General features: G+C 58.1%; 62 protein-coding genes, 4 tRNA genes and 1 rRNA gene (1 of these 67 cut by a window edge). 56 read left to right on the top strand and 11 right to left on the bottom strand.

The window, feature by feature from the left end:
• The 50 genes from rrf to bfr form a co-directional block, all read left to right on the top strand.
• Positions 1 to 102: ribosomal RNA gene (gene rrf, locus INT12_RS19360) — 5S ribosomal RNA — on the top strand; the annotation flags it as partial.
• A 168-nt stretch (positions 103 to 270) separates the two neighbouring features.
• Positions 271 to 1230 (top strand): bifunctional biotin--[acetyl-CoA-carboxylase] ligase/biotin operon repressor BirA, encoded by a 960-nt coding sequence (gene birA / locus INT12_RS19365; protein ID WP_017848794.1) that lies wholly within the window; start codon positions 271 to 273, stop codon positions 1228 to 1230.
• Positions 1220 to 1969 carry a pantothenate kinase gene (locus INT12_RS19370; protein ID WP_057005468.1) on the top strand — a complete coding sequence of 250 codons (750 nt, stop codon included), beginning with the start codon at positions 1220 to 1222 and terminating at the stop codon, positions 1967 to 1969. Before birA ends, INT12_RS19370 begins: the two co-directional genes overlap by 11 nt.
• A 7-nt stretch (positions 1970 to 1976) precedes the next feature.
• Positions 1977 to 2423 carry a hypothetical protein gene (locus INT12_RS19375; RefSeq protein ID WP_017848796.1) on the top strand — a complete coding sequence of 149 codons (447 nt, stop codon included), beginning with the start codon at positions 1977 to 1979 and terminating at the stop codon, positions 2421 to 2423.
• Positions 2424 to 2565: 142 nt separating this feature from the next.
• Positions 2566 to 2650 (top strand) — tRNA-Tyr (locus tag INT12_RS19380).
• A gap of 24 nt (positions 2651 to 2674) precedes the next feature.
• Positions 2675 to 2748: transfer RNA gene (locus tag INT12_RS19385), tRNA-Gly, on the top strand.
• A gap of 26 nt (positions 2749 to 2774) precedes the next feature.
• Positions 2775 to 2850, top strand: a tRNA-Thr gene (locus tag INT12_RS19390).
• 161 nt (positions 2851 to 3011) lie between these two features.
• A tRNA-Trp gene (locus tag INT12_RS19395) sits at positions 3012 to 3087 on the top strand.
• Between the two features lie 45 nt (positions 3088 to 3132).
• Complete coding sequence (gene secE / locus INT12_RS19400) at positions 3133 to 3501, top strand: preprotein translocase subunit SecE (protein WP_003194658.1); 369 nt, start codon at positions 3133 to 3135, stop codon at positions 3499 to 3501.
• Positions 3502 to 3510: 9 nt separating this feature from the next.
• Entirely contained in the window at positions 3511 to 4044 is a 534-nt protein-coding gene (nusG, locus tag INT12_RS19405; protein ID WP_003176436.1) for a transcription termination/antitermination protein NusG, read from the top strand.
• Positions 4045 to 4160: 116 nt separating this feature from the next.
• Positions 4161 to 4592 (top strand): 50S ribosomal protein L11, encoded by a 432-nt coding sequence (gene rplK, locus INT12_RS19410; protein ID WP_003176435.1) that lies wholly within the window; start codon positions 4161 to 4163, stop codon positions 4590 to 4592.
• Complete coding sequence (gene rplA / locus INT12_RS19415; RefSeq protein WP_003232403.1) at positions 4592 to 5287, top strand: 50S ribosomal protein L1; 696 nt, start codon at positions 4592 to 4594, stop codon at positions 5285 to 5287. The genes rplK and rplA overlap by 1 nt, the downstream gene beginning before the upstream one ends.
• 199 nt (positions 5288 to 5486) lie before the next feature.
• The gene (gene rplJ / locus INT12_RS19420; protein ID WP_016969477.1) at positions 5487 to 5987 is read left to right on the top strand and encodes a 50S ribosomal protein L10; all 501 of its coding nucleotides are present in this window, start codon (positions 5487 to 5489) and stop codon (positions 5985 to 5987) included.
• Positions 5988 to 6065: 78 nt separating this feature from the next.
• Positions 6066 to 6431, top strand: a complete 366-nt coding sequence (rplL, locus tag INT12_RS19425; RefSeq protein ID WP_046486495.1) for a 50S ribosomal protein L7/L12 — start codon at positions 6066 to 6068, stop codon at positions 6429 to 6431.
• A 219-nt stretch (positions 6432 to 6650) separates the two neighbouring features.
• Positions 6651 to 10724 carry a DNA-directed RNA polymerase subunit beta gene (gene rpoB, locus INT12_RS19430; RefSeq protein WP_017848798.1) on the top strand — a complete coding sequence of 1358 codons (4074 nt, stop codon included), beginning with the start codon at positions 6651 to 6653 and terminating at the stop codon, positions 10722 to 10724.
• 64 nt (positions 10725 to 10788) lie between these two features.
• Positions 10789 to 14988, top strand: a complete 4200-nt coding sequence (rpoC, locus tag INT12_RS19435; protein ID WP_017848799.1) for a DNA-directed RNA polymerase subunit beta' — start codon at positions 10789 to 10791, stop codon at positions 14986 to 14988.
• Positions 14989 to 15205: 217 nt separating this feature from the next.
• The gene (rpsL, locus tag INT12_RS19440; RefSeq protein ID WP_193058977.1) at positions 15206 to 15577 is read left to right on the top strand and encodes a 30S ribosomal protein S12; all 372 of its coding nucleotides are present in this window, start codon (positions 15206 to 15208) and stop codon (positions 15575 to 15577) included.
• 118 nt (positions 15578 to 15695) lie between these two features.
• Entirely contained in the window at positions 15696 to 16166 is a 471-nt protein-coding gene (rpsG, locus tag INT12_RS19445; protein WP_002555493.1) for a 30S ribosomal protein S7, read from the top strand.
• Between the two features lie 30 nt (positions 16167 to 16196).
• A complete protein-coding gene (gene fusA / locus INT12_RS19450; RefSeq protein WP_193058978.1) occupies positions 16197 to 18302 on the top strand; it encodes an elongation factor G in 2106 nt (701 codons plus the stop codon).
• Between the two features lie 30 nt (positions 18303 to 18332).
• Positions 18333 to 19526 carry an elongation factor Tu gene (tuf, locus tag INT12_RS19455; RefSeq protein ID WP_017848801.1) on the top strand — a complete coding sequence of 398 codons (1194 nt, stop codon included), beginning with the start codon at positions 18333 to 18335 and terminating at the stop codon, positions 19524 to 19526.
• Positions 19527 to 19684: 158 nt separating this feature from the next.
• Positions 19685 to 19996 carry a 30S ribosomal protein S10 gene (gene rpsJ, locus INT12_RS19460; RefSeq protein ID WP_003186070.1) on the top strand — a complete coding sequence of 104 codons (312 nt, stop codon included), beginning with the start codon at positions 19685 to 19687 and terminating at the stop codon, positions 19994 to 19996.
• An 81-nt stretch (positions 19997 to 20077) separates the two neighbouring features.
• Positions 20078 to 20713: a 50S ribosomal protein L3 gene (rplC, locus tag INT12_RS19465; RefSeq protein WP_007253310.1), complete on the top strand. Its 636-nt coding sequence runs from the start codon at positions 20078 to 20080 to the stop codon at positions 20711 to 20713.
• Positions 20714 to 20725: 12 nt separating this feature from the next.
• On the top strand, positions 20726 to 21328 hold the full coding sequence (gene rplD / locus INT12_RS19470; RefSeq protein WP_003210082.1) for a 50S ribosomal protein L4: 603 nt from the start codon (positions 20726 to 20728) through the stop codon (positions 21326 to 21328).
• A complete protein-coding gene (gene rplW / locus INT12_RS19475) occupies positions 21325 to 21624 on the top strand; it encodes a 50S ribosomal protein L23 (protein WP_002555488.1) in 300 nt (99 codons plus the stop codon). The genes rplD and rplW overlap by 4 nt, the downstream gene beginning before the upstream one ends.
• A gap of 14 nt (positions 21625 to 21638) precedes the next feature.
• On the top strand, positions 21639 to 22463 hold the full coding sequence (gene rplB, locus INT12_RS19480; RefSeq protein ID WP_003210080.1) for a 50S ribosomal protein L2: 825 nt from the start codon (positions 21639 to 21641) through the stop codon (positions 22461 to 22463).
• Between the two features lie 16 nt (positions 22464 to 22479).
• Entirely contained in the window at positions 22480 to 22755 is a 276-nt protein-coding gene (gene rpsS / locus INT12_RS19485; RefSeq protein WP_002555486.1) for a 30S ribosomal protein S19, read from the top strand.
• A gap of 11 nt (positions 22756 to 22766) precedes the next feature.
• A complete protein-coding gene (gene rplV, locus INT12_RS19490) occupies positions 22767 to 23099 on the top strand; it encodes a 50S ribosomal protein L22 (RefSeq protein WP_003103908.1) in 333 nt (110 codons plus the stop codon).
• Between the two features lie 13 nt (positions 23100 to 23112).
• On the top strand, positions 23113 to 23799 hold the full coding sequence (gene rpsC / locus INT12_RS19495) for a 30S ribosomal protein S3 (RefSeq protein WP_003176422.1): 687 nt from the start codon (positions 23113 to 23115) through the stop codon (positions 23797 to 23799).
• Between the two features lie 12 nt (positions 23800 to 23811).
• Positions 23812 to 24225: a 50S ribosomal protein L16 gene (gene rplP / locus INT12_RS19500; RefSeq protein ID WP_003232424.1), complete on the top strand. Its 414-nt coding sequence runs from the start codon at positions 23812 to 23814 to the stop codon at positions 24223 to 24225.
• The gene (rpmC, locus tag INT12_RS19505; protein WP_002555481.1) at positions 24225 to 24416 is read left to right on the top strand and encodes a 50S ribosomal protein L29; all 192 of its coding nucleotides are present in this window, start codon (positions 24225 to 24227) and stop codon (positions 24414 to 24416) included. Before rplP ends, rpmC begins: the two co-directional genes overlap by 1 nt.
• A gap of 2 nt (positions 24417 to 24418) precedes the next feature.
• The gene (gene rpsQ / locus INT12_RS19510; protein WP_003176419.1) at positions 24419 to 24685 is read left to right on the top strand and encodes a 30S ribosomal protein S17; all 267 of its coding nucleotides are present in this window, start codon (positions 24419 to 24421) and stop codon (positions 24683 to 24685) included.
• Between the two features lie 23 nt (positions 24686 to 24708).
• Positions 24709 to 25077, top strand: coding sequence for a 50S ribosomal protein L14 (gene rplN / locus INT12_RS19515; RefSeq protein WP_002555479.1), 369 nt, complete (start codon positions 24709 to 24711; stop codon positions 25075 to 25077).
• Between the two features lie 11 nt (positions 25078 to 25088).
• Positions 25089 to 25403, top strand: coding sequence for a 50S ribosomal protein L24 (gene rplX, locus INT12_RS19520; RefSeq protein ID WP_007896770.1), 315 nt, complete (start codon positions 25089 to 25091; stop codon positions 25401 to 25403).
• Between the two features lie 22 nt (positions 25404 to 25425).
• Positions 25426 to 25965, top strand: coding sequence for a 50S ribosomal protein L5 (rplE, locus tag INT12_RS19525; protein ID WP_003194642.1), 540 nt, complete (start codon positions 25426 to 25428; stop codon positions 25963 to 25965).
• Positions 25966 to 25978: 13 nt separating this feature from the next.
• Positions 25979 to 26284: a 30S ribosomal protein S14 gene (gene rpsN, locus INT12_RS19530; RefSeq protein ID WP_003176414.1), complete on the top strand. Its 306-nt coding sequence runs from the start codon at positions 25979 to 25981 to the stop codon at positions 26282 to 26284.
• A gap of 207 nt (positions 26285 to 26491) precedes the next feature.
• Positions 26492 to 26884: a 30S ribosomal protein S8 gene (rpsH, locus tag INT12_RS19535; RefSeq protein WP_017848802.1), complete on the top strand. Its 393-nt coding sequence runs from the start codon at positions 26492 to 26494 to the stop codon at positions 26882 to 26884.
• A gap of 12 nt (positions 26885 to 26896) precedes the next feature.
• Complete coding sequence (gene rplF / locus INT12_RS19540; protein WP_003176412.1) at positions 26897 to 27430, top strand: 50S ribosomal protein L6; 534 nt, start codon at positions 26897 to 26899, stop codon at positions 27428 to 27430.
• 10 nt (positions 27431 to 27440) lie between these two features.
• Complete coding sequence (gene rplR, locus INT12_RS19545) at positions 27441 to 27791, top strand: 50S ribosomal protein L18 (protein WP_003186037.1); 351 nt, start codon at positions 27441 to 27443, stop codon at positions 27789 to 27791.
• 3 nt (positions 27792 to 27794) lie between these two features.
• Positions 27795 to 28295 carry a 30S ribosomal protein S5 gene (gene rpsE, locus INT12_RS19550; protein WP_003186035.1) on the top strand — a complete coding sequence of 167 codons (501 nt, stop codon included), beginning with the start codon at positions 27795 to 27797 and terminating at the stop codon, positions 28293 to 28295.
• A gap of 2 nt (positions 28296 to 28297) precedes the next feature.
• Entirely contained in the window at positions 28298 to 28474 is a 177-nt protein-coding gene (gene rpmD / locus INT12_RS19555; protein WP_003176408.1) for a 50S ribosomal protein L30, read from the top strand.
• Positions 28475 to 28477: 3 nt separating this feature from the next.
• On the top strand, positions 28478 to 28915 hold the full coding sequence (gene rplO, locus INT12_RS19560; RefSeq protein WP_003176407.1) for a 50S ribosomal protein L15: 438 nt from the start codon (positions 28478 to 28480) through the stop codon (positions 28913 to 28915).
• Positions 28916 to 30244 (top strand): preprotein translocase subunit SecY, encoded by a 1329-nt coding sequence (gene secY / locus INT12_RS19565; protein WP_003176406.1) that lies wholly within the window; start codon positions 28916 to 28918, stop codon positions 30242 to 30244.
• Positions 30245 to 30271: 27 nt separating this feature from the next.
• The gene (gene rpmJ / locus INT12_RS19570) at positions 30272 to 30388 is read left to right on the top strand and encodes a 50S ribosomal protein L36 (RefSeq protein ID WP_002555468.1); all 117 of its coding nucleotides are present in this window, start codon (positions 30272 to 30274) and stop codon (positions 30386 to 30388) included.
• Positions 30389 to 30517: 129 nt separating this feature from the next.
• Entirely contained in the window at positions 30518 to 30874 is a 357-nt protein-coding gene (rpsM, locus tag INT12_RS19575) for a 30S ribosomal protein S13 (RefSeq protein ID WP_017848803.1), read from the top strand.
• Positions 30875 to 30904: 30 nt separating this feature from the next.
• On the top strand, positions 30905 to 31294 hold the full coding sequence (gene rpsK, locus INT12_RS19580; RefSeq protein WP_002555466.1) for a 30S ribosomal protein S11: 390 nt from the start codon (positions 30905 to 30907) through the stop codon (positions 31292 to 31294).
• Between the two features lie 18 nt (positions 31295 to 31312).
• Positions 31313 to 31933, top strand: coding sequence for a 30S ribosomal protein S4 (rpsD, locus tag INT12_RS19585; RefSeq protein WP_003176404.1), 621 nt, complete (start codon positions 31313 to 31315; stop codon positions 31931 to 31933).
• 22 nt (positions 31934 to 31955) lie between these two features.
• Positions 31956 to 32957 carry a DNA-directed RNA polymerase subunit alpha gene (locus INT12_RS19590; protein ID WP_003176403.1) on the top strand — a complete coding sequence of 334 codons (1002 nt, stop codon included), beginning with the start codon at positions 31956 to 31958 and terminating at the stop codon, positions 32955 to 32957.
• A 41-nt stretch (positions 32958 to 32998) separates the two neighbouring features.
• Positions 32999 to 33385, top strand: a complete 387-nt coding sequence (gene rplQ / locus INT12_RS19595; protein WP_003176402.1) for a 50S ribosomal protein L17 — start codon at positions 32999 to 33001, stop codon at positions 33383 to 33385.
• A gap of 239 nt (positions 33386 to 33624) precedes the next feature.
• On the top strand, positions 33625 to 35073 hold the full coding sequence (locus tag INT12_RS19600) for a catalase (RefSeq protein ID WP_079444808.1): 1449 nt from the start codon (positions 33625 to 33627) through the stop codon (positions 35071 to 35073).
• Positions 35074 to 35228: 155 nt separating this feature from the next.
• Complete coding sequence (gene bfr / locus INT12_RS19605; protein ID WP_017848805.1) at positions 35229 to 35693, top strand: bacterioferritin; 465 nt, start codon at positions 35229 to 35231, stop codon at positions 35691 to 35693.
• Positions 35694 to 35759: 66 nt separating this feature from the next.
• On the opposite strand, the gene uvrA is transcribed toward bfr, so the two are convergent.
• A complete protein-coding gene (uvrA, locus tag INT12_RS19610) occupies positions 35760 to 38594 on the bottom strand; it encodes an excinuclease ABC subunit UvrA (RefSeq protein ID WP_017849544.1) in 2835 nt (944 codons plus the stop codon).
• A 178-nt stretch (positions 38595 to 38772) separates the two neighbouring features.
• On the opposite strand from uvrA, the gene INT12_RS19615 reads away from it, so the two are divergent.
• A complete protein-coding gene (locus tag INT12_RS19615) occupies positions 38773 to 40167 on the top strand; it encodes an MFS transporter (RefSeq protein WP_017849543.1) in 1395 nt (464 codons plus the stop codon).
• Positions 40168 to 40176: 9 nt separating this feature from the next.
• The gene (locus INT12_RS19620; protein ID WP_017849542.1) at positions 40177 to 40692 is read left to right on the top strand and encodes a single-stranded DNA-binding protein; all 516 of its coding nucleotides are present in this window, start codon (positions 40177 to 40179) and stop codon (positions 40690 to 40692) included.
• 80 nt (positions 40693 to 40772) lie between these two features.
• Here the strand turns inward: INT12_RS19620 and INT12_RS19625 are convergent, their stop codons facing one another.
• On the bottom strand, positions 40773 to 41597 hold the full coding sequence (locus tag INT12_RS19625) for an alpha/beta fold hydrolase (protein ID WP_017849596.1): 825 nt from the start codon (positions 41595 to 41597) through the stop codon (positions 40773 to 40775).
• Between the two features lie 253 nt (positions 41598 to 41850).
• On the opposite strand from INT12_RS19625, the gene tam reads away from it, so the two are divergent.
• Positions 41851 to 42612, top strand: coding sequence for a trans-aconitate 2-methyltransferase (tam, locus tag INT12_RS19630; RefSeq protein ID WP_046381880.1), 762 nt, complete (start codon positions 41851 to 41853; stop codon positions 42610 to 42612).
• 21 nt (positions 42613 to 42633) lie between these two features.
• On the opposite strand, the gene INT12_RS19635 is transcribed toward tam, so the two are convergent.
• Positions 42634 to 43197 (bottom strand): cysteine hydrolase family protein, encoded by a 564-nt coding sequence (locus INT12_RS19635; protein WP_017849594.1) that lies wholly within the window; start codon positions 43195 to 43197, stop codon positions 42634 to 42636.
• Positions 43198 to 43294: 97 nt separating this feature from the next.
• On the opposite strand from INT12_RS19635, the gene INT12_RS19640 reads away from it, so the two are divergent.
• Positions 43295 to 44266, top strand: a complete 972-nt coding sequence (locus INT12_RS19640) for a GlxA family transcriptional regulator (RefSeq protein WP_108525567.1) — start codon at positions 43295 to 43297, stop codon at positions 44264 to 44266.
• Positions 44267 to 44430: 164 nt separating this feature from the next.
• Here INT12_RS19640 and INT12_RS19645 read toward each other — a convergent pair whose 3' ends face one another.
• Positions 44431 to 48678 carry a DEAD/DEAH box helicase gene (locus INT12_RS19645; RefSeq protein ID WP_193039601.1) on the bottom strand — a complete coding sequence of 1416 codons (4248 nt, stop codon included), beginning with the start codon at positions 48676 to 48678 and terminating at the stop codon, positions 44431 to 44433.
• Positions 48679 to 48844: 166 nt separating this feature from the next.
• Between INT12_RS19645 and INT12_RS19650 the strand changes: the two genes are divergently transcribed.
• Positions 48845 to 49729: a sugar nucleotide-binding protein gene (locus tag INT12_RS19650; RefSeq protein ID WP_026140363.1), complete on the top strand. Its 885-nt coding sequence runs from the start codon at positions 48845 to 48847 to the stop codon at positions 49727 to 49729.
• A gap of 136 nt (positions 49730 to 49865) precedes the next feature.
• Here INT12_RS19650 and INT12_RS19655 read toward each other — a convergent pair whose 3' ends face one another.
• The 5 genes from INT12_RS19655 to INT12_RS19675 form a co-directional block, all read right to left on the bottom strand.
• Entirely contained in the window at positions 49866 to 50564 is a 699-nt protein-coding gene (locus INT12_RS19655; protein ID WP_017849590.1) for an OmpW/AlkL family protein, read from the bottom strand.
• A gap of 94 nt (positions 50565 to 50658) precedes the next feature.
• Complete coding sequence (locus INT12_RS19660) at positions 50659 to 51180, bottom strand: DUF3299 domain-containing protein (protein WP_046482555.1); 522 nt, start codon at positions 51178 to 51180, stop codon at positions 50659 to 50661.
• A gap of 11 nt (positions 51181 to 51191) precedes the next feature.
• Complete coding sequence (locus INT12_RS19665; RefSeq protein WP_193058979.1) at positions 51192 to 52457, bottom strand: ABC transporter permease; 1266 nt, start codon at positions 52455 to 52457, stop codon at positions 51192 to 51194.
• A 1-nt stretch (position 52458) separates the two neighbouring features.
• A complete protein-coding gene (locus INT12_RS19670; protein WP_046381886.1) occupies positions 52459 to 53169 on the bottom strand; it encodes an ABC transporter ATP-binding protein in 711 nt (236 codons plus the stop codon).
• Between the two features lie 6 nt (positions 53170 to 53175).
• Positions 53176 to 53781: a DUF2796 domain-containing protein gene (locus tag INT12_RS19675; protein ID WP_017849586.1), complete on the bottom strand. Its 606-nt coding sequence runs from the start codon at positions 53779 to 53781 to the stop codon at positions 53176 to 53178.
• A gap of 132 nt (positions 53782 to 53913) precedes the next feature.
• On the opposite strand from INT12_RS19675, the gene INT12_RS19680 reads away from it, so the two are divergent.
• Positions 53914 to 54264, top strand: a complete 351-nt coding sequence (locus tag INT12_RS19680; protein ID WP_017849585.1) for a hypothetical protein — start codon at positions 53914 to 53916, stop codon at positions 54262 to 54264.
• A gap of 101 nt (positions 54265 to 54365) precedes the next feature.
• Here INT12_RS19680 and trxA read toward each other — a convergent pair whose 3' ends face one another.
• Both trxA and INT12_RS19690 read right to left on the bottom strand, forming a co-directional pair.
• Positions 54366 to 55238 carry a thioredoxin gene (trxA, locus tag INT12_RS19685; protein ID WP_017849584.1) on the bottom strand — a complete coding sequence of 291 codons (873 nt, stop codon included), beginning with the start codon at positions 55236 to 55238 and terminating at the stop codon, positions 54366 to 54368.
• Positions 55239 to 55270: 32 nt separating this feature from the next.
• Positions 55271 to 55663 carry the 3' portion of a class I SAM-dependent methyltransferase gene (locus tag INT12_RS19690; protein WP_193039602.1) on the bottom strand. It continues 270 nt past the right edge of the window, so only the last 393 of its 663 coding nucleotides appear in the window; its start codon lies beyond the right edge, outside the window; its stop codon occupies positions 55271 to 55273.

Here is a 55663-nt window from a genome sequence, read left to right on the forward strand (position 1 = left end):
AGCATTGGAACCACCTGATCCCATCCCGAACTCAGCAGTGAAACGATGCATCGCCGATGGTAGTGTGGGGTTTCCCCATGTGAGAGTAGGTCATCGTCAAGATTAAATTCCAGAACCCCTGTTTGCTCGCGCAGACAGGGGTTTTGTTTTGGGCGGTCGGAAAGGGTCAAGGGGCTCATTGCGACGGACGTCAGTGCTAAGGCCCGGCCTTTCTATGCAATGACCCTGCGCATGGCTATCATGCGTGCCTCATTGTGAGGCGATACTTGCATGCTGACGTTGTTAAAACTTCTGAAAGATGGTCGATTCCACTCCGGGGAAGCGCTGGGCGCTGCCCTGGGCGTCAGTCGCAGTGCTGTATGGAAGCAGCTTCAGCATCTTGAGGCTGAGTTAAACCTGCCCATCCACAAAGTGCGTGGCAGGGGGTACCAATTGGCATCGCCGCTGGTGTTCTTGAATGCCGAAGACATCGCGCTGAAGGCGCCTTCCCTGGCGTGGCCCGTCCACATATCCGATTCCATTGACTCCACCAATGCTGAAGCCTTGCGCCTTGTCGATGCGGGGTGCGCGGCACCATTCCTGGTGCTCGCCGAGCAGCAGAGCGCCGGGCGAGGTCGACGGGGGCGCAAGTGGGTCAGCCCGTTCGCTCAGAATGTGTATTACAGCCTCGTGCTGCGCATCGAGGGCGGTCTGCGGCAGCTAGAGGGGCTGAGCCTGGTTGTGGGGCTTGCGGTCATGCAGGCCTTGCGCGAGTCGGGCGTGCAAGGAGCTGCCTTGAAATGGCCAAACGATGTCTTGGTGGGGCAGAAGAAAATTGCCGGTATCCTGCTGGAGTTGGTCGGCGATCCTGCTGATATCTGTCACGTTGTGCTCGGGATCGGCATCAACGTAAATATGCAGAAAGTCGCGGCAATCGATCAGCAGTGGACGTCGGTGCAGCTTGAAACGGGCTCTCCCGTAGATCGCAATCTACTGGTGGCGCGGCTGGGGCTGCAGTTGCAACGTTACTTGGAGCGACACGCCGCCTCCGGCTTTGCGGCGCTTCAGGAGGAGTGGGAGCAGAATCACTTATGGCAGGGCAGGGCGGTGTCCCTCATTGCTGGAGTCAATCAGGTTGACGGGGTGGTTCTGGGGGTCGACCGCCAGGGTGCGTTGCGTTTGAGCGTCGATGGTGTTGAAAAAATATACAGCGGTGGTGAGCTAAGCCTGAGGTTGCGTGATGATTCTTGAGCTCGACTGTGGGAATAGCTTTATCAAATGGCGCGTACTTGAATCGGATCAGGCGAAAGCTTGTGCCGAAGGTGTTGTGGGGTCGGACCTTGCATTGATTGAAAGCCTGGCGGCGCTACCAGGCCTGTCGTTGGCGCGTTGCCGATTGGTGAGTGTTCGGGCTTCAGAAGAGACCAATAAGCTGGTCGAGGCTTTGCAAGGGGCTTTCGGTGTTGTCGTCTCCTGTGCTGTCCCCGCGCGTGAGATGGCTGGCGTGCGCAATGGCTACCAAGACTTCGAACGCCTTGGTCTTGATCGCTGGCTGGCGATGCTGGGTGGCTTCAAGTTGGCTTCGGGCGCGTGCCTGGTACTCGATTTTGGTACCGCAGCCACCGCCGATTTCATCGCGGCAGACGGCCAGCACCTGGGCGGCTTCATTTGCCCCGGCATGCCGTTGATGCGCAACCAGTTGCGCACGCACACCCGCAAGATACGCTACGACGACGCGGCGGCTGAGCGTGCCCTGGAGCGGCTCTCCCCCGGGCGCACGACCGCGGAGGCTGTCGAGCGTGGTTGTACGCTGATGCTCAGGGGCTTCGTGTTGACCCAGCTCGAGTTGGCCCGCAGCTACTGGGGTGATGATTTCACCGTATTCCTGACGGGTGGGGATGCTGATCTGGTCTCGGACGCCGTGCCGCAGGCGCGGTTGGTCCCGGACCTGGTTTTCGTTGGTCTGGCCATGGCGTGTCCATTGTCCTGAGGTGTTTATGCGTTGGCTGTTTTTGCTTTTACTCGTTCTTAATGCCTTCTATTACGTTTGGCATCAGCAAGAGGCGCCGTTGCGCGCCAAAGATGTCACGCCCCTGAGTCTGTATCGTGGCCCTCAGCAGGATATTCGGCTGCTAAGCGAGTCCTCGGACTCGGTGTCCCGGCGTGACCGAGCAAAAGCGCCCGAGGCGCAGAATACCTGCTTATACATCGGCGGCTTTGCCGACCAGCGCCAGGCGCAGTCGCTTGAGCAGCGCCTCACAAGCCTGGATATAAAGGTCAAGGTTCAACTGTTGAGCACACCTGAGGCGTCCGGTTACTGGCTTCGTGTGGCCCCTGAAAGCCGGCGTCTGGCGGAGGATCTGCCGTTTGAAAACCTTGCTAAGGAATTCAATGAGTTAAAACATAAAATAATGCTGTGCGAAGGCATTGCAACTCTCGAATAGTTTGCATAGAATGGCGCCCGCTTCGCAGTGAAGACCTTTAAGGCCTACAGTGTGAAGCGAAGGTCAACGCAGCTAACCTCATATTTTTAATGAGAAAATGCTTGACAGAAGGCTGGCATGATGTAGAATGCCGGCTCGCTTAGGAGGGGTTCCCGAGCGGCCAAAGGGATCAGACTGTAAATCTGACGTCTACGACTTCGAAGGTTCGAATCCTTCCCCCTCCACCATTTTTAGCGTGAGCTGCAAGCTCCGCGGGTATAGTTTAGTGGTAGAACCTCAGCCTTCCAAGCTGATGATGCGGGTTCGATTCCCGCTACCCGCTCCAAGTTTGCAGGTTGTGCAGCGTGTTTTGCTCTTGTAGCTCAGTTGGTAGAGCACACCCTTGGTAAGGGTGAGGTCAGCGGTTCAAATCCGCTCAAGAGCTCCATATAACAAGGCAGATATGAAAATATCTGCCTTTGTTTTAACGGCTATCTCGGCTTGATTCTGTTGTAACGGGCGTTTTCGCCGGTTGGTTTCAAGTCTCTAGGGGTTGGCTGTTGTAAAGTCTTTTTCAGGCCTGCATAATGGTCGGCCTGATTTTGTTTTAGGTCAGTAGCTCAATTGGCAGAGCGACGGTCTCCAAAACCGTAGGTTGGGGGTTCGATTCCCTCCTGACCTGCCAGATTCACGTGGTGTATCTGGCTTTCTTTTCACAGGATCTTCATAGATGACTCCTAAGGCTGAAGCTCAAAGCTCTCGTTTCGATCTGGTCAAGTGGCTCGCTGTAGTCGCATTGGTGGTCGTAGGCGTTGTTGGCAATCAGTACTATTCTGCTTCGCCGATCCTGTACCGCGTACTCGCTTTGCTCGCCCTCGCTGCTGTAGCTGCCTTTGTAGGCCTGCAGACTGCCAAAGGCAAGTCTTTCGCGGTCCTGGTAAAGGAAGCTCGCACCGAAATTCGTAAAGTCGTTTGGCCGACTCGCCAAGAAACCACGCAGACCACGTTGATTGTTGTGGCTGTTGTTCTGGTTATGGCGTTGCTGTTGTGGGGGCTTGATTCCCTGCTCGGCTGGCTTGTTTCCTTGATTGTTGGCTAAGGGTGTCCCGTGGCTAAGCGTTGGTACGTTGTGCATGCTTACTCGGGTTACGAGAAGCATGTTATGCGCTCTTTGCTGGAGCGCGTAAAGCTGGCAGGCATGGAAGATGGCTTCGGCGAAATTCTGGTTCCCACTGAAGAAGTGGTTGAAATGCGGAATGGGCAGAAGCGCAAGAGTGAACGCAAGTTCTTCCCTGGCTACGTGCTGGTTCAGATGGACATGAATGAAGGTACTTGGCACTTGGTCAAGGATACCCCTCGTGTCATGGGCTTCATTGGCGGTACGGCCGATAAGCCTGCTCCGATCACCGACAAAGAAGCAGAAGCGATTCTGCGTCGTGTTGCTGACGGTAGCGACAAGCCTAAGCCGAAGACGTTGTTCGAGCCAGGTGAGGTTGTTCGTGTTACCGATGGTCCGTTTGCTGATTTCAACGGCACCGTCGAAGAAGTTAACTACGAAAAGAGCCGGATCCAAGTGGCAGTGCTCATTTTCGGACGCTCTACTCCGGTAGAGTTGGAGTTCAGTCAGGTCGAAAAGGTCTAACTGAGCAAGCATCCCAACCCCGCAGCCTAGGCTGTGGGGTTTTGTCGTCACTGGGATAAACGCGCAAGTAACCGGGGAGCCTTTCGAGGCGTTCGAACCCGTAATTGGAGTGCCTCATGGCCAAGAAGATTACCGCTTACATCAAGCTGCAAGTGAAGGCCGCTCAGGCCAACCCTAGCCCACCCGTCGGTCCAGCTCTGGGTCAGCACGGCGTGAACATCATGGAATTCTGCAAGGCCTTCAACGCCCGTACTCAGGGTCTTGAGCCAGGTCTGCCGACTCCAGTGATCATCACTGTATACAGCGACCGTAGCTTCACCTTCGAAACCAAGTCGACCCCGGCTTCGGTTCTGTTGAAGAAAGCTGCTGGTCTGACTAGCGGTTCCGCTCGTCCTAACACCGTTAAGGTTGGCACCGTGACTCGTGCTCAGCTGGAAGAAATCGCGAAAACCAAAAACGCGGATCTGACTGCAGCTGATATGGATGCAGCCGTGCGTACCATCGCCGGTTCTGCTCGTAGCATGGGCCTTAACGTGGAGGGTGTGTAATGGCTAAGCTGACCAAGCGCCAAAAGGCTATCGCCGGCAAAATCGAAGCAGGCAAGGCCTACAACTTTGTAGATGCTGCTGCCCTGCTGACCGAGCTGTCGACTGTCAAGTTCAGCGAGTCGGTTGACGTTGCTGTGAACCTGGGTGTTGACCCACGTAAATCCGACCAGGTCGTTCGTAGCGCTACTGTGCTGCCACACGGTACTGGCAAGACTGTACGTGTTGCTGTCTTCACCCAAGGTCCAGCAGCTGAAGCTGCTCTGGCCGCCGGCGCCGATCGCGTTGGCATGGACGACCTGGCTGCCGAAATGAAAGGCGGCGACCTGAACTATGACGTCGTTATTGCTTCCCCGGATGCAATGCGCGTTGTAGGTCAGTTGGGTCAGATCCTTGGTCCACGTGGCCTGATGCCTAACCCAAAAGTCGGCACCGTAACCCCAGACGTCGCTACCGCGGTTAAAAACGCCAAGGCTGGTCAGGTTCGTTATCGCACCGACAAAAACGGCATCATTCACACTTCCGTTGGCAAAGTCGGCTTCGATGCCGTCAAGCTGAAGGAAAACGTTGAAGCCCTGATCGCTGATCTGAAGCGTATCAAACCAGCTTCCTCGAAAGGCATTTACGTCAAGCGCGTTACCCTGAGCACCACTATGGGCCCAGGTCTGGTCATCGACCAAGGCTCGCTGGACGTATAAGACACAAGTTGGCGTGAGCGATCGCGCCAATTGAAAAAATTGGGGTCCCTGCCTGGCGGGGGCTATCCAAGACCGTAGGCGACGCAAGTCTTAAACCTCAAGCCTACGCAGATGGTGCTCCCGGTTCCTTACCGAATCAGACACCAAAACGACATCCGGCTTCGGCCAGATGAAACGGTAACAAGCAGGAGTTAAACCCGTGGCAATTAATCTCGAAGACAAGAAGGCCATCGTCGCTGAAGTCAACGAGGCTGCCAAAGCTGCTCTGTCCGCTGTCGTGGCTGATGCCCGTGGTGTGACAGTAGGCGCTATGACCGGACTCCGTAAAGAGGCTCGTGAAGCTGGCGTATACGTACGTGTTGTACGTAACACCCTGCTCAAGCGCGCTGTTGCTGACACTGAATACAGTGTCCTCAACGACGTGTTCACTGGCCCGACTCTGATCGCGTTCTCCAAAGAACATCCAGGCGCTGCTGCCCGTTTGTTCAAGGAATTCGCCAAGAGTCAGGACAAGTTCGAGATCAAGGCAGCTGCGTTCGAGGGCAAGTTCCTCGCAGCTAACCAAATCGACGTACTGGCAACACTGCCGACCCGTGACGAAGCTATTTCGCAACTGATGAGCGTGATTCAAGGCGCTACCAGCAAGCTGGCTCGTACTCTGGCTGCAGTTCGCGAGCAAAAAGAAGCTGCCGCAGCCTAAGGCTGAGCATTTTCTCTCGCGTATTTTTGTTTATTTCGATGGCCGCGTAGGCCGTCCCCCAATTCAGGAAATACAGTAATGTCTATCTCCCAAGAAGATATCCTCAACGCCGTAGCTGAAATGTCGGTTCTGCAGGTTGTTGAGCTGATCAAAGCTTTCGAAGAAAAATTCGGCGTTTCTGCTGCCGCTGCTTCCGCTGGCCCAGCCGCTGTTGCTGCTGTTGCTGAAGAGCAAACCGAATTCAACGTCATGCTGCTGGAAGCTGGCGAGAAGAAAGTAAACGTGATCAAGGCAGTTCGTGAACTGACCGGTCTGGGCCTGAAAGAAGCCAAGGCTGTAGTTGACGGCGCTCCTGCCATGGTTCTGGAAGCTGTTGCCAAAGACGCAGCTGACAAAGCCAAGGCCGCTCTGGAAGAAGCAGGCGCTAAAGTCGAGCTGAAGTAAGCATCGACCTTGCGTCTCCAGCCCAAGCGTTAAGCTGAAGGCTGATGGCTGGTGGCTCTTGCCACCGGCCTTTTTCCGTTCTTGGCTGTCGACTCGGTCGCCGCCATTAACGTGCTGTAGCCACCCGGTGCGGTGGTGCAAACCAAGGGGTTTGCAAGATTTTCTGGCTGCTCCCGTCGGGAGGGCCAAACAAGCAGGTGACCAAGCTGGGGAACGCTGATGGCTTACTCATATACTGAGAAAAAACGTATCCGCAAGGACTTTAGCAAGTTGCCGGACGTCATGGATGTCCCGTACCTTCTGGCTATCCAGCTGGATTCGTATCGTGAATTCTTGCAGGCGGGAGCGACCAAAGATCAGTTCCGCGACGTGGGCCTGCATGCGGCCTTCAAATCCGTTTTCCCGATCATCAGCTACTCCGGCAATGCTGCGCTGGAGTACGTCGGTTATCGCCTGGGCGAACCGGCATTTGATGTCAAAGAATGCGTGTTGCGCGGTGTTACGTACGCCGTACCTTTGCGGGTAAAAGTCCGTCTGATCATTTTCGACAAAGAATCGTCGAACAAAGCGATCAAGGACATCAAAGAGCAAGAAGTCTACATGGGCGAAATCCCACTGATGACTGAAAACGGTACCTTCGTTATCAACGGTACCGAGCGTGTTATCGTTTCCCAGCTGCACCGTTCCCCGGGCGTGTTCTTCGACCACGACCGCGGCAAGACGCACAGCTCCGGTAAGCTCCTGTACTCCGCGCGGATCATTCCGTACCGTGGTTCGTGGTTGGACTTCGAGTTCGACCCGAAAGACTGCGTGTTCGTGCGTATCGACCGTCGTCGCAAGCTGCCGGCCTCGGTACTGCTGCGCGCGCTCGGCTATACCACTGAGCAAGTGCTTGATGCTTTCTACACCACCAACGTGTTCAGCCTGAAGGACGAAACCCTCAGCCTGGAACTGATCGCTTCGCGTCTGCGTGGTGAAATTGCTGTCCTGGATATCCAGGACGAAAATGGCAAGGTCATCGTTGAAGCCGGCCGCCGTATCACTGCGCGCCACATCAACCAGATCGAAAAAGCCGGTATCAAGTCGCTGGAAGTGCCTCTGGACTACGTCCTGGGTCGCACGACCGCCAAGGTCATCGTTCACCCGGCCACAGGCGAAATCCTGGCTGAGTGCAACACCGAGCTGAACACCGAGATCCTGGCAAAAATCGCCAAGGCCCAGGTTGTTCGCATCGAGACCTTGTACACCAACGATATCGACTGCGGTCCGTTCGTCTCCGACACCCTGAAGATCGACTCCACCAGCAACCAATTGGAAGCGCTGGTCGAGATCTATCGCATGATGCGTCCTGGCGAGCCACCGACCAAAGACGCTGCGGAAACCCTGTTCAACAACCTGTTCTTCAGCCCTGAGCGCTATGACCTGTCTGCGGTCGGCCGGATGAAGTTCAACCGTCGTATCGGTCGTACCGAGATCGAAGGTTCGGGCGTGCTGTGCAAGGAAGACATCGTTGCGGTCCTGAAGACTCTGGTCGACATCCGTAACGGCAAAGGCATCGTCGATGACATCGACCACCTGGGTAACCGTCGTGTTCGCTGCGTAGGCGAAATGGCCGAGAACCAGTTCCGCGTTGGCCTGGTACGTGTTGAGCGTGCGGTCAAAGAGCGTCTGTCGATGGCTGAAAGCGAAGGCCTGATGCCGCAAGACCTGATCAACGCCAAGCCAGTGGCTGCGGCGGTGAAAGAGTTCTTCGGTTCCAGCCAGCTCTCGCAGTTCATGGACCAGAACAACCCGCTCTCCGAGATCACCCACAAGCGCCGTGTATCTGCACTGGGCCCGGGCGGTCTGACCCGTGAGCGTGCTGGCTTCGAAGTTCGTGACGTACACCCGACGCACTACGGTCGTGTTTGCCCGATCGAAACGCCGGAAGGTCCGAACATCGGTCTGATCAACTCCCTGGCCGCCTATGCGCGCACCAACCAGTACGGCTTCCTTGAGAGCCCGTACCGTGTGGTGAAAGACGCTCTGGTCACCGACGAGATCGTATTCCTGTCCGCCATCGAAGAAGCCGATCACGTGATCGCTCAGGCTTCGGCCACGATGAACGAGAAGAAAGTCCTGGTCGACGAGCTGGTAGCTGTTCGTCACTTGAACGAGTTCACCGTCAAGGCGCCGGAAGACGTCACCTTGATGGACGTATCGCCCAAGCAGGTAGTTTCGGTCGCCGCGTCGCTGATCCCGTTCCTGGAACACGATGACGCCAACCGTGCGTTGATGGGTTCCAACATGCAGCGTCAAGCTGTACCGACCCTGCGTGCTGACAAGCCGCTGGTAGGTACCGGCATGGAGCGTAACGTAGCCCGTGACTCCGGCGTTTGCGTCGTGGCTCGTCGTGGCGGCGTGATCGACTCCGTTGATGCCAGCCGTATCGTGGTGCGTGTTGCCGATGACGAAGTTGAAACTGGCGAAGCCGGTGTCGACATCTACAACCTGACCAAATACACCCGCTCGAACCAGAACACCTGCATCAACCAGCGTCCGCTGGTGCGTAAGGGTGATCGCGTTCAGCGCAGCGACATCATGGCTGACGGCCCGTCCACCGACATGGGTGAACTGGCGCTGGGCCAGAACATGCGTATCGCGTTCATGGCGTGGAACGGCTTCAACTTCGAAGACTCCATCTGCCTGTCCGAGCGTGTGGTTCAAGAAGACCGCTTCACCACGATCCACATCCAGGAACTGACCTGTGTGGCGCGTGATACCAAGCTTGGGCCAGAGGAAATCACTGCAGACATCCCGAACGTGGGTGAAGCTGCACTGAACAAGCTGGACGAAGCCGGTATCGTTTACGTAGGTGCTGAAGTTGGCGCAGGCGACATCCTGGTCGGTAAGGTCACTCCGAAAGGCGAGACCCAACTGACTCCGGAAGAGAAGCTGTTGCGTGCCATCTTCGGTGAAAAAGCCAGCGACGTTAAAGACACCTCCCTGCGCGTACCGACCGGTACCAAAGGTACTGTCATCGACGTACAGGTCTTCACCCGTGACGGCGTTGAGCGTGATGCTCGTGCGCTGTCCATCGAGAAGACCCAGCTCGACGAGATCCGCAAGGACCTGAACGAAGAGTTCCGTATCGTTGAAGGCGCGACCTTCGAACGTCTGCGTTCCGCTCTGGTAGGCCACAAGGCCGAAGGCGGCGCGGGCCTGAAGAAAGGTCAGGACATCACCGACGAAGTCCTCGATGGTCTTGAGCACGGCCAGTGGTTCAAACTGCGCATGGCTGAAGACGCTCTGAACGAGCAGCTCGAGAAGGCCCAGGCCTACATCGTCGATCGCCGCCGTCTGCTGGACGACAAGTTCGAAGACAAGAAGCGCAAACTGCAGCAGGGCGATGACCTGGCTCCAGGCGTGCTGAAAATCGTCAAGGTCTACCTGGCAATCCGTCGCCGCATCCAACCGGGCGACAAGATGGCCGGTCGTCACGGTAACAAGGGTGTGGTCTCCGTGATCATGCCGGTTGAAGACATGCCGCACGATGCCAATGGCACCCCGGTCGACGTCGTCCTCAACCCGTTGGGCGTACCTTCGCGTATGAACGTTGGTCAGATCCTCGAAACCCACCTGGGCCTCGCGGCCAAAGGTCTGGGCGAGAAGATCAACCGTATGATCGAAGAGCAGCGCAAGGTTGCTGACCTGCGCAAGTTCCTGCACGAGATCTACAACGAGATCGGCGGCCGCAAAGAAGAGCTGGATACCTTCTCCGACCAGGAAATCCTGGATCTGGCGAAGAACCTGCGCGGCGGCGTTCCAATGGCTACCCCGGTGTTCGACGGTGCCAAGGAAAGCGAAATCAAGGCCATGCTGAAACTGGCAGACCTGCCCGAAAGCGGCCAGATGCAGCTGTTCGACGGCCGCACCGGCAACAAGTTCGAGCGCCCGGTTACTGTTGGCTACATGTACATGCTGAAGCTGAACCACTTGGTAGACGACAAGATGCACGCTCGTTCTACCGGTTCGTACAGCCTGGTTACCCAGCAGCCGCTGGGTGGTAAGGCTCAGTTCGGTGGTCAGCGTTTCGGGGAGATGGAGGTCTGGGCACTGGAAGCATACGGTGCTGCTTACACTCTGCAAGAAATGCTCACAGTGAAGTCGGACGATGTGAACGGTCGGACCAAGATGTACAAAAACATCGTGGACGGCGATCACCGTATGGAGCCGGGCATGCCCGAGTCCTTCAACGTGTTGATCAAAGAAATTCGTTCCCTCGGCATCGATATCGATCTGGAAACCGAATAACACGTGACGCGAATCGAGAGCGGGGCTATTTGGCCCGCTCTCTGCTCCGCCAGGAGGAAAGGCCTTGAAAGACCTACTGAATTTGCTGAAAAACCAGGGTCAAGTCGAAGAGTTCGACGCCATCCGTATTGGACTGGCATCGCCTGAGATGATCCGTTCGTGGTCGTTCGGTGAAGTTAAAAAGCCGGAAACCATCAACTACCGTACGTTCAAACCCGAGCGTGACGGCCTGTTCTGCGCCAAGATCTTTGGCCCGGTAAAGGATTACGAGTGCCTGTGCGGTAAGTACAAGCGCTTGAAGCACCGTGGTGTGATCTGCGAGAAGTGCGGCGTTGAAGTTGCACTGGCCAAGGTTCGTCGTGAGCGCATGGCGCACATCGAACTGGCTTCGCCGGTTGCCCACATCTGGTTCCTGAAATCGCTGCCGTCCCGTATCGGCTTGCTGATGGACATGACCCTGCGTGATATCGAACGCGTTCTCTACTTCGAGAGCTATGTCGTTATCGATCCAGGCATGACCACCCTTGAAAAAGGTCAGTTGCTGAACGACGAGCAGTACTTCGAAGCGCTGGAAGAATTCGGCGACGATTTCGATGCCCGCATGGGTGCCGAAGCTGTCCGCGAACTGCTGCACGCTATCGACCTGGAACACGAGATTGGCCGTCTGCGTGAAGAAATTCCGCAAACCAACTCCGAAACCAAAATCAAGAAGCTGTCCAAGCGTCTGAAGTTGATGGAAGCCTTCCAGGGTTCCGGCAACTTGCCAGAGTGGATGGTGCTGACCGTTCTGCCGGTTCTGCCGCCAGACCTGCGTCCGCTGGTACCGTTGGACGGTGGTCGTTTCGCGACGTCCGACCTCAACGACCTGTACCGCCGCGTGATCAACCGTAACAACCGCTTGAAGCGCCTGCTCGATCTGTCCGCTCCGGACATCATCGTGCGCAACGAAAAGCGTATGTTGCAAGAAGCCGTCGATGCCCTGCTCGACAACGGTCGTCGTGGCCGCGCTATCACCGGTTCGAACAAGCGTCCTCTGAAATCCCTGGCTGACATGATCAAGGGTAAGCAAGGTCGTTTCCGTCAGAACTTGCTCGGTAAGCGTGTTGACTACTCCGGTCGTTCGGTAATTACCGTAGGCCCGACCCTGCGTCTGCACCAGTGCGGTCTGCCTAAGAAGATGGCCCTTGAGCTGTTCAAGCCGTTCATCTTCGGCAAGCTGGAAATGCGCGGTCTCGCGACCACGATCAAAGCGGCCAAGAAAATGGTCGAGCGCGAACTGCCAGAGGTTTGGGACGTTCTCGCTGAAGTGATCCGCGAACACCCGGTTCTCCTCAACCGTGCACCGACCCTTCACCGTCTGGGTATCCAGGCGTTTGAACCGGTACTGATCGAAGGTAAGGCTATCCAGCTGCACCCTCTGGTCTGTGCTGCGTACAACGCCGACTTCGACGGCGACCAAATGGCCGTGCACGTACCGCTGACACTGGAAGCTCAGTTGGAAGCGCGTGCGTTGATGATGTCGACCAACAACATCCTGTCGCCAGCCAACGGTGAGCCAATCATCGTTCCGTCGCAGGACGTTGTATTGGGTCTGTACTACATGACCCGTGAAGCGATCAACGCCAAGGGCGAAGGTCGTGTGTTCGCTGACCTGCAGGAAGTTGACCGTGTGTTCCGTGCCGGCGAAGCCGCACTGCACGCCAAGGTCAAAGTGCGGATTCACGAAACCGTGAACGACCGTGACGGCGGCAGCGTGAGCAATGTCCGTATCGTCGACACCACTGTCGGCCGTGCGCTGTTGTACCAGGTTGTGCCAAAAGGTTTGTCTTACGACGTCGTCAACCTGCCGATGAAGAAAAAGGCGATCTCCAAGCTGATCAACCAGTGCTACCGCGTGGTTGGTCTGAAAGAGACCGTGATCTTCGCTGACCAGTTGATGTACACCGGTTTTGCCTATTCGACCATTTCCGGCGTTTCCATCGGTGTTAACGACTTCGTTATCCCGGATGAAAAAGCCCGCATCATCAGTGCTGCCACCGATGAAGTGAAAGAGATCGAAAGTCAGTACGCCTCCGGCCTGGTAACCCAGGGCGAGAAGTACAACAAAGTGATCGACCTTTGGTCCAAGGCCAACGACGAAGTGTCGAAGGCGATGATGGCTAACCTCTCGAAAGAGAAGGTTATCGACCGTCATGGCGTAGAAGTCGATCAAGAGTCTTTCAACTCGATGTACATGATGGCCGACTCGGGCGCACGGGGTTCTGCTGCGCAGATCCGTCAGCTCGCCGGTATGCGTGGCCTGATGGCCAAGCCGGACGGTTCCATCATCGAAACGCCGATTACTGCGAACTTCCGTGAAGGTTTGAGCGTACTTCAGTACTTCATCTCTACTCACGGTGCTCGTAAAGGTCTGGCGGATACCGCGTTGAAAACCGCTAACTCCGGTTACCTGACTCGTCGTCTGGTAGACGTTGCACAAGATCTGGTTGTAACCGAGATCGATTGCGGCACCGAGCACGGCCTGCTGATGACACCGCACATTGAAGGCGGTGACGTTGTAGAGCCGCTGGGTGAGCGCGTATTGGGCCGTGTTATTGCCCGTGACGTATTCAAGCCGGGTACCGAGGAAATTATCGTTCCTGCCGGCACCCTGGTTGACGAGAAGTGGGTCGAGTTCATCGAACTCAACAGCATCGACGAAGTGATCGTTCGTTCGCCGATCAGCTGCGAAACCCGCTTCGGCATTTGCGCCAAGTGCTATGGCCGTGACTTGGCTCGTGGTCACCAGGTGAACATCGGTGAAGCGGTCGGCGTTATCGCTGCCCAGTCCATCGGTGAGCCGGGTACCCAGCTGACCATGCGTACATTCCACATCGGTGGTGCGGCAAGCCGGACCTCCGCAGCCGACAGCGTTCAGGTGAAGAATGGCGGTACCGTCCGCCTGCACAACCTCAAGCACGTTGAGCGAGTGGATGGTTGCCTGGTTGCGGTGTCCCGTTCCGGTGAGCTGGCAATCGCTGATGACTACGGTCGTGAGCGTGAGCGCTACAAGCTGCCGTATGGTGCTGTGATTTCGGTTAAAGAAGGTGACAAGGTCGACGCTGGCGCAATCGTGGCCAAGTGGGATCCGCACACTCACCCAATCGTTACCGAAATGAAAGGTACCGTGACCTACGTGGGCATGGAAGAAGGCATCACGATCAAGCGTCAGACTGACGAATTGACCGGTATGACCAACATTGAAGTCCTCGACGCGAAAGATCGTCCAGCTGCCGGTAAAGACATCCGTCCTGCCGTGAAGATGGTTGATGACAACGGCAAGGATCTGTTGCTGCCAGGCACTGACGTAATCGCTCAGTACTTCCTGCCAGCCAACGCCCTGGTCGGTGTAGCGGATGGTGCGAAGATCGCGATCGGTGACGTTATCGCGCGTATCCCGCAAGAGACTTCGAAGACCCGTGACATCACCGGTGGTCTGCCGCGTGTTGCCGACTTGTTCGAAGCTCGTCGTCCGAAAGAAGCGTCGATTCTGGCTGAAGTCAGCGGCACCATCGCGTTCGGTAAAGAGACCAAGGGCAAGCGCCGTCTGGTCATTACCCCGAACGACGGTAGCGATCCGTATGAAGAGCTGATTCCGAAGTGGCGTCACCTGAACGTGTTCGAAGGCGAACAGGTAAACCGCGGCGAAGTTATCTCCGACGGTCCGAGCGATCCACACGACATCCTGCGTCTGCTGGGTGTGAGTGCGCTGGCCAAGTACATCGTTAACGAGATCCAGGACGTTTACCGTCTGCAAGGCGTGAAGATCAACGATAAGCACATCGAGACCATCCTGCGTCAGATGCTGCGTAAAGTTGAAATCGCTGAATCCGGCGATTCCAGTTTCATCAAGGGCGACCAGATGGAGCTGACTCACGTACTGGTAGAAAACGAACGTCTGGCAGCCGACGAGAAATTTGTTTCCAAATTTACTCGTGTACTGCTGGGTATCACCAAGGCGTCGTTGTCCACTGAGTCGTTCATCTCGGCGGCCTCCTTCCAGGAGACCACTCGCGTACTGACCGAAGCAGCGGTAACCGGCAAGCGCGATTACCTGCGCGGCCTGAAAGAAAACGTGGTTGTGGGTCGTCTGATCCCAGCCGGTACCGGTTTGGCTTACCACAGCGAGCGCAAGCGCCGCCGTGATGCTGACAAGCCGTTGCGCGTAAGCGCCAGTGAAGTGGAAGCTGCACTGACCGAAGCGCTGAACTCAAGCGGTAACTGAGTTCTGCGATAAATAAGTCTGGGCCCTGGCAGCCCCCATTCGTCGGATCGAGGCAGTTTTGCCCCGGTTCGTTGAGAGGGGAGGTCGGGGCCTTGCCTTGACTGGGGGCAAGATCCTCTTTAGACTCTTGTACCCCTAAATTTGGCGGGAATTCGTTCCTGCCATTTTGCTTTTCTTGCAAGACAATAGCGTCGCAAGACAACAGTGGAGCTAGTAGATGGCAACTATCAACCAGCTGGTACGTCAGCCGCGTAAGCGTATCGTCGAGAAATCCGACGTACCTGCGCTGCAGAACTGCCCGCAACGTCGTGGCGTATGCACTCGCGTGTATACCACTACGCCGAAAAAACCTAACTCGGCACTGCGTAAAGTATGCCGTGTGCGTCTGACCAACGGTTTCGAGGTTTCCTCGTACATCGGCGGTGAAGGCCACAACCTGCAAGAGCACAGCGTGGGACTGATCCGCGGCGGGCGTGTAAAAGACTTGCCAGGTGTTCGTTACCACACCGTACGCGGCTCCTTGGATACTTCCGGCGTTAAAGGTCGTAACCAGGGTCGTTCGAAGTACGGTACCAAGAAGCCTAAGTAGTAGCGGCTTTTTGTAAAACTGAATCATCTTATTTTCTGAGTCGATAAGAGTAAGGTCGGAGGCGTCCCGAAAGGGCACCGATTCCGAGCGAACCTGAAGACCGTTTGAGGGCTTATCCATGCCAAGAAGACGCGTAGCAGCCAAGCGCGAAGTGCTTGACGATCCAAAATACGGAAGCCAAATCCTGGCCAAGTTCATGAACCACGTGATGGAAAGCGGCAAGAAAGCCGTTGCCGAGCGTATCGTTTATGGCGCGCTGGAAAAGGTTAAAGAACGCAAGAACAGCGACCCCCTGGAAATCTTCGAGAAAGCTCTCGACGCCATCGCTCCGCTGGTCGAAGTGAAGTCGCGCCGTGTAGGCGGTGCTACTTACCAGGTTCCGGTTGAAGTTCGTCCGTCCCGTCGTAACGCCCTGGCAATGCGCTGGTTGGTAGACTTCGCCCGTAAGCGTGGCGAGAAGTCTATGGCTCTGCGTTTGGCTGGCGAACTGTTGGACGCTGCTGAAGGTAAAGGCGCTGCTGTTAAGAAACGTGAAGACGTGCACCGTATGGCTGAAGCTAACAAGGCTTTCTCGCACTACCGCTTCTAAATCCAGCGTCACTCAATTTGCGAGGGCTTTATGGCTCGTACTACACCGATTAATCGCTACCGTAACATTGGTATCGTTGCTCACGTGGATGCTGGTAAAACCACCACCACCGAGCGCGTCCTTTTTTACACCGGCAAAAGTCACAAGATGGGCGAGGTGCATGACGGCGCCGCGACCACAGACTGGATGGTTCAGGAGCAGGAGCGTGGTATTACCATTACTTCTGCTGCTATTACCGCCTTCTGGAAAGGTTCCGAGAAGCAGTACAAAGACGAGCACCGTTTCAACGTTATCGATACCCCAGGCCACGTAGACTTCACTATTGAAGTTGAACGTTCCCTGCGTGTACTCGACGGCGCTGTCGTTGTGTTCTGCGGTACCTCGGGTGTTGAGCCTCAGTCAGAAACCGTATGGCGTCAAGCCAACAAATACGGCGTTCCACGTCTTGTTTACGTAAACAAGATGGACCGTGCTGGTGCCAACTTCCTGCGCGTGATCGGTCAGATCAAGCAGCGTCTGGGTCACACTCCGGTGCCAATTCAATTGGCAATCGGTTCCGAAGATAACTTCCAGGGCCAGATCGATCTGATCGCCATGGAAGCCGTCTACTGGAATGACGCCGACAAAGGTATGGTTCCTGTTCGTAAGCCTATCCCTGCTGAACTGCAGGAACTGGCTGACGAGTGGCGTAACAACATGGTTGAGGCTGCTGCCGAAGCCAGCGAAGAACTGATGAACAAGTACCTCGAAGGTGAAGAACTCACCAACGCGGAAATCAAGGCCGCTCTGCGTCAGCGTACTATCGCTGGTGAGATCGTCTTGGCTGTTTGTGGTTCTTCCTTCAAGAACAAGGGTGTTCCCCTGGTTCTCGACGCCGTTATCGACTACCTGCCTGCTCCAACCGACATTCCTGCTATCAAGGGTACCAACCCTGATAACGAGGAAGAAGAGATGGAGCGTCACGCCGATGACAGCGAGCCGTTCTCGGCTCTGGCGTTCAAGATCGCAACCGACCCATTCGTGGGTACCTTGACTTTCGTCCGCGTTTACTCGGGCGTGTTGGCCTCCGGCGACGGCGTGATCAACTCGGTTAAAGGTAAGAAAGAGCGCGTGGGTCGTATGGTGCAAATGCACGCAAACGCCCGTGAAGAGATCAAGGAAGTGCGCGCTGGTGACATCGCGGCCCTGATCGGCATGAAGGACGTCACCACTGGTGAAACTTTGTGCGACGCTGCTAAGCCAATCATCCTGGTTCGTATGGACTTCCCGGAGCCGGTTATTTCGGTTGCCGTAGAGCCTAAGACCAAGGATGACCAGGAAAAAATGGGTATCGCTCTGGGCAAACTTGCTCAGGAAGATCCATCTTTCCGCGTCAAGACTGATGAAGAGACTGGTCAAACGATCATCTCCGGCATGGGCGAGTTGCACCTGGACATCCTGGTTGACCGGATGCGCCGTGAGTTCAACGTCGAAGCCAACATCGGTAAGCCTCAGGTTTCCTATCGTGAGCGCATCACGAAGAACTGTGAAATCGAAGGCAAGTTCGTTCGTCAGTCCGGCGGTCGTGGTCAGTTCGGTCACTGCTGGATCCGTTTTGCTCCTGCTGACGAAGGTCAGGAAGGTCTGCAATTCGTGAACGAAGTAGTAGGTGGTGTTGTTCCTAAGGAATACATCCCTGCTATCCAGAAGGGTATCGAAGAGCAGATGAAGAACGGTGTTGTCGCCGGCTATCCGCTGATCGGCCTGAAAGCAACCGTTTTTGACGGTTCTTACCACGACGTCGACTCCAACGAGATGGCGTTCAAGGTGGCTGCTTCCATGGCAACCAAGCAACTGGCCCAGAAGGGCGGTGGTGAGTTGCTTGAGCCAATCATGGCGGTAGAAGGTGTTACACCTGAAGACTATATGGGTGATGTCATGGGCGACCTTAACCGTCGTCGCGGCATGATCTTGGGTATGGAAGACACGGTTTCCGGCAAAGTGATTCGCGCCGAGGTTCCGTTGGGTGAGATGTTCGGTTATGCGACCGACGTTCGCTCCATGTCCCAGGGTCGCGCAAGCTACTCTATGGAATTCAAAAAATACAACACAGCTCCGGCGCACATCGCTGAAACTGTATCCAAAAAACAAGGCTGATTCAGTCCTTTAGGCAAGGAGTTAATTGTCGTGGCTAAAGAAAAATTTGATCGTTCCCTACCGCACGTCAACGTTGGCACCATCGGTCACGTTGACCACGGTAAAACCACTCTGACTGCTGCTCTGACTCGCGTTTGCTCCGAAGTATTCGGTTCCGCAATCGTTGATTTCGATAAAATCGACAGCGCACCAGAAGAAAAAGCTCGTGGTATCACCATCAACACCGCGCACGTCGAGTACAACTCGAAGATTCGTCACTACGCTCACGTTGACTGCCCAGGTCACGCTGACTATGTGAAGAACATGATCACTGGTGCTGCCCAGATGGACGGCGCGATCCTGGTTTGCTCGGCCGCTGATGGTCCGATGCCACAAACCCGTGAGCACATCCTGCTGTCCCGTCAGGTAGGCGTTCCGTACATCGTGGTTTTCCTGAACAAGGCTGACCTGGTAGACGACGCTGAGCTGCTGGAACTGGTTGAGATGGAAGTGCGCGATCTGCTGAGCACTTACGACTTCCCAGGCGACGACACTCCGATCATCATCGGTTCTGCTCGTATGGCGCTGGAAGGCAAAGACGACAACGAAATGGGCACCACTGCCGTTCGTAAACTGGTTGAAACTCTGGACAGCTACATCCCAGAACCAGTTCGTCTGACCGACAAGCCATTCCTGATGCCAATCGAAGACGTATTCTCGATCTCGGGTCGCGGTACTGTTGTGACTGGTCGTATCGAGCGTGGTATCGTTCGCGTTCAAGACCCACTGGAAATCGTTGGTCTGCGTGACACCACCGTTACCACTTGCACCGGTGTTGAAATGTTCCGCAAGCTGCTCGACGAAGGTCGTGCTGGCGAGAACTGCGGCGTACTGCTGCGCGGCACCAAGCGTGATGACGTTGAACGTGGTCAGGTTCTGGTTAAGCCAGGTACCGTTAAGCCGCACACCAAGTTCACCGCAGAAGTTTACGTTCTGAGCAAGGAAGAAGGCGGTCGTCACACTCCGTTCTTCAAAGGCTACCGTCCACAGTTCTACTTCCGTACTACTGACGTGACTGGTAACTGCGAATTGCCAGAAGGCGTTGAAATGGTAATGCCAGGCGATAACATTCAAATGACTGTTACCCTGATCAAAACCATCGCAATGGAAGACGGTCTGCGCTTCGCTATCCGTGAAGGCGGCCGTACCGTTGGTGCTGGCGTTGTAGCTAAAATCATCGAGTAAGCTCTTTTTTGAGTTAGCTTCGAGGTTTTGAAAAAGCCCCCGCTCAGCGGGGGCTTTTTTTATTGGGTTGACACCTATCTGGGGCGTCTATAGAATTGCGCCTCCTTTTAACGGGCGTATTGCGCTCGCTGGGAATAGCAGCCGGAGTCTGAAATCCAATGCAAAATCAGCAAATCCGTATCAGGTTGAAGGCTTTTGACCATCGCCTGATCGACCAATCCACCCAGGAAATCGTGGAAACCGCGAAACGTACTGGTGCTCAAGTGCGTGGTCCAATTCCACTGCCTACCCGTAAAGAGCGGTTCACCGTTCTGGTCTCCCCGCACGTCAACAAAGACGCGCGTGACCAGTACGAGATCCGTACTCATAAGCGCGTACTGGACATCGTCCAGCCAACGGATAAAACCGTTGATGCACTTATGAAGCTTGATCTGGCGGCCGGTGTGGAAGTACAGATCAGCCTCGGCTAAGACTTGGGTCTTAGTCGTGTAACGCTCTGAAATGGGCGGCCATAGCGGGTGAAAGCCCCGTACACTCATGAGGTTTACAACATGACTATTGGTGTAGTCGGTCGTAAATGCGGTATGACCCGTATTTTCACCGAAGAAGGTGTCTCCATTCCGGTCACGGTCATTGAGATCGAGCCGAATCGCGTCACCCAGTTCAAAACTGAAGAAACCGATGGCTATCGTGCAGTGCAAGTCACTGTCGGCGAGCGTCGTGCTTCGCGCGTGACTGCTGCTCAAGCAGGTCACTTCGCTAAAGCAAACGTTGCAGCTGGTCGCACTGTTATGGAGTTCCGTCTTGAAGAAGGCGACTACCAGGCTGGCGATCTGATCAACGCTGAAATCTTCGCCGCTGGTCAACTGGTTGATGTAACCGGTCAGTCCAAGGGTAAAGGCTTCCAGGGTACGATCAAGCGTTGGAATTTCCGTGGCCAAGACAACACTCACGGTAACTCCGTTTCCCACCGCGTCCCGGGCTCTATTGGCCAGTGCCAGACTCCTGGTCGTGTATTCAAGGGCAAAAAAATGTCCGGTCATATGGGCGCTGAGCGCGTGACCGTGCAGTCCCTCGAAGTAGTGCGCGTCGACGCTGAACGCAATCTGTTGTTGGTCAAGGGTGCTGTTCCTGGCGCTACTGGCGGCAACCTGGTTGTACGTCCAGCGGCCAAGGCTCGCGGTTAAGGGGAAGCTGACATGCAATTAAATGTAAATGACGCTCAAGCGATCGAAGTTTCCGAACTGACATTTGGCGGCGAATTCAACGAGACGCTCGTTCACCAAGCAGTCGTGGCCTACATGGCCGGCGGCCGTCAAGGTAGCAAGCAGCAAAAGACCCGTTCCGACGTTCGTGGTGGCGGTAAGCGCCCTTGGCGTCAGAAAGGTACTGGCCGTGCTCGTGCCGGTACTATCCGTAGCCCAATCTGGCGCGGCGGCGGTACCACTTTCGCAGCTCGTCCGCAGGATCACACTCAGAAGCTCAACAAGAAGATGTACCGCGCAGCACTGCGCTCCATCCTTGCTGAACTCGTGCGTACTGATCGTCTGGTCGTGGTTCAGGACTTCGCTGTTGAAGCACCGAAAACCAAAGATCTGCTGAACAAGCTGAACGGCATGGGCCTGACTGACGTCTTGATCGTGTCTGAAGCTGTTGATCAGAACCTGTACCTGGCTGCTCGCAACCTGCCACACGTTGATGTACGTGACGTGCAAGGTTCCGATCCAGTTAGTCTGATCGCATACGACAAGGTGTTGATCACCGTGTCGGCCGTGAAGAAATTCGAGGAGCTGCTGGGATGAACCAGGAACGCGTATTTAAAGTTCTGCTTGGCCCGCACGTTTCCGAAAAGGCTACGGTTCTGGCTGACAAGAAAGGCCAGTTCGTTTTCAAGGTTGCAACTGACGCAACCAAGCTGGAAATCAAGAAGGCCGTCGAAAGCCTGTTCAGCGTGAAAGTAGAGCGTGTTACTACCCTGAATGTTCTGGGTAAGAGCAAGCGCACTGCTCGCGGTCTGGGCAAGCGTAATGACTGGAAGAAGGCAGTTATCTCCCTTCAGCCAGGCCAAGATCTCGATTTCAGCAGCAGTGCTGAGTAAGGAAGGGGTGCATCATGGCAATCGTTAAATGCAAACCGACTTCCCCTGGCCGCCGTTTTGTGGTCAAGGTGGTCAACCAGGAGCTGCATAAAGGCGCTCCTCACGCACCGCTGCTCGAGAAGAAATCGAAGACTGGTGGTCGTAACAACAATGGTCGCATTACCACTCGTCACATCGGTGGTGGCCATAAACAGCATTATCGTCTGGTCGACTTCCGTCGCAACGACAAAGATGGCATCGCTGCCACTGTCGAGCGTATCGAATACGATCCAAACCGTACTGCTCACATCGCTCTGCTGCTGTACGCAGATGGCGAGCGTCGCTACATCATCGCCCCTAAAGGCGTGAGTGCTGGTGACCAGCTGATCGCAGGTGCTCTGGCACCGATCAAGCCGGGCAACGCTCTGCAACTGCGTAACATTCCAGTTGGTAGCACCGTACACGGCATCGAATTGAAGCCAGGTAAAGGCGCGCAAATCGCTCGTTCCGCTGGTGCTTCGGCTCAGCTGATCGCTCGTGAAGGTGTCTACGTGACCCTGCGTCTGCGTTCTGGTGAGATGCGTAAAGTGCTGGCTGAATGCCGCGCGACCCTGGGTGAAGTCTCGAACTCCGAGCACAGCCTGCGTTCGCTGGGTAAAGCTGGTGCCAAACGCTGGCGTGGCGTTCGCCCAACCGTTCGTGGTGTTGCCATGAACCCGGTTGACCACCCACACGGTGGTGGTGAAGGTCGTACCTCTGGTGGTCGTCATCCGGTATCGCCATGGGGCTTCCCGACTAAGGGCGCGAAGACTCGTGGTAATAAGCGTACCGACAAAATGATCGTCCGTCGTCGCAAGTAAATAGAGGGATACGACAGTGCCACGTTCTCTGAAAAAAGGTCCTTTTATTGATCTTCACCTACTGAAGAAGATCGAAGTGGCGGCGGAAAAGAACGATCGCAAACCAGTTAAGACCTGGTCGCGTCGTTCGATGATCCTGCCACAAATGGTCGGTCTGACCATCGCAGTACACAACGGTCGTCAACACGTCCCAGTTCTCGTTAACGAAGACATGGTCGGCCACAAACTAGGCGAGTTTGCCGGTACCCGCACTTATCGTGGGCACGTGGCAGACAAGAAAGCCAAGCGTTAAGGGGTAAGGAAATGGAAGTAGCCGCTAAGTTGTCGGGCGCTCGAATCTCCGCCCAGAAAGCCCGCTTGGTCGCCGACCAGATCCGCGGGAAGAAGGTGGGCGAAGCGCTCAACCTGTTGGCTTTCAGCAGTAAGAAAGCCGCCGAGATCATGAAGAAAGTGCTGGAGTCGGCCGTAGCCAACGCCGAGCATAACGAAGGCGCAGACGTTGATGACCTGAAGGTCAGCACCGTTTTCGTCAACGAAGGGCGTTCGCTGAAGCGTATCATGCCGCGTGCCAAAGGCCGTGCTGATCGCATCGTCAAGCGGTCTTGCCATATCACTGTCAAGGTTGCTGACAAGTAACGGAGTCGAAGAGATGGGTCAGAAAGTACATCCCATTGGCATTCGCCTGGGAATCGTCAAGGAGCACACCTCCGTCTGGTACGCAGACGGTCGGACTTATGCGGACTATTTGTTCGCTGATCTGAAGGTGCGTGAGTATCTCCAAGACAAACTAAAAAGCGCGTCCGTAAGCCGTATCGATATCCATCGTCCGGCACAAACTGCACGTATCACCATCCACACCGCTCGTCCAGGTATCGTTATCGGGAAGAAAGGTGAAGATGTTGAGAAACTGCGTCAGGACCTGACCAAGCAAATGGGTGTGCCTGTGCACATCAATATCGAAGAGATCCGCAAGCCGGAGCTCGACGGTATGCTGGTTGCGCAGAGCGTAGCTCAGCAGCTGGAGCGTCGCGTCATGTTCCGTCGCGCTATGAAGCGCGCCGTACAGAACGCCATGCGTATTGGTGCCAAAGGCATCAAAATCCAAGTGAGCGGTCGTCTCGGCGGTGCTGAAATCGCACGTACTGAATGGTATCGCGAAGGTCGTGTGCCACTGCACACCCTGCGTGCCGACATCGACTATGCCAACTACGAAGCTCACACCACTTATGGTGTGATCGGTGTAAAGGTTTGGATCTTCAAAGGCGAAGTAATTGGTGGTCGCCAAGAAGAACTGAAACCACAAGCACCAGCGCCTCGTAAAAAAGCTGCTAAGTAAGGGGTACGCCAAATGTTGCAACCAAAGCGTACGAAGTTCCGCAAGCAGATGACAGGCCACAACCGTGGTCTGGCTCAGCGCGGTAGCAAAGTCAGCTTCGGCGAATTCGCGCTGAAGTCTGTAGCTCGTGGTCGTCTCACCGCTCGTCAGATCGAGTCAGCGCGTCGTGCTCTGACCCGTCACGTAAAACGTGGCGGCAAGATCTGGATCCGTGTATTCCCGGACAAGCCGATCTCCAAAAAGCCCCTCGAAGTTCGGATGGGTAAAGGTAAGGGTAACGTGGAATACTGGGTAGCCCAGATTCAGCCAGGCAAAGTCCTGTATGAAATCGAGGGTGTAACTGAAGAGCTGGCGCGTGAGGCTTTTGCCCTGGCTGCTGCAAAGCTGCCGCTCGCCACCGCCTTTGTTAAACGGACGGTGATGTGATGAAAGCGAATGAACTTCGTGAAAAATCCGCACAGCAGCTGAACGAGCAACTGCTCGGCCTGCTGCGCGACCAGTTCAATCTGCGCATGCAGAAAGCAACTGGCCAGTTGGGGCAGTCTCATCTGCTCTCGCAAGTTAAGCGTGACATCGCTCGCGTGAAGACTGTGCTCAACCAGCAGGCAGGTAAGTGATCATGGCTGAAGCCGAAAAGACTGTCCGTACGCTGACTGGCCGTGTTGTCAGCGACAAGATGGACAAAACCATCACCGTTTTGATCGAGCGTCGCGTTAAGCACCCGATCTACGGTAAATATGTTAAGCGTTCGACTAAGCTGCACGCGCACGACGAAACCAACCAGTGCCACATCGGCGACAAAGTCACTATTCGTGAAACTCGTCCGCTGGCCAAGACCAAGTCTTGGGCACTGGTTGATGTTCTCGAACGCGCTGTGGAAGTCTAAGGACTAGGGGTCGGAGAAATTATATGATTCAGACTCAATCCATGCTCGATGTGGCCGATAACAGCGGCGCTCGCCGTGTTATGTGCATCAAGGTGCTGGGTGGCTCCCATCGTCGTTACGCTGGTATCGGTGACATCATCAAAGTTACCGTGAAGGAAGCAATTCCTCGCGGTAAAGTGAAAAAAGGCCAAGTGATGACTGCTGTTGTAGTCCGCACTCGTCACGGCGTTCGCCGTGCAGATGGCTCCATTATCCGCTTTGATGGCAACGCTGCTGTTCTTCTGAACAACAAGCAAGAGCCGATCGGCACCCGTATCTTTGGGCCAGTGACCCGTGAACTTCGTACTGAGAAGTTCATGAAGATCGTCTCGCTCGCCCCAGAAGTGCTGTAAGGAGATCCGACATGCAAAAGATTCGTCGTGACGACGAGATCATCGTGATCGCCGGCAAAGACAAAGGTAAGCGCGGTAAGGTGCTGAAGGTTCTCGCTGACGACCGTCTGGTCGTCGGTGGTCTGAACCTGGTCAAGCGTCATACCAAGCCTAACCCTATGTCGGGCGTACAAGGCGGTATCGTCGAGAAAGAAGCGCCACTGCACGCTTCTAACGTCGCCATCTTCAACGGCGAAACCAACAAGGCTGACCGCGTTGGTTTCAAAGTAGAAGACGGTAAGAAAATTCGTGTCTTCAAGTCGACCCAAAAAGCGGTTGATGCTTGAACACTGCTAGGTAGATAAGACCATGGCACGACTACAAGAGATTTACCGGAAGGAAATCGCCCCCAAGCTTAAGGAAGAACTTAAGCTCGGGAACGTGATGGAAGTTCCGCGCGTTACCAAAATCACCCTGAACATGGGTCTGGGCGAAGCGATCGGCGACAAAAAAGTCATCGAGCACGCTGTTGCTGACCTGGAAAAGATCACCGGTCAAAAAGTCGTTGTGACTTACGCTCGGAAATCCATCGCTGGCTTTAAAGTCCGTGAAGGTTGGCCGATCGGCGTCAAAGTGACTCTGCGCCGTGAGCGTATGTATGAATTCCTGGATCGTCTGCTGTCGATCTCCCTGCCTCGGGTCCGCGACTTCCGCGGCCTGAATGCCAAGTCCTTCGATGGTCGTGGTAACTACAGCATGGGCGTGAAAGAGCAGATCATCTTCCCGGAAATCGACTACGACAAGATCGATGCTCTCCGCGGTCTGGACATCACCCTGACCACCACTGCCAAGAACGATGATGAAGGTCGCGCCCTGTTGCGTGCTTTCAAATTCCCGTTCCGCAACTGATTGGAGTAGGACCATGGCCAAGATGAGCATGAAAAACCGCGAGCTGAAACGTCAGCTCACGGTTGCCAAGTACGCCAAGAAGCGTGCAGCACTGAAAGCAATCATCGTTGATCTGAACGCAAGTCCAGAAGCACGTTGGGAAGCCACAGTAGCTCTGCAGAAGCAGCCACGTGACGCAAGCGCCTCGCGCATGCGTAACCGCTGCCGCCTGACCGGTCGTCCACACGGCGTTTACCGCAAGTTCGGCCTCGGCCGTAACAAACTGCGTGAAGCGGCAATGCGTGGTGACGTGCCAGGTCTGGTTAAAGCCAGCTGGTAAGTACTTTCAAAGTCCGGACGGTCTGAATCGCAAGATACTGACCGCCGGTACCTTGAATCTGGAACAAGCCCCTTTTGGGGCTTGTTTCATTTCCGGAGTGTGTCTAGAATACCCGGCTCGCCTGAGCCCGTGTTTTCTATGCCCGGAGATACTCAGCGACATATGTAGCCGCAAGGCTAATTTTTTTGTATTAGGAGCGTCTAGCCCATGAGTATGCAGGACCCGTTAGCGGACATGCTAACTCGTATCCGTAATGCCCAGATGGCTGAAAAGTCCGTCGTAAGCATGCCATCTTCCACGTTGAAGGTAGCTGTTGCCAAAGTCCTGAAAGACGAAGGCTACATTGCGGGTTATCAGATCAGCAGCGAAATCAAACCACTGCTGTCCATCGAGCTGAAGTACTTCGAAGGCCGTCCGGTCATCGAGGAAGTGAAGCGCGTTAGCCGTCCAGGCCTGCGTCAGTACAAGTCCGTTGAAGATCTGCCGAAAGTTCGTGGCGGTCTTGGCGTGTCTATCGTCTCCACCAACAAAGGTGTGATGACGGATCGTGCTGCGCGCGCTGCCGGTGTCGGCGGCGAAGTTCTTTGCACTGTGTTCTAAGGGGGGATAAGCATGTCTCGCGTCGCTAAGAACCCCGTTAAGCTGCCAGCCGGTGTCGAAGTAAAATTCGCAGGCCAACAGCTTTCGGTGAAGGGTGCCAAGGGTACTCTTGAACTGAACATCCATTCGTCCGTTGAGATCGTTGAAGAAGCTGGTGAGCTGCGTTTCGCTGCTCGCAATGGCGATCAACAAACTCGCGCAATGGCCGGTACCACGCGTGCGTTGGTAAACAACATGGTCCAAGGCGTAAGCCAAGGCTTCGAGCGTAAGCTCCAGCTGGTCGGTGTTGGTTACAAAGCGCAAGCAAAAGGCACGGTTTTGAACCTGGCCCTTGGCTTCTCGCACCCAGTGGATTACGAACTGCCGGAAGGCATCACCGCTGAGACCCCTAGCCAAACCGATATCCTGATCAAGGGCATCGATAAGCAGCTGGTAGGTCAGGTGGCCGCTGAGATCCGCGACTTCCGTCCACCAGAGCCGTACAAAGGCAAAGGTGTGCGCTACGCGGACGAAGTCGTCCGTCGTAAAGAAGCCAAGAAGAAGTAGGGCATAGCAAATGACCGACAAAAAAGTTACTCGACTGCGTCGCGCTCGCAAAGCACGCCTGAAAATGCACGAACTCGAAGTCGTGCGTCTCTGCGTGTTCCGCTCGTCGCAGCACATCTACGCCCAGGTCATCTCGGCCGACGGCAACAAAGTCCTGGCAAGCGCCTCGACTTTGGATAAAGAACTGCGTGATGGTGCCACCGGCAACATCGACGCGGCCACTAAGGTTGGCCAGCTGGTCGCTACGCGTGCTAAAGCCGCTGGCGTCTCGCAGGTGGCTTTCGACCGCTCTGGCTTCAAGTATCACGGTCGCGTCAAGGCGCTGGCTGATGCTGCTCGTGAAGCTGGGCTGGAGTTCTAAGTTATGTCAAATAACGACCAAAAGCGCGACGAAGGCTACATTGAGAAGCTGGTTCAAGTTAACCGCGTAGCCAAAACCGTTAAAGGCGGCCGTATCTTCACTTTCACCGCGTTGACCGTGGTGGGTGATGGTAAAGGGCGCGTTGGCTTCGGCCGTGGCAAGTCACGTGAAGTGCCTGCTGCGATCCAGAAGGCAATGGAAGCTGCTCGTCGCAACATGATCCAAGTTGATCTGAACGGCACCACTCTGCAGTACGCAATGAAGTCCGCCCATGGCGCTTCGAAGGTGTACATGCAGCCTGCTTCTGAAGGTACTGGTATCATCGCTGGCGGCGCTATGCGTGCTGTCCTCGAAGTTGCTGGCGTTCAGAACGTTCTGGCCAAGTGCTACGGCTCGACTAACCCAGTAAACGTGGTTCACGCCACTTTCAAGGGTTTGAAAGCAATGCAGTCTCCTGAATCCATTGCCGCCAAGCGTGGCAAAAGCGTCAAGGAGATCTTCTGATCATGGCTACCGTTAAAGTAACGCTGATCAAAAGCATGACCGGCCGCATCCCTAACCACAAATTGTGCGTTAAGGGTTTGGGTCTGCGTCGCATCGGTCACACTGTAGAAGTCCAGGATACTCCCGAGAATCGCGGGATGATCAACAAGGCTTACTACATGCTGCGTGTCGAGGGTTAATCGATGAAACTCAATGATCTGAGTCCAGCGCCGGGTTCCCGTCGCGAAAAGCATCGTCCGGGCCGTGGTATCGGTAGCGGTTTGGGTAAGACTGGTGGCCGTGGCCACAAAGGTCAAACCTCCCGCTCCGGTGGCACCATTGCTCCAGGCTTTGAAGGCGGTCAACAGCCGCTGCATCGTCGCCTGCCTAAGTTCGGTTTCGTATCCCTGAAAGCCATGGACCGCGCAGAAGTGCGTCTGTCCGAGCTGGCTAAAGTGGAAGGCGACATCGTTACTGTGCAGACCCTGAAAGATGCCAACGTGATCAACGTCAACGTACAGCGTGTGAAAATCATGCTGTCCGGTGAAGTGACTCGCGCTGTCACTATCGGCAAGGGAATCGGCGCCACCAAAGGTGCGCGTTCGGCTATCGAAGCAGCTGGCGGCAAGTTCGAGGAATAAATGGCTAAGCAAGGTGCTCTCTCAGCGCTCGGCAAAGGCGGTATGTCTGAACTTTGGGCTCGTCTGCGTTTTCTGTTCCTGGCGATTATCGTCTACCGAATAGGCGCACACATCCCGGTTCCAGGTATCAACCCGGACCGACTCGCAGACCTGTTTCGACAGAATGAGGGGACCATTCTTAGCTTGTTCAACATGTTTTCCGGCGGCGCGCTGGAACGGATGAGCATCTTTGCACTGGGGATCATGCCGTACATTTCGGCATCGATCATCATGCAACTGATGACCGCCGTCAGCCCGCAGCTGGAGCAGTTGAAGAAGGAAGGTGAAGCTGGCCGTCGCAAGATTAGCCAGTACACCCGCTACGGCACTGTCATCCTCGCCCTGGTTCAAGCTATCGGCATGTCCGTTGGCCTGGCGGGGCAGGGTGTTGCGTTCACTGGTGACTTTGGCTTCCATTTCGTCGCGGTATCCACGTTTGTGGCTGGTGCGATGTTCATGATGTGGCTGGGTGAGCAGATTACTGAGCGTGGTGTTGGTAACGGTATCTCGATGTTGATTTTCGCAGGTATCGTCGCCGGTCTTCCGAGAGCGATCGGGCAGTCTTTCGAGTCTGCACGTCAGGGTGATATCAACATTTTCGCCCTGGTTGCCATCGGTTTGCTGGCAGTAGCGATTATCGGTTTTGTGGTGTTCATTGAGCGTGGCCAGCGTCGTATTGCTGTTCACTACGCCAAGCGTCAGCAGGGCCGTAAGGTCTTTGCTGCGCAGACCAGCCACTTGCCGCTGAAAGTGAATATGGCCGGTGTTATTCCGGCGATTTTCGCGAGCAGCATCTTGCTGTTTCCGGCTTCGTTGGGTACCTGGTTTGGTCAGTCTGAAAACATGGGCTGGCTGCAGGACCTCTCTCAGTCGATCGCTCCTGGTCAGCCGTTGAATATTCTGCTGTTTAGTGCAGGGATTATTTTCTTCTGCTTCTTCTATACGGCGTTGATGTTCAATCCGAAAGACGTAGCGGAAAACCTGAAGAAGTCCGGTGCCTTTATTCCGGGCATCCGTCCAGGTGAGCAGTCTGCACGCTACATTGATGGCGTTCTGACTCGTTTGACCCTGTTCGGTGCTCTATATATGACGGCCGTGTGCTTGTTGCCCCAGTTCCTGGTGGTTGCAGCAAACGTTCCGTTCTACCTTGGCGGGACCTCGTTGCTGATCGTGGTCGTGGTTGTGATGGACTTCATGTCCCAAGTACAATCGCACCTCGTTTCGCACCAGTACGAATCCCTGATGAAGAAAGCCAACCTGAAGGGTTACGGCAGCGGCATGTTGCGCTGAGTACCCATAAGGTTCGAGGAGTTGGTGATGAAAGTTCGTGCATCGGTGAAAAAGCTGTGCCGTAACTGCAAGATTATTCGCCGCGAAGGTGTTGTTCGAGTAATTTGCAGCGCGGAACCGCGTCACAAACAGCGCCAAGGCTGAGTGTGATCCGCTTGAAGCCCGGCAGCTAGTGCGCTGCCGGGTTGATTATTTGTTATTACAGCGATATTATCTCGCGCCCTATTTCTTGGCTTCCGGGGCGTAGGTAGCTGTCAATTGGAGTCCCACTGAATGGCCCGTATTGCAGGCGTTAACATTCCAGATAACAAGCACACTGTTATCTCGCTGACCTACATCTATGGTGTTGGTCGCACTACTGCGCAGAAAATTTGCGCGGTCGCTGGGGTAAACCCAGCCGCTAAGATCAAGGATCTGAGCGACGAGCAGGTTGAATTGCTGCGTGGCGAAGTGGCGAAGTTCACCACTGAAGGTGACCTGCGTCGCGAAATCAACATGAAAATCAAGCGTTTGATGGACCTCGGTTGCTATCGCGGTCTGCGTCATCGTCGTGGTCTTCCAGTACGCGGTCAGCGTACCAAGACTAACGCGCGTACCCGTAAAGGTCCGCGTAAGCCGATCCGCAAGTAATCGCCCCCGCGAATCGACAGGAAAATTATCATGGCAAAACCTGCTGCTCGTCCTCGTAAAAAAGTTAAAAAGACAGTGGTTGATGGCATCGCCCACATCCATGCTTCTTTTAACAACACCATCGTGACCATCACCGACCGTCAAGGTAACGCGCTTTCTTGGGCTACCTCCGGTGGTTCGGGTTTCCGCGGTTCCCGCAAGTCCACCCCGTTCGCTGCTCAAGTAGCTGCTGAACGTGCTGGTCAAGCTGCGCTGGAATACGGCCTGAAAAACCTCGACGTTAACGTCAAAGGTCCAGGTCCAGGTCGTGAGTCCGCTGTCCGTGCTTTGAACGGCTGTGGCTATAAGATCGCCAGCATCACCGACGTGACGCCAATCCCGCACAACGGGTGCCGTCCGCCGAAGAAGCGCCGCGTGTAATCCAGGAGATTGTAAAGAATGGCTCGTTACATTGGTCCAAAATGCAAACTCGCTCGTCGCGAAGGCACCGATCTCTTCCTGAAGAGCGGCGTGCGCGCGATCGAATCGAAGTGCAACATTGAAGCAGCACCTGGTATCCACGGCCAACGCCGCGGTCGCCAGTCCGATTACGGCACCCAACTGCGTGAAAAGCAGAAGGTCCGTCGTATCTACGGCGTTCTCGAGCGTCAGTTCAGCGGCTACTACAAAGAAGCTGCTGGCAAGAAAGGTGCAACCGGTGAAAACCTGCTGCAACTGCTCGAATGCCGTCTGGACAACGTTGTATACCGTATGGGCTTTGGTTCTACTCGTGCCGAATCCCGTCAGCTGGTATCGCACAAGTCGATCAGCGTTAACGGCCAGACCGTAAACGTTCCGTCCTACCAGGTTCGTGCTGGTGACGTGGTCGCTGTTCGCGAGAAAGCAAAAAACCAACTTCGCATTGTCCAAGCTCTCGATCTGTGTGCCCAACGTGGCCGCGTAGAATGGGTAGAAGTAGACACTGAGAAGAAGTCGGGCGTTTTCAAGAACGTTCCAGCTCGCAGTGATCTGTCCGCCGACATCAACGAAAGCCTGATTGTCGAGCTCTACTCCAAGTAAGGGCTAGAAAATAGGTGCATCCATGCAGATTTCGGTAAATGAGTTCCTGACACCCCGCCACATTGATGTGCAGGTTGTCAGTCCAACCCGCGCCAAAATCACACTCGAGCCTCTCGAGCGTGGTTTTGGCCACACCCTGGGCAACGCGCTGCGCCGCATCCTGTTGTCCTCAATGCCCGGCTGTGCAGTAGTCGAGGCCGAGATTGACGGTGTGCTCCACGAGTACAGCGCCATCGAAGGTGTACAGGAAGACGTAATTGAAATCCTGTTGAACCTTAAAGGTCTGGCTATCAAGCTGCACGGCCGTGACGAAGTTACGCTGACCTTGTCGAAGAAGGGTTCGGGGGTGGTTACCGCTGCCGATATTCAGCTGGATCATGATGTCGAGATCGTTAACCCCGATCACGTAATCGCTAACCTGGCGTCTAACGGCGCCCTGAACATGAAGCTCACTGTAGCTCGTGGTCGTGGTTATGAACCGGCCGACTCGCGTCAGAGCGATGAAGACGAAAGCCGCAGCATTGGTCGCTTGCAGCTTGACTCTTCGTTCAGCCCGGTTCGCCGTATCGCATACGTGGTGGAAAACGCCCGTGTCGAGCAGCGTACTAACCTGGACAAGCTGGTTATTGATCTGGAAACCAACGGTACTCTGGACCCTGAAGAGGCTATCCGTCGCGCTGCAACCATTCTGCAACAGCAGTTGGCTGCGTTCGTCGACCTCAAAGGCGACAGCGAACCAGTGGTAATCGAGCAGGAAGACGAGATCGATCCGATCCTGCTTCGCCCGGTTGACGATCTGGAACTGACTGTACGTTCGGCTAACTGCCTTAAGGCGGAAAACATTTACTACATCGGCGACCTGATTCAGCGTACCGAAGTAGAACTGTTGAAGACTCCGAACCTGGGCAAGAAATCCTTGACTGAAATCAAGGACGTTCTGGCCTCCCGCGGTCTGTCCCTCGGCATGCGCCTCGACAACTGGCCGCCTGCAAGTCTTAAGAAGGACGACAAGGCGACTGCCTGATCGTCGTAATCACCGAACGTGAGTTTGGTAAGGAATGAACCATGCGTCATCGTAAAAGTGGACGTCACCTGAGCCGTACCAGCTCGCACCGTAAGGCCATGTTCCAAAACATGGCGGTGTCGCTGTTCGAGCACGAGCTGATCAAAACTACACTGCCGAAAGCTAAAGAACTGCGTCGCGTTGCTGAGCCGCTGATCACTTTGGCTAAGACAGACAGCCTGGCTAACCGCCGTCTGGCCTTCGACCGTACTCGTTCGAAAGCTATCGTTGGTAAGCTCTTCAACGACCTGGGCAAGCGTTACGCTACCCGTGAGGGTGGCTACCTGCGCATCCTCAAGTGCGGTTTCCGCGCTGGCGACAACGCGCCTATGGCGTATGTCGAGTTGGTTGATCGTGCTACTGCCGGCGAAGCTGTAAGCGCCGAGTAAGACGACAGTCTGTTACGAAGAACCGGGCCTAGCGCCCGGTTTTTTGTGCGCGTAAGAAAAGCGCCATGGATACAAGCGTGCATCGATCTGGCCGCGGCATTATGGGCGTCGGGTGTATTGGTAGTAATTTTCTATTGATGTCCACAATTTAATGAATTTGTAGACGTCATGTTGATGATCAATACTCACTGCAAGCCGATTAGCCGGCAGTTCCAAGTCCGACCTGAGGAAGATTGAACATGAGCCAGAACAAAATTCTTACCACCGCCAGCGGCGCTCCCGTGGCGGATAACCAGAACTCCCGTTCCGCCGGCCCGCGTGGCCCGTTGTTGCTCGATGATTTTCACCTGATCGAGAAGCTCGCTCACTTCAACCGCGAAAACATCCCTGAGCGTCGCGTACACGCCAAAGGTTCGGGTGCTTACGGCACGTTCACCGTCACCCGGGACATTACTCAGTACACCAGCGCCAAGCTGTTCGAGGCCGTTGGTAAACAAACGCCGACCTTTCTGCGTTTCTCCACGGTTGGTGGCGAACGTGGTTCGGCGGATACCGAGCGCGACCCTCGTGGCTTTGCCTTGAAGTTCTACACCGAAGAAGGCAACTGGGACATCGTCGGTAACAACACCCCGGTGTTCTTCATCCGCGACCCACTCAAGTTCCCTGATTTCATCCACACTCAAAAACGCCTGCCGCAAAGCAATCTGAAAAGCGCGCAGATGATGTGGGATTTCTGGTCGCACTCCCCGGAGGCGCTGCACCAGGTCACCATCCTGTTTTCGGACCGTGGTATCCCTGACGGTTACCGCCACATGCACGGCTTCGGTAGCCACACCTACAGCTTGATCAACGCCAAGGGCGAGCGGCACTGGGTGAAGTGGCACTACAAGACCAAGCAAGGCATCAAGAACCTGGCACCGGCCGAGGCGGCACGTTTGGCCGGTACCGACCCTGATTACGCACAGCGCGATCTGTTTGGTGCGATCGAGCGCGGGGATTTCCCGAAATGGCGCGTCTGCATTCAGATCATGACCGAGGCCCAGGCCAACGCACATTACGAGAACCCCTTTGACGTGACCAAAACCTGGTCGCAGAAGGAGTTCCCGCTGATCGAAGTCGGTGAACTGGAGCTCAACCGTAATCCGCAGAACTACTTCGCCGAAGTGGAACAAGCGGCGTTCGGCCCGAGCAACATGGTCCCGGGTGTTGGCCTGTCGCCGGACCGCATGCTGCAAGGTCGCGTCTTCGCTTACGCAGATGCCCACCGCTACCGTATCGGCACCAACCACCAGCAATTGCCGGTGAATGCCCCACGTAGCCCGGTCAACAGCTACCAGCGTGATGGCTCGATGGCCTTCGGCAGCAACGGTGGTGCGGCGCCCAACTATGAGCCAAACAGCTACGCCGACGCGCCGAAACAAGCGCCACAGTACGCCGAGCCCGCATTGGCCCTGAGCGGTGCCGCGGATCGTTACGATCACCGCGAAGACACCGACTATTACAGCCACGCCGGTGCGCTGTTCCGCCTGATGAACGATGAGCAGAAAGCCTTGCTCACCGGCAACATCGCAGGCGCCATGGCGGGGGTTTCCAGTGATGTGGTCCAGCGTCAGTTGCAGCACTTCTTCAAAGCCGATCCGGCTTATGGAGAAGCAATCGCAAAGGCGCTGGGTGTATCGATTAACTGACTCTAAACGATAAGCAGAACCGCCCTCATTTGGGCGGTTTTTGCGTTAATTCAGCTGCTTTTCTCAGGAAATCTTCACTTTTCAGCCGTTGGCTCCGTGACCTATGGGTCAGCATGGTTCAAACTAAAGACTTTCAAGCAGGGAGATGTAGGGCGATGCAAGGTCACCCCGACGTAATCGATTACCTCAACACGTTGCTGACGGGCGAACTCGCGGCTCGTGACCAATATTTCATCCATTCGCGTATGTACGAAGACTGGGGCTTTACCGAGCTCTACGAGCGTATCAACCATGAGATGGAAGAAGAGACCCAGCACGCCGACGCATTGATGCGCCGTATCCTGATGCTCGAAGGCACGCCACGCATGCGTCCTGACGACTTGGACGTAGGCACAACGGTGCCTGAGATGCTCGCCGCTGACCTGCGCCTCGAGAACAAGGTCCGTGCAGCGCTGTGCAAGGGCATCGAGCTGTGCGAGCAGCACAACGACTATGTCACCCGTGAAATTCTGCGCGTGCAGTTGGCTGATACCGAAGAAGATCACACCTACTGGCTGGAAAAGCAGCTGGGCCTGATCAAGCTGGTCGGCCTGGAGAATTACCTGCAATCGCAGTTCTGATTCCCGGCTGTAAAAAAGCCCCTGTCACCGTTGAAGTGACAGGGGCTTTTTATTGGGCCGGATAAATCAGGCCCGGTCGCGCGCGAGCAACGGTTTCAAGTAGTAACCCGTGTGCGATTGCGGCATCTCGGAGACCTGCTCCGGCGTACCTACCGCGATGATCTGACCGCCCTTGGAACCGCCTTCCGGCCCGAGGTCGACCAGCCAGTCGGCGGTCTTGATCACATCCAGGTTGTGCTCGATCACCACCACGGTGTTGCCGTGGTCGCGCAGGCGGTGCAACACATCCAGCAATTGCTGAATGTCCGCGAAGTGCAGGCCCGTGGTCGGCTCATCGAGGATATACAGGGTTTTACCGGTATCGCGCTTGGACAGCTCACGGGACAGCTTGACCCGTTGCGCTTCACCACCGGACAGCGTGGTCGCCGATTGCCCCAGCTTGATGTACGACAAGCCCACATCCATCAGCGTCTGCAGCTTGCGCGCCAACGCCGGAACCGCGTCGAAGAACACCCGCGCTTCCTCGATGGTCATCTCCAGGGTTTCGTGGATGTTCTTGCCCTTGTATTTGATCTCAAGGGTTTCGCGGTTGTAGCGCTTGCTCTTGCACACATCGCACGGCACGTAGATGTCCGGCAGGAAGTGCATCTCCACCTTGATCAAGCCATCGCCCTGGCACGCTTCGCAGCGCCCTCCCTTGACGTTGAACGAGAACCGGCCCGGCCCGTAGCCCCGCGAGCGGGATTCCGGCACGCCGGCGAACAACTCGCGAATGGGCGTGAACAGCCCGGTATAGGTCGCCGGGTTGGAGCGGGGAGTACGGCCAATCGGGCTCTGGTCGATATCGACCACTTTGTCGAGGAGCTCCAGGCCCTTGATGCTGTCATGCGCAGCCGCTTCCAGCGTGGTCGCGCCGTTCAGGGCGGTGGCGCTCAACGGGAACAGCGTGTTGTTGATCAGCGTCGACTTGCCGGAGCCGGAAACACCGGTCACGCAGGTCAGCAGACCCAGCGGAATTTCCAGGTCGACATTGCGCAGGTTGTTGCCGCGCGCGCCCTTGAGGTGCAACGCCATCTTCTTGTTGCGTGGCGTGCGCTTGGACGGCACTTCAATCCTCACCCGGCCGGACAGGTACTTGCCGGTCAGCGAGTCTGGATGGGCCATCACTTCGGCAGGCGTGCCTTGGGCGACGATATGCCCACCATGCACGCCAGCGCCCGGGCCGATATCGACCACATAATCGGCCAGGCGAATCGCGTCTTCGTCGTGCTCGACCACGATCACCGTGTTGCCGATGTCCCGCAGGTGTTTCAGCGTGCCCAGGAGGCGATCGTTATCGCGCTGGTGCAAGCCAATCGACGGCTCATCGAGGATATACAACACGCCCACCAGGCCGGCGCCGATCTGGCTGGCCAGGCGGATGCGCTGGGCTTCACCGCCCGACAAGGTATCGGCGCTGCGGTCCAGCGACAGGTAATCCAGGCCGACGTTGACCAGGAACTGCAGGCGTTCGCGAATCTCCTTGAGGATCTTGTCGGCAATCTCCCCACGGCGTCCGGTCAGCTTGAGTACGCCGAAATATTCACAGGCGTCGCCGATCGGCAGGTTGGTCACCGCCGGCAGGGTCTTCTCGCCAACCCATACGTGTCGCGCCTCACGGCGCAGGCGGGTGCCTCGGCAATCCGGGCAGGGCTGGGTGCTGAGGAACTTGGCCAGTTCTTCCCGCACGCTCGCCGACTCGGTCTCGCGGTAGCGGCGTTCGAGGTTGGGTACGATGCCTTCGAACGGATGCGAGCGTTTGACGATATCGCCACGGTCGTTGAGGTATTTGAAGTCGACGTTCTGCGAGCCGCTGCCGTTGAGAATGACCTTCTGCTGATCCGCCGGCAGTTGGTTGAACGGTACTTCCAGGCTGAACTTATAGTGCGAGGCCAATGAGCCGAGCATCTGGAAGTAATAGACGTTACGCCTGTCCCAGCCGCGTATCGCGCCTTCCGCCAGCGTCAGCTCGCCATTGACCAGGCGCTTGATGTCGAAGAACTGCTTCACGCCCAGGCCATCGCAGGTCGGGCAGGCGCCGGCCGGGTTGTTGAAGGAAAACAGCTTGGGTTCCAGCTCGCTGATGGCGTGGCCACAGATCGGGCAGGCAAAGCGTGCGGAGAAGATGATCTCTTCGCCCGGTTCGTCGTCCATCGGCGCGACCAGGGCGATACCGTCCGCCAGCTTCAGGGCTGTCTCGAAGGATTCCGCCAGGCGCTGCTGCAAGTCGGCGCGTACTTTGAAGCGGTCGACCACGACATCGATCGAGTGCTTCTTCTGCTTGTCGAGCTTCGGCGCTTCGTCCAGCTCGTACAGCTTGCCGTTGATCCGCGCACGCACGAAACCTTGCGCACGCAGTTCTTCAAACACTGAAAGGTGTTCACCCTTGCGCTCGCGAATCACCGGCGCCAGCAGCATCAGCTTGGCGCCTTCCGGCTGGGCCAGCACCAGGTCGACCATCTGGCTGACGGTCTGGGCTTCCAGCGGGATGTCGTGGTCCGGGCAGCGCGGGATACCGACGCGCGCATACAGCAGGCGCAGGTAGTCGTAGATCTCGGTGATGGTGCCCACGGTGGAGCGCGGGTTGTGGGAAGTCGACTTCTGCTCGATGGAAATTGCCGGCGACAGGCCTTCGATGGTGTCGACGTCGGGTTTTTCCATCATCGACAGAAACTGGCGGGCATAGGCCGACAGCGACTCGACATAGCGCCGCTGGCCTTCGGCGTACAGCGTGTCGAACGCCAGCGACGATTTGCCGGACCCGGACAAACCGGTGATGACGATCAGTTTGTCCCGGGGCAGGGTCAGGTCGATGTTCTTCAGGTTGTGGGTTCTAGCCCCACGAATCAGGATCTTGTCCAAGATGGCCTCGCACGGCGGGCGTAAATAATGCCGGAGTATACGGCTAAAGACTGGATGAATATACACTGTCAAGGTGCCAGGTGCAGCCTTACATGAAACCTGCGCGGCAAACCGCCACATATACCCTCTCAATCGATGGGACTGGTAGAATCGCCGCCGGTTCACACGAGGTTTTTCCATGCACGATCCCCACAGCGAACGCATGAGTAGCGGCGAGACCCGAGCAGCAAGCGGTCTGGCCCTGGTGTTCGCCTTCCGTATGCTTGGCATGTTCATGGTGTTGCCGGTGCTGGCGACCTACGGGATGGATCTCGCAGGCGCGACCCCCGCCCTGATCGGCCTGGCCATTGGCGCTTATGGCCTGACCCAGGCGATTTTCCAGATTCCGTTCGGGATCATTTCCGACCGCATTGGCCGCCGCCCGGTGATCTACCTCGGGTTGATCGTGTTTGCCCTCGGCAGCGTACTCGCGGCCCAGTCCGATTCGATCTGGGGCGTGATCGCCGGGCGTGTCCTACAGGGCGCTGGCGCGATTTCCGCAGCGGTCATGGCCTTGCTGTCGGACCTTACCCGCGAACAACACCGCACCAAGGCCATGGCCATGATCGGCATGACCATCGGCCTGTCGTTCGCCGTCGCGATGGTGGTCGGCCCGTTGCTGACCCGCGCCTTCGGTTTGCACGGGCTGTTCCTGGCCACCGGCGGCATGGCGTTGTTCGGTATCGTGATCGTGGCCTTCATGGTGCCGCGTTCCACCGGCACTCTGCAGCACCGTGAATCCGGCGTCGCGCGCCAGGCGCTGCTGCCGACGCTCAAGCACCCGGACCTGCTGCGCCTGGATTTAGGTATCTTTGTATTGCACGCGATGCTGATGAGCAGCTTCGTTGCCTTGCCCCTGGCCCTGGTGGAAAAAGCCGGGCTGCCCAAGGAACAGCACTGGTGGGTCTATCTGACCGCGCTGCTGATTTCATTCTTCGCCATGATCCCGTTCATCATCTATGGCGAGAAGAAACGCAAAATGAAACGAGTTTTACTCGGCGCCGTCGTGACGCTGATGCTCACTGAGCTATTCTTCTGGCAGTTCGGCGACAGCCTGCGGGCGCTGGTAATCGGTACGGTGGTGTTCTTCACCGCGTTCAACCTGCTGGAGGCTTCGCTGCCTTCGCTGATCAGTAAAGTTTCACCGGCCGGCGGCAAGGGCACGGCGATGGGGGTGTATTCCACCAGCCAGTTCCTGGGCTCTGCACTGGGCGGCATCATGGGTGGCTGGATGTTCCAGCACGGCGGTTTGTCGGTTGTGTTCCTCGGATGCGCAGGTCTGGCTGCCCTCTGGCTAGCCTTTGCTGTTACCATGCGCGAACCTCCCTATGTGACGAGTCTGCGCTTGCCGTTATCGCCTGAAGCGATACGCGAAGCTGGCTTGGCCGAGCGTCTTAAGGCCGTTACAGGGGTTACCGATGCTGTGGTTATTGCTGAAGAAGCCGCCATCTACATCAAATTGGACACCGAATTATTGGATCGCGCGACGCTCGAGCAACTGGTCAACCCAGTGCCGACAGCGCGCCCAGCTTAGGAGAACGTTATGGCCCGTGGGGTTAACAAAGTCATATTGGTCGGTACATGCGGCCAGGATCCCGAAGTTCGCTACTTGCCTAACGGTAACGCCGTGACCAACCTGAGTCTGGCGACCAGCGAACAGTGGACCGACAAGCAGACCGGCCAGAAGGTCGAGAAAACCGAATGGCACCGTGTGTCGATGTTCGGCAAAGTGGCAGAGATCGCTGGTGAATACCTGCGCAAAGGTTCGCAGGTCTACATCGAAGGCAAACTGCAGACCCGCGAGTGGGAAAAAGACGGCATCAAGCGTTACACCACTGAAATCGTGGTCGACATGCAAGGCACCATGCAACTGCTCGGCGGCCGTCCACAGGGCGACCAACAGGGCCAGGGCGGCATGTCCAACTCGGCACCGCGTCCACAGCAGTCGCGTCCGCAGCCAAGCCAGCAGCCACAGCGTGAGTCGCGCCCAGCGCCACAACAGGCCGCTCCGCAACCGGCCGCGGATTTCGACAGCTTTGATGACGATATTCCGTTCTAGCGCATACCGCAGCAAAACAGTTACATACTAAAAAAACCGCACGACCTTGAAGGTCGTGCGGTTTATGTACAGTACCCAGCCTAGAGCATTGCGAAACGCAACATATCTTCATTGGCTCGTTGCTTGTGCGTGTCGGTCAACCCATGCGGAGCGCCCGTATAGACCAGCAACTGGGCATGCGGGATTAGGCGCTTGCTTTCCAGTGCCGAAGATTGGATCGGCACGATTTGATCGTCATCACCATGAATGATGAGGGTGGGAATACTGAAACGCCTCAAGTCCGCTCGAAAGTCTGTCTCCGAAAATGCCTTGATGCTGTCAAAAGTATTTTTGTGTCCTCCCATTACACCCTGCATCCAGAATGAATTGATCAAGCCTTGCGAGGGTTCGACGCCTACCCGGTTGAATCCATAGAAAGGGCCGCTGGCCAGATCGAGGTAGAGCTGCGAACGGTTGGCGATGGAGTCGGCACGCATCCCGTCAAAAACTTCGATTGGCGTCCCTTGGGGGTTACTGGGGGTTCTCAGCATCAACGGCGTTACCGCGCAGATCAAGCCGGCCTTGGCCACGCGCGAAGTGCCATGGCGAGCGATATAGCGTGCAACTTCACCGCCTCCGGTGGAGAAACCGAAGAGGATCACGTTGGTCAGATCCAGGTGCTCGATCAGTTCCGCCAGATCGTCCGCGTAGTGGTCCATGTCATTGCCGCCCCACGGCTGGCTTGAGCGGCCATGCCCGCGGCGGTCATGCGCGATGGCGCGAAAACCGTTGTTGGCGAAATGCAGCATTTGCGATTCCCAGCTGTCGCTGTTCAGTGGCCAGCCGTGGCAGAACATAACAGGCTGGCCGCTGCCCCAGTCTTTATAATAAAGCTCGTTGCCTTCGCGAGTTGTCAGATAAGTCATGGCGTAGCTCCATTGACGTGAACAGACTTGGCGGTGGAGACCAGAAAGCCGTCCGTGGACACTACGCTGGCATTGGTATTAACGATTCGCAGAGGACTTGGCTCGTGCAGGTCTAAACTAATCTTAGTTCGGGTTTGCGCACGCTGCGCAGGGTGTGCAGGCATCTTCCGATGGTGAGGTGATCCCTGGCGTTTGTTCTCATGGCTCACACGATTTAGGCTGTGGCCAACCTTTAAGCACAAGGAGCGCCGCGATGACCTGGTCCGCCAAGCAATACACGCTGTTCGAACAACAGCGCACACGCCCCGTCCGTGATCTGGTCGCGGCCATTCCCAATACCGCGGTGCAAACCGCCGTCGACCTGGGCTGCGGCCCCGGTAATTCCACGCAAGTGTTGGCCGAGCGTTTTCCGCAGGCTCGCGTCACCGGCATGGACAGCTCCGACGACATGCTGGCCGACGCCCGCAAGCGCCTGCCGACGCTGAACTTCGAACGGGCGGATATCGGCGCCTGGAGCCCGGCGCAACCGTTCGATGTGATCCTGGCGAATGCTTCTCTGCAATGGCTGCCGGACCACGCCACGCTTTACCCGCACCTGGTCAGCCAGTTGACCTCCGGCGGAACCCTGGCGGTGCAAACCCCGGACAACCTCGACGAGCCCGCCCATCGGCTGGCGCGTGAAGTCGCCGCCGATGGCCCATGGTCCGCCAGGATCGGCGCGGTCAAACACAATGAACGGCACACGGCGAGCTATTACTACGAACTGCTGAGCAAACACTGCAGCGCCGTCGATGTGTGGCGCACCACCTACCTGCACCCGCTGGCGGATCACGCGGCTGTGGTGGAGTGGTTCAAGGCCTCGGCATTGCGGCCGTTCCTCGCACCGTTGAGTGACGACGAAAAAGCCGCTTTCCTGCAGGACTATCAGGCGCGAATTACCCAGGCTTATCCGGCCCTGGCTGATGGCACCGTGCTGCTGCCTTTCCCGCGCCTGTTCATTATCGCAACCCGCTAGCCCCACGCCCGCATGTGGCGGTCAGGCCGCCGCCGCTTGCGCCTGCAAGTATTCCTGCGTCGACACCACGCTCGCATACCCAAATGCCAACGATGCCATATACGCCCCATGCACCTGCGCCGCCGGAATCACTTGCCCGTTGAACTCCTGATCCCGCGTGGCGCAGGCGTCATGGAGCACGGTGACCTTGTAACCGAGGTCCGCCGCCGCCCGTACCACGGCGTCGATGCACATATGGCTCATGCTGCCGACCACGACCAGGTCAGTGATGCTGCGTTGTTCCAGCACCGTGCGCAGTTGGGTTTCGCGAAACGCATTCACGAAATGTTTAAGCACCACCGGCTCACTGCCTTCGTTCAGCACCTTGGGGTGCAGATGCGCGCCTTCGGAGCCTGGGGTGAAGAACGGTGCATCTTCCGAGGTGAACTCATGGCGCACATGAATCACTGCATCGCCCGCCTGGCGAAATGCCTGCAGCGCCTGCGCGGCCTTGTCTGCCGCGGCTTCCACGCCGTCGAGCGGCCACTTGCCGTGAGGGAAGTAGTCGTTCTGGATATCGATTAGGATGAGCGCTTGCTTGGCCATGTGTGTTGCCTCGTGATGGGTTGATGGGCGCCAGTATCTTAGCTGGCGCACCGACCGGGGATTGGCTGCACCGACAATAGCAGGGGGAAAACTGACAATGGCCGTGGAACGCTCGATCATCGAGTTGGGTGTGTTGATCTATCAGGGCGCGCAACTGGCGGCGGTGCATGGCCTGACCGATCTGTTCGGGGTGGCCAACCGGATCGCCGCCGCGCACCAATCCGCGCAATTGCCGCTGCTGCGGGTCAGCCATTGGCAGGTGGCGGCAGATGGTACGCCCGCGCGCGTATTCGCCAGCCATCCCGGCCCCGGCCAACCGCTGATGGCCGTGCTGGTGCCACCGTCGATTGGCGAATTCACGGAGCAACAGACGCCACCCGCGTTGTTGCAATGGCTACGCCAACAACACGCGGCGGGCACCGTGCTCGGTGGCGTGTGTATCGGTTCGATCATGCTGGCGCGCAGTGGTTTGCTGGACGGGCGCAGCGCCACCACCCATTGGTCTTCTGCCAGTACGTTCGCAGAGCGTTACCCTGCGGTGCGTCTGGAAGCGGATAAACCGATCGTCGATGACGGCGACCTGATCACCACCGCCGGGCTGATGGCGTGGTCCGAACTGGGCCTGCGCCTGGTCGACCGCCTCATGGGGCCGAGCGTTGCGGCGGACACGGCGCGCTTTCTGGTGATCGAACACAGCGACAGCGCCAGCCAGTGCGGCAGCAACTTTGCGCCGATTCTCGGGCATGGCGACGGCGCGATCCTGAAAGTGCAGCACTGGTTGCAAGCCAGTGGCGCGGTGGATGTCTCGGTGGCGGCGATGGCGCAGGAGGCCGGCCTCGAAGAACGCACGTTCCTGCGGCGCTTTCGCGGCGCGACGGGTTTGAAACCCACCGAATACTGCCAGCACCTGCGAGTGGGCAAAGCCCGGCAAATGCTCGAGTTCACCAACGGCACCATCGACCATATCGCCTGGACCGTGGGCTATCAGGACCCCAGCGCGTTTCGCGCCACCTTCAAGAAAATCACCGGCCTGGCGCCCAGCGAGTATCGCAGCCGGTTTGGTGTGTGAAGAATGTTTCGTCGTCACCGCCCTCGCTCGCCTCGTCAGCTTCCTATAGGCCTGATGATGTTCTGGCCTCATCGGGGGCAAGCCCCCTCCCACATTTGATTGTGTTCACAGATCAACGTGTGGGAGGGGACTTGCCCCCGATGAGGCCTTCAAAGTCACCCGGCTCAATGCCTGATCAGCCTCTCCTGCACCGCCTGCTGATCCACATCCAGCAGTATCTGTTGCTTGCCAGCCACCCTCACTGCCGCTGGCAACCCATCGCGATACACAATCCGGTTACCACTCACCGCCGGCACTTTGCTGCCCGGCAATAGCGTGCCCACCAGGTTCAGCGGATCAGCCCCGCACACCGCGATCAGGCTTCCATCATGGGCCCGCCGCCGCACCTCACGCAGCAGCGGGATCGCTTCCGGCAAGGCGAACTGTTCGCCCGCCAACCCGCTGACGAACCGCCCGCCGCGAATCTCCCCGCGTGCCTCCAGGCGGTGAAAGGTGCGCAGCAATTCGCGCCAGCTTGGCAGCCAATCCGCCTCGCGCTCCAGCAGTCGCCAGAACACCACGCCGTAGCGGCGCAGCAAGGTCATCGCCACATGCTCCAGGGTTTCGGCCGAGTGCGGGCCGGCGGCGGTCGACGGGCGTCGAATCAGCGCCCAGCGCCCGGCATCGTCCATGCCGCCGACAAATGCACCGCGCCCGCGCCGGCTGCTGCGCGCCTGGCGTTTACTCGCGGGCGTGGTCAGTGCACGCAGCCCGGCGAAACTGTCGGCGTTCACCAGGCCGGCACCGACCAGCTCCTGCAGCGCCGTTTCCAGCTCGCTGCGCAGCAGATGGGCTTCGTGGGCCAGCTCATCGAAAAACAACGCGCCGTGTTCGCGCAGGGTCTGGTGGACTTTCTGCGCCTTGGGCGACAACGTCGTGCTGTCGGTTTGTTCGGTCAGCCCGCTCCACAGCGGCACCTGGCTGCGCGGCAGCAGCACCACGGGCGTGCTGCGCAGGGCGGTGGCGCCGGGCTTGTTGCTCAGGCGTGTCCACACCAGCTTGCCGCTGCGGCACAGGTCGTCGAGCCAGGTTGATGTGTAATCCTTGAGCCGCGCGCTGAGCAAGTCACTGTCCCAGGCCGAGGTGGCCGCCGCGTAGCCTTCGAACTGGGCGACGATCTGCGGCAACATCGCGCTGCCCTGGCCACGCGTACCGTCGGACAGGTGCTGCCAATCGAACAGAAAGCGCATGAAGTCCTGCAACGCCACCGGCTCGATTTCCCGGCGCAGGCGCTTGACCGTGTAGCGATGAATCCGCGCCAGCAGGTGCCGTTCGCACCATTGTTCCTCGCGGGCACCGGGGCTGAAACGCCCGCGCAACACATAGCCTTCCTGCTCCAGGCGGGCCAGGGCCTGGGCGATGTCGGTCACCGGCAGCCCAAGGGGCGCGGCGATTTCGATCAGGCTCAGCGGGCCGAACCCCCCGAGGCGCGCGCGCAGTACTTCCACCAGCGCGTCATCGAAGGTCCAGGGCTCATCGAAGCCGGGCAACAGCGGCAGGTCGTTGGGGTAAATCGCCCGCAAGCAACTCAGGCGTTCCACCGCCACCCACTGGCCTTGGGGCAGATGACAGGCGCGTCCGCCCTTGGCCAGCGTTTGCAACCACTGCCGCCATTGCGGCGTAACCTCGCTGTCGACGATGCACGCCAGGCTCATCAACGCTTCATGCATTTCATCCAGGCCATGGGGCGCCGGCCAGGCCTCTTCGCGCACGCCGGCGATGGCGTCGGCGTCCAGCGCGCCAAGGTCGTCGGTGCTCTGCGGGTCGCTCCAGCGCCGGTTGAGCACGGCCTGGGTGCGGCGTTCTTCCAGCGGCGCGTCGTCGAGAAAGGTGTAGGGCCGCGCGCTGAGAATTTCCGCGGCCATGGGCGAGGGCGCCGGCAGGTCGCGGCTGATCAGGCGTACCTCGCCGCGCTCGATGCGCCGCAACAGGGCCAGCCAGCCGTCGCTGTCCATCGCTTCGTGCAGGCAGTCATCCAGGGTTTGTTCGACCAGCGGGTGGTCGGGTACTTCGCGCTCGCCGGCGAGGTTTTCCAGGCACGCGATCTGGTCGGGAAACACGCTGGCGATCAGGTCTTCGCTTTTCATCCGCTGGATCTGCGGCGCCACCTTGCGCCCGCCGGTAAAACGCGGCAACGCCAGGGCCACACCGGCGTTCCAGCGCCAGCGCACGCCGAACAACGGCGCGTCGAGCACGGCCTGGATCAGCAGGTGCTCGGCGGTCTGGCTGTTGAGATAACGCCACACCTCATCCAGCGCGAAACTGTGGCTGGTGGACAGCGACAGCACGATCGCATTCTCGCTGGCCGCCGCTTGCAGTTCGAAGTTGAAGGTGCGGCAGAAACGCTTGCGCAGCGCCAGGCCCCAGGCGCGGTTGATGCGGCTGCCGAATGGCGTGTGGATGATCAGTTGGGTGCCGCCGGATTCGTCGAAAAACCGCTCCATGATCAGCGTGTCCTGGGACGGCAGCGCGCTGAGCGCCAGGCGCGCGCGGGCCAGGTAATCCACGATCTGCTCGGCGCTGGCGCGGTTCAGGCCCAGGGTGTCGGTGAGCCAGGCGAGGGTGGGTTGCAGATCGCCGGGCGTGGCGCCGAGCAGTTCGTCCAACTGGCCCTGCAACCGCGCGACCGCCGCGGACAATTCGCGGCTGCGCCCCGGCGCCTCGCCGAGCCAGAACGGGATGGTCGGCGGCTGACCATGGGCGTCCTCGACCCGCACCTTGCCGGCTTCGACCCGCAAGATCCGGTAGGACGTATTACCGAGCTGGAAGACATCCCCGGCGATACTTTCCACCGCGAAGTCTTCGTTGACGCTGCCGATGTTCAGGCCCTGAGGCTCAAGCAACACGCTGTAGTCGGCGTTGTCGGGGATGGTGCCGCCGCTGGTCACGGCGGTCAGCCTGGCGCCCCGACGACCGCGCAGGGTGCCGGTCACGGCGTCGCGGTGCAGGTAGGCGCTGCGGATGCCCTGGCGGCCGTTGTAGCCGTCGCAGAGCATCTGCACCAGCGCCTGGTAATGGCGTTCATCCAGCTCGGCATAGGGCGCGGCGCGGTGGATAAGTTCGAGCAGCGCCTGTTCCGGCCATTCCCGCGCGCTGACTTCGGCGACGATTTGCTGGGCCAGCACGTCCAGCGGCGCGACCGGGATGTGCAAGTTGTCCAACTCGCCCCGGCGCACGCAGTCGAGCAGGGCGGCGCATTCGATCAGGTCATCGCGGGTGGTAGCGAACAGGCGCCCCTTGGGCGTGCCGCCGACCTGGTGCCCGGAGCGGCCGACTCTTTGCAGAAACCCATTGATGGAACCGGGCGAGCCGATCTGGCACACCAGGTCGACCTCGCCGATATCGATCCCCAACTCCAGGGATGCGGTGGCGATCAGCACTTGCAGCGCGCCAGCCTTGAGCCGTTGTTCGGCGTCCAGGCGCAACTCCTTGGCCAGGCTGCCGTGGTGCGCGGCCACGGCGGACTTGCCCAGGCGCTCGCTCAAATGCCGCGCCAGGCGTTCGGCCAGGCGCCGGGTGTTGACGAAAATCAGCGTGGTGCGGTGTTTGCGGGCGAGGGCGGCGAGGCGGTCGTAGACCAATTCCCACACGTCGTTGGCCATTACCGCTGACAGCGGCACCGGCGGCACTTCGATATCCAGGTCACGCGGGCGCGCATGGCCGATGTCGACGATCGCGCACGGACGTGCCGTGCCCACCAGAAAACGCGACACCGCCTCGATGGGTTTTTGCGTGGCCGACAGACCGATGCGTATCAACGGCTCGGCGCACAAGCCTTGCAGGCGTTCGAGGCTCAGGGCCAGGTGACTGCCGCGTTTGCTCGCCGCAATCGCATGGATCTCATCGACGATCACCGTGCGCGTGCTGGCGAGCATCTGCCGGCCGGAGTCCGAGCCCAGCAGCACGTAGAGCGATTCCGGCGTGGTCACCAGGATATGCGGCGCACGCTTGCGCATCAGCACGCGGTCTTTTTGCGGCGTGTCGCCGGTACGCACGGCGGTGCGGATCGCCAGCGGTGGCAGGCCCAGTTGCTGTAAATGCGCGGTGATCCCGGTCAGCGGGGTTTGCAGGTTGATCTGGATGTCGTTGGACAGCGCCTTGAGCGGCGACACATACACCACCTGGGTTTCATCCGGCAGTTGCCCGCCGTTGGCCAGGCCTTGATGAACCAGGTCATCGAGCACCGCGAGGAAGGCCGTCAGCGTCTTGCCGGAGCCGGTGGGCGCGGCGATCAGCGTCGAGCGGCGCTGGCGGATCAGCGGCCACGCCTGGGCCTGGGCGTGGGTCACCGAGGGGAAGGTGCTGCGGAACCAGGCGCTGACGGCGGGGTGAAAGCCGTTCAAGACCGTATCGGTTGTTTCAGGAAGGTTCATGATCCCTATATGCAACCGCCCGGGCCAAGTTGCAAGCCCGCACTTTGTCCGTGACGGTTGCGCTACAAACCCGCAAAATGCAACGATTCTGGCAAATACCCACGGCAAGGCTCAAACGCCTGTCGATACTAACCATCGTTCCAAACAGACCGGGCCAGCTCAATCTATGCGAATGCGCCTTATGTTGTTGGGCGGCGGGAATGCCCTCGGGCAGGCGCTGATTCGCCTCGGTGCAGAGGAAGACATCGGTTTCCTCGCCCCCAAACCGCCCCAAGACGGCTGGGATGCCGCGAGCCTTACCCAATTGCTCGACGACACCCGTCCCGATGCGTTGATCAACCTCGCCTACTATTTCGATTGGTTCCAGGCCGAAACGGTCAGCGAAAGCCGTCTGGCCGCCCAGGAGTCGGCGATCGAACGCCTGGCCGAACTGTGTCAGCACCACAGCATCACCCTGCTGCAACCGTCCAGCTACCGCGTGTTCGATGGCTCCCGCGCCACTGCCTACAGCGAAAAGGACGAGCCGGTGCCCCTGGGCCTGCGCGGCCAGGCGTTGTGGCGTATCGAACAGAGCGTGCGCGCCACCTGCCCGCAGCATGTGTTGCTGCGCTTTGGCTGGCTGCTGGATGACAGTGTCGACGGCACCCTCGGGCGTTTCCTGGCGCGGGCCGAGCAGACTGAAGAACTGCTGATGGCGGACGACCGTCGCGGCAACCCGACGCCGGTGGACGATGCGGCGCGGGTGATCATCTCCGTGCTCAAGCAACTCGATTGCGCGGCGCCGCTGTGGGGCACTTATCACTACGCCGGTCACGAGGCGACCACGCCGTTGGCGCTGGGCCAGGCGATCCTCACCGAAGCGCGCAGTTTCCGTGCGCTGGTGATCGAAGCCCCCACCGCCCAGGCCCATGCGGCTCGGCCGGATGCCGGTGAAGAACCGCAACACGCGGTGCTGGCCTGCAAGAAAATTCTCCACACCTTTGGCATCAAGCCGCGGGCGTGGCGAGCGGGGTTGCCAGCGTTGCTGGATCGGTTCTACCGCCGTAGCTGAAACACCCCAAAGCAAAATGTGGGAGGGTGCTTGCCCCCGATAGCGGTGGCTCAGTCAATGAATCTGTTGACTGACGCCGCGCTATCGGGGGCAAGCCCCCTCCCACATTGGTTTTGTGGTGTTTGTGAAATATCGCTTAGAACTTGTAGCCGATACCGACCATGTAAACGAATGGATCAACGTCAACATTGACCTTGGCGCGAGTGCCAGGCACGGCGTTGTAGTTCACTGTGGCCTTGGTGTTGATGTCGATGTAGCGCGCCTGGGCGTTGATCATCCACTTGTCGTTGATCATGTAGTCGGCGCCGATCTGCGCGGCCCAGCCCCAGGAGTTTTCGGCCTTGAAGTTGCTGAAACCGTTTTGTTTCGCGCTGCCGCTGACGCTCTCGTCATAGATCCAGGTGTAGTTGATACCAGCACCCACATACGGTTGGAACGCCGATTTGCTGTCCAGCGGGTAGTACACGACGCTCAGGGTTGGCGGCAGTTGTTTCAGGGAGCCGAGTTTACCGTTGGCTGGGCTCAAAGCGGTATTCTTGAGCTTCACGTCATGCGAGAACGGTGTGGCCGCCAGCAGTTCGATACCCCAGTGGCTGGTGAACATGTAGGCGAAGTTCAGACCCAGTTGCGTGTCGCTGCTCAAGGTCGCTTTGCCGCCCAGGTTCGTGCCGGCAATTGGGCCCTGGTCAACTTTGACGCTGCCGCTGTCGGTATTCGGGTTCACGGTGATTGCACCTGCGCGAACCAGAATGTCACCGGCCTCGTGAGCGTGGGCAACGGGGGCGGCGAGGGCGAGCGCGAAGAGTGACGCGCCGAGCAGAGACTTATTGTTCATGGGAGCTCCAGAGGACGTTTAAAGGTTGTACATCCAATGGTAAAGATCGTTCCGTTCGGTCTTTTGACGCAGCTCAATGAATGGGTGATAAGCGCTATTCCGGCAATTCGTAGACGTAAATCTTCTCGGCATCCATCTGATAGCCGGCGTCGGCCAACTCACTGGAGGACGGTTTGACCTGCATCACGCCCTCGATCCAATACGGCTGATACAGCTCGTCGAGCTTCACGCCGACTTCGCTTTTCACATGCACGATCTGGTTCGACGGCGGCGGCGGTACGTGAATGCACGCGCCGAAATACGGCACCAACAGGAACTCGGTGGTACGGCCTTCTTCACTGACTTCCAGCGGCACGATGTAGCCCGGCAGGCGGATATGCCGGCCATCGAGGCTTGGCACCACCGGTGCGTTGGGCAAGTCCTGCTTGGCCGCTGGCGCGGCCTCCACCGACAACGCATCGGCCATTTTCGACAGGTCGTGCAGCGGTTTCATATTGGGGATTTCCGGCGGCGCGTCCGCCGGGATCATCTCCTGCCAGGACAAATCCTTGGGCTGATCCTCCGCCCAGGCGGGCGCGGCCAGCAGCAACAACAGGGCAAACAGGGCACGACGCATTGAAGCCTTCCTCATAAACGTATGGACAGGCCATCGGCCAAGGATTGTCGATAGGCCCGCCACGCTGGCACGCTGCCCATCAACAGCGCCGCTGCGAGGATGCCGGCGAGCAAGCTCCATTCATACTCGCTGGGCCAGGCCATCGGCAGGTCCCGGCCGTAGTTGGCCTGCAGGTACCCGCGTGAAGCGGCGATGCACACGTACAGCAGACCCACGCCGGCGATCACACCGGACAGCGCCAGGGCAAAGGCTTCGAAGATCAGCAACGTCGCGATATGCCATGGGCGCGCGCCCACCGAACGCAGGATCGCCATTTCGCGACGGCGCTCGTTGAGGCTGGTGAGGATCGCGGTGAGCATGCCGATCAAACCGGTCAGCACCACGAACAGCGAGATCACGAACAGCGCTTTTTCCGCGGTGCCCATCATGCTCCACAGCTCTTGCAGCGCCACGCCGGGCAGGATCGCCAGCATCGGTTCGCCACGGAATTCATTGATCTCGCGTTGCAGGGCGAAGGTGGAGATCTTGTTGTTCAAGCCGAGCATGAAGGCGGTGATCGCCTGCGGGGTCAGGTCCATGTTGCGTGCCTGATCGGCACTGATGCGGCCTTTGCCCTGGGCTGGCACGCCGTTGTGCCAGTCGATATGGATCGCCTCCATGCCGCCGAGGCTGATATGCAGTGTGCGGTCCACCGGGGTGCCGGTGCGCTTGAGGATGCCGACCACGGTGAACGGTTTGTCATCGTGCTTGACCAGGCTCACCACCGCCACGCCATGGGCCAGCACCAACTGATCGCCGAGCTTGTAGTGCAGCGCTTCGGCCACTTCGGCGCCGAGTACCACTTCGAACGGATCGGTGGCGAAGGCGCGGCCGCTGGCCAGTTCGAGGTGTTGCTTGCGGCCGTACTGGTAGTGCTCGAAATAGGATTCGTTGGTGCCCATCACCCGGTAGCCGCGATGGGAGTCGCCGAGGGAGATCGGAATCGCCCATTTCACCTGCGGGTTGGCGGCGAAGTGTTCGTAGCTGTCCCAACGGATATTGTTGGTGGCGTTGCCGATACGGAACACCGAATACAGCAGCAGGTTGACCGAGCCGGAACGCGCGCCGACGATCAGGTCGGTGCCGCTGATGGTGCTGGCGAAACTGTTGCGCGCTTCAACGCGCACCCGTTCCACCGCCAGCAGCAGGCACACCGAGAGGGCGATGGCGAAGGCGGTGAGGATCGCGGTAAAGCGGCGGTTAGCCAGGCTGGCCATGGCTAGACGGAACAGATACATCTCAAACCTCTGCGGGCGTGGCGGCGCGATTGAGTTCGGCCAGCGACAGGTGACGGTCGAACAGCGGGGCCAGGCTCTGGTCATGGCTGACAAACAACAGGCTGGCGCCGGCCTCGCGGCATTCGGCGAACAGCAGTTGCAGGAAGGCTTCGCGGGCGTCGTAGTCCAGCGCCGAGGTGGGCTCGTCGGCGATCACCAGCTCCGGCTGGCCGATCAGCGCACGGGCGGCGGCCACCCGTTGTTGCTGGCCGATCGACAGCGAGTCGGCGCGGCGCTCCAGCAGGGCGCTGTCCTTCAACCCCAGGTGCGCCAGCAACGCCGCGGCGGCCTGGTCGACACTGCCGTGGCGCTGTTTGGCCCGCTGCGCGCGCAGCTTGGAAAAGTGGCACGGCAACTCGACGTTTTCGCGCACCGACAGGAACGGCAGCAGGTTGAACTGCTGGAAGATGTAGCCGGTATGGTCGACGCGAAAACGGTCGCGGGCACTGGCCGAGAGTTCGGTCAGTTCCTGGCCGAGCAGACGGATGCTGCCCCGGCCGGGTGTCTGCACGCCGCCCAGCAGGCCGAGCAGGGTGGTCTTGCCACTGCCGCTGGGGCCCTTGAGAAACAGGGTCTCCCCCGGTTCCAGGCGGAACGCGGGGATGTCCAGCAACGGCGGGTGTCCGGGCCAGTTGAAGCCCAGGTCGGACAGTTCGATCAATGCGTGGCTCATGGCTACTCAGAACTTCAGGGTGGCTGCTGTGACCGTCGCGTCCACACCTTGCTGGCCGCTCGGGCCGATCAGTTGTACCTGAATTTTCTGGGTGGCGGGGAAGGTCTTGAACACCTGGCTCAGGTCGAGGTTGCTCAAGGCCGTCGGCGTGGCGCAGGTGAACTGGTAGTGGGCGTGGATTTCGCTGTGGTCGTGATGATGCTCGTGGGCAGCCGCGCCTTTGCTGTCGGTGGCGTGGTCGTCATCGTCGTCATCATGCTCGGCTTCGGGCTTGTCGCCGAACAGCGGGCTGTTGAGTTCCTGAGTGCTGACCACGCAACCGGCGGCCTTGGGCAGATTGAACAGGACGGCTGGGTTTTCCAGCTGTTTGCGCACGGCGGCGACCTTGGCTTTGTCGGCGGCGCTGGTGGCGGGGTGTTCGAACCCCACCAGGTTCATCGCCGGGCTGTCCAGCTCAAGCTCCAGGGCCTGGCCGTCGAGCACCGCGTTGAGACGGCCGACCCCGTGTTCATGGGCTCCCAGGCTGGCATGCTCATGATCATGCTCGTCAGCGGCGTGGGCGATAGCCAGTGGCAGCAGGGCAAACGGCAAAGCAAGCAGCAGACGGCGCATGGGGAAGCTCCAGAACATGAAATTTATGTTATGTGATCTTATAACAATAGTGTCGAGAGTTTGACCGTCCGCTTGGCGTTGCGCAAGCCGCATGGGAGCATGCCCGTCGGAAAAAATGCAGGAGTAGGGACGATGTTGCGGATTCGTGGAACTGTCGGCGACCTGCCGGTGGACTTGACCCTGGAGCTGGATGACGCTGATTGGGCACGCCTGCGCGCGCAGTTGCAGACGACGCCGGTGGCCAGCGCCACCGCTGCGCCGGCTGTTGCGGTCAAGCAGAACGATGACCTGTGGCAGAACGCCCAGGACCTGTTGCGCGCCGCCGGCCAGCTCAACGGGCTGGAATTGCTCGATCAACTGGAAGGACTGGCCGGCGACGCCGCAGCGGGCAAGCGCCTGCTGGTGCGCCTGCGCCATAGCGGCCAGGTCAAGGTCAGCAGCGGCGGTGATACGCCGCTCTATACCTGGATTGACCCGTTGTAGGCGCGAGCTTGCTTGCGAAGAGCGTCAACCACAACGCGCCCATCCTGAATGAATGCGGTGTCCTTGAGTTTTTCGCGAGCAAGCTCGCTCCTACAGGGCGATTAGTACAGCGCGGCGAACAGCTTGCGGCGGTACGCGGTCACCAGCGGGTGATCGTTGCCCAGCAGTTCGAACACCTGCAGCAAGGTCTTGTGCGGCAAGCCTTCGCTGTAGCTGCGGTTGCGGATGAACAGTTTGAGCAAGCCTTCCAGCGCGGCATCGTACTGCTGGCGCGCCAGTTGCTGAATGGCCAACTGATAGGCCGCTTCGTCGTCCTGCGGGTTTTGCGCCAGGCGGCTTTTCAGGTCGGCGGGGTCGGGCAGGTCGGCGGCCTGGCGCAGGAAGGTGATTTGCGCCTTGGCACCGGCGAGGGCGGCCTTGTGCTCGTCGCTCTTGACGGCGTCGAGAACGGCCTGGGCTTCACCTAATTCACCGCGTTCGGCCAGGCAGCGCGCGTACAGAATCAGCGCGCCGGCGTTGCTGTTGTCTTCGCCCAGCAGCGCGACCAGCACGGCTTCGGCTTCACTGATACGGCCCTCGGCAAACAGCGCCTGAGCCTGCTCCAGCGGGTCCGCCGCAGCCGGCGGCGGCATCTGCACGTGAGGTTCGAGCATCGCCCGCACCGCCGACTCCGGCTGCGCCCCGGCAAACCCGTCGACCGGTTGGCCGTCCTTGAACAGCACCACCGTAGGCAGGTTGCGAATACCAAAGCGCGCAACGATGTCCTGCTCGGCCTCGCAATCGACCTTGGCCAGCAGCAATTGGCCCTGATAACTCTCGGCGATCTGCGCCAGCATCGGCATCAACGCCTTGCACGGCGCGCACCACTCGGCCCAGAAGTCCACGAGCACGGGCTTTTCGAAGGAGTTCTGGATCACCGCCTGGTCGAACGTGGCGGTGGTGGCGTCGAAGATATACGGCGTGGGCTCACTCATGGGGCGTCTCGAATAAAGCGGGAATGGGGCAACTATAAGGGCTGGCGCCGCGAATGGTACAGGCTCACCTTGCGAAACTCCCAAGGCTCGGCCAAGTCCGGCAATGTCAGGGCATCGAGTATCGCCAGGCGCTGATATTCCGGATGCTGAAAGTCCCGCACCCGCGAGTCCGCCACCAGTGCTTCACGCCCGCGCGTGAGGAACTGGTCGAGCAGCGGCAGGTTGGCGCGGTCGTAGAGCACGTCGGCCACCAGGATCAGGTCGAAGCGGTCGGCCTCGGCGAAAAAATCCGCCGAATAGCCCAGTTCAACCCCGTTGAGTTCGGCATTCGCACGGCAGGACGCCAATGCCAGTGGGTCCAGGTCGCAGGCCACCACTTCCAGCGCGCCGGCCTTGGCGGCGGCAATCCCGGCGACGCCGGAGCC

This window comes from Pseudomonas sp. K8 (genome assembly GCF_014889455.1).
GTDB classification, from domain to species: domain Bacteria; phylum Pseudomonadota; class Gammaproteobacteria; order Pseudomonadales; family Pseudomonadaceae; genus Aquipseudomonas; species Aquipseudomonas veronii.

Coding starts and splice junctions, on each gene's coding strand:
- INT12_RS19600 (WP_079444808.1), top strand. CDS start 33,625: ATGAGCCAGAACAAAATTCTTACCACCGCCAGCGGCGCTCCCGTGGCG.
- rplO (WP_003176407.1), top strand. CDS start 28,478: ATGAAACTCAATGATCTGAGTCCAGCGCCGGGTTCCCGTCGCGAAAAG.
- rpsN (WP_003176414.1), top strand. CDS start 25,979: ATGGCCAAGATGAGCATGAAAAACCGCGAGCTGAAACGTCAGCTCACG.
- INT12_RS19655 (WP_017849590.1), bottom strand. CDS start 50,564: ATGAACAATAAGTCTCTGCTCGGCGCGTCACTCTTCGCGCTCGCCCTC.
- rplX (WP_007896770.1), top strand. CDS start 25,089: ATGCAAAAGATTCGTCGTGACGACGAGATCATCGTGATCGCCGGCAAA.
- rplL (WP_046486495.1), top strand. CDS start 6,066: ATGTCTATCTCCCAAGAAGATATCCTCAACGCCGTAGCTGAAATGTCG.
- rplP (WP_003232424.1), top strand. CDS start 23,812: ATGTTGCAACCAAAGCGTACGAAGTTCCGCAAGCAGATGACAGGCCAC.
- rpsG (WP_002555493.1), top strand. CDS start 15,696: ATGCCAAGAAGACGCGTAGCAGCCAAGCGCGAAGTGCTTGACGATCCA.
- INT12_RS19375 (WP_017848796.1), top strand. CDS start 1,977: ATGCGTTGGCTGTTTTTGCTTTTACTCGTTCTTAATGCCTTCTATTAC.
- trxA (WP_017849584.1), bottom strand. CDS start 55,238: ATGAGTGAGCCCACGCCGTATATCTTCGACGCCACCACCGCCACGTTC.
- INT12_RS19660 (WP_046482555.1), bottom strand. CDS start 51,180: ATGCGTCGTGCCCTGTTTGCCCTGTTGTTGCTGCTGGCCGCGCCCGCC.
- rplF (WP_003176412.1), top strand. CDS start 26,897: ATGTCTCGCGTCGCTAAGAACCCCGTTAAGCTGCCAGCCGGTGTCGAA.
- INT12_RS19645 (WP_193039601.1), bottom strand. CDS start 48,678: ATGAACCTTCCTGAAACAACCGATACGGTCTTGAACGGCTTTCACCCC.
- rplE (WP_003194642.1), top strand. CDS start 25,426: ATGGCACGACTACAAGAGATTTACCGGAAGGAAATCGCCCCCAAGCTT.
- INT12_RS19590 (WP_003176403.1), top strand. CDS start 31,956: ATGCAGATTTCGGTAAATGAGTTCCTGACACCCCGCCACATTGATGTG.
- INT12_RS19650 (WP_026140363.1), top strand. CDS start 48,845: ATGCGAATGCGCCTTATGTTGTTGGGCGGCGGGAATGCCCTCGGGCAG.
- rpmC (WP_002555481.1), top strand. CDS start 24,225: ATGAAAGCGAATGAACTTCGTGAAAAATCCGCACAGCAGCTGAACGAG.
- secY (WP_003176406.1), top strand. CDS start 28,916: ATGGCTAAGCAAGGTGCTCTCTCAGCGCTCGGCAAAGGCGGTATGTCT.
- INT12_RS19370 (WP_057005468.1), top strand. CDS start 1,220: ATGATTCTTGAGCTCGACTGTGGGAATAGCTTTATCAAATGGCGCGTA.
- rpsL (WP_193058977.1), top strand. CDS start 15,206: ATGGCAACTATCAACCAGCTGGTACGTCAGCCGCGTAAGCGTATCGTC.
- INT12_RS19670 (WP_046381886.1), bottom strand. CDS start 53,169: ATGAGCCACGCATTGATCGAACTGTCCGACCTGGGCTTCAACTGGCCC.
- rpsK (WP_002555466.1), top strand. CDS start 30,905: ATGGCAAAACCTGCTGCTCGTCCTCGTAAAAAAGTTAAAAAGACAGTG.
- rplQ (WP_003176402.1), top strand. CDS start 32,999: ATGCGTCATCGTAAAAGTGGACGTCACCTGAGCCGTACCAGCTCGCAC.
- rpoB (WP_017848798.1), top strand. CDS start 6,651: ATGGCTTACTCATATACTGAGAAAAAACGTATCCGCAAGGACTTTAGC.
- INT12_RS19640 (WP_108525567.1), top strand. CDS start 43,295: ATGGCCGTGGAACGCTCGATCATCGAGTTGGGTGTGTTGATCTATCAG.
- fusA (WP_193058978.1), top strand. CDS start 16,197: ATGGCTCGTACTACACCGATTAATCGCTACCGTAACATTGGTATCGTT.
- rpsD (WP_003176404.1), top strand. CDS start 31,313: ATGGCTCGTTACATTGGTCCAAAATGCAAACTCGCTCGTCGCGAAGGC.
- INT12_RS19635 (WP_017849594.1), bottom strand. CDS start 43,197: ATGGCCAAGCAAGCGCTCATCCTAATCGATATCCAGAACGACTACTTC.
- rplN (WP_002555479.1), top strand. CDS start 24,709: ATGATTCAGACTCAATCCATGCTCGATGTGGCCGATAACAGCGGCGCT.
- INT12_RS19675 (WP_017849586.1), bottom strand. CDS start 53,781: ATGCGCCGTCTGCTGCTTGCTTTGCCGTTTGCCCTGCTGCCACTGGCT.
- rpmJ (WP_002555468.1), top strand. CDS start 30,272: ATGAAAGTTCGTGCATCGGTGAAAAAGCTGTGCCGTAACTGCAAGATT.
- rplD (WP_003210082.1), top strand. CDS start 20,726: ATGCAATTAAATGTAAATGACGCTCAAGCGATCGAAGTTTCCGAACTG.
- bfr (WP_017848805.1), top strand. CDS start 35,229: ATGCAAGGTCACCCCGACGTAATCGATTACCTCAACACGTTGCTGACG.
- secE (WP_003194658.1), top strand. CDS start 3,133: ATGACTCCTAAGGCTGAAGCTCAAAGCTCTCGTTTCGATCTGGTCAAG.
- INT12_RS19665 (WP_193058979.1), bottom strand. CDS start 52,457: ATGTATCTGTTCCGTCTAGCCATGGCCAGCCTGGCTAACCGCCGCTTT.
- rplV (WP_003103908.1), top strand. CDS start 22,767: ATGGAAGTAGCCGCTAAGTTGTCGGGCGCTCGAATCTCCGCCCAGAAA.
- rpmD (WP_003176408.1), top strand. CDS start 28,298: ATGGCTACCGTTAAAGTAACGCTGATCAAAAGCATGACCGGCCGCATC.
- tam (WP_046381880.1), top strand. CDS start 41,851: ATGACCTGGTCCGCCAAGCAATACACGCTGTTCGAACAACAGCGCACA.
- birA (WP_017848794.1), top strand. CDS start 271: ATGCTGACGTTGTTAAAACTTCTGAAAGATGGTCGATTCCACTCCGGG.
- rpsH (WP_017848802.1), top strand. CDS start 26,492: ATGAGTATGCAGGACCCGTTAGCGGACATGCTAACTCGTATCCGTAAT.
- rpsM (WP_017848803.1), top strand. CDS start 30,518: ATGGCCCGTATTGCAGGCGTTAACATTCCAGATAACAAGCACACTGTT.
- rpsE (WP_003186035.1), top strand. CDS start 27,795: ATGTCAAATAACGACCAAAAGCGCGACGAAGGCTACATTGAGAAGCTG.
- rplR (WP_003186037.1), top strand. CDS start 27,441: ATGACCGACAAAAAAGTTACTCGACTGCGTCGCGCTCGCAAAGCACGC.
- rplK (WP_003176435.1), top strand. CDS start 4,161: ATGGCCAAGAAGATTACCGCTTACATCAAGCTGCAAGTGAAGGCCGCT.
- rpsJ (WP_003186070.1), top strand. CDS start 19,685: ATGCAAAATCAGCAAATCCGTATCAGGTTGAAGGCTTTTGACCATCGC.
- rpsC (WP_003176422.1), top strand. CDS start 23,113: ATGGGTCAGAAAGTACATCCCATTGGCATTCGCCTGGGAATCGTCAAG.
- rplC (WP_007253310.1), top strand. CDS start 20,078: ATGACTATTGGTGTAGTCGGTCGTAAATGCGGTATGACCCGTATTTTC.
- INT12_RS19625 (WP_017849596.1), bottom strand. CDS start 41,597: ATGACTTATCTGACAACTCGCGAAGGCAACGAGCTTTATTATAAAGAC.
- INT12_RS19680 (WP_017849585.1), top strand. CDS start 53,914: ATGTTGCGGATTCGTGGAACTGTCGGCGACCTGCCGGTGGACTTGACC.
- rpsQ (WP_003176419.1), top strand. CDS start 24,419: ATGGCTGAAGCCGAAAAGACTGTCCGTACGCTGACTGGCCGTGTTGTC.
- INT12_RS19620 (WP_017849542.1), top strand. CDS start 40,177: ATGGCCCGTGGGGTTAACAAAGTCATATTGGTCGGTACATGCGGCCAG.
- rplW (WP_002555488.1), top strand. CDS start 21,325: ATGAACCAGGAACGCGTATTTAAAGTTCTGCTTGGCCCGCACGTTTCC.
- INT12_RS19615 (WP_017849543.1), top strand. CDS start 38,773: ATGCACGATCCCCACAGCGAACGCATGAGTAGCGGCGAGACCCGAGCA.
- rplB (WP_003210080.1), top strand. CDS start 21,639: ATGGCAATCGTTAAATGCAAACCGACTTCCCCTGGCCGCCGTTTTGTG.
- rplA (WP_003232403.1), top strand. CDS start 4,592: ATGGCTAAGCTGACCAAGCGCCAAAAGGCTATCGCCGGCAAAATCGAA.